Origin of the sequence: Methanoregula sp. PtaB.Bin085 (assembly GCF_002067035.1) — an archaeon.
Taxonomy (GTDB): Archaea; Halobacteriota; Methanomicrobia; order Methanomicrobiales; family Methanospirillaceae; genus Methanoregula.
Map to the genome: position 1 here is coordinate 1 of NZ_MVQB01000046.1, position 56193 is coordinate 56193.

Here is a 56193-nt window from a genome sequence, read left to right on the forward strand (position 1 = left end):
GACGAGTACATTGTTACTGAATCCGCAGTCATCCAGGAAGCAACCGGTACTGCACTGTTCAACGTTCTCGAGACCACCGTAACCCCGATCCCGACCACCGTTGTAGCAGTCCAGACAACTGTCGCAACCCCCGTCCCGACCACCATCGCAACCACTGTACCCACCCCGGTCCCGACAACCAAGTCACCCGGCTACGGTGCACTGATTGCCCTGATCGGCCTCGGTGCAGTTGCGTTCATCGTTGTCCGCAGGCACTGAACCAAAACCTGAACTTTCTTTTTTTCAATGGTACCGGCCGACAATTGTCTCCCGTGTATATATCTGCAGGAATGGGAAACCTGAAAATCCGAAGGGGATTCTCCAGTTCCCTTGTTAATACAAAACCGGGCAGGTATTTAAGAAAAAAACAGGAAAACAGTGTCAGATGATGTTTTCCGAAAGATCCGGCAGGGGATGGTCCATCCTGGAGTCCCACTGGATCGGGGAGAGTGCCACATCCTGCGGATTACCGGTCAGGAATGTCGTTACCTTCACTGACTCGACGCCGTCCAGTCCCATCAGCCGTCCGGCAAGCGCCTGGATCGTTGTGCTGTTATCTTCGACAAGGAGCACTTCGAGACGCCGGCTCTGGCTTATCGCGGTCTGGAGGGATATGCTTATGCTGTTTTTGTATTCATTCCGTATACCGGCAATCGTTGCCGGCAGATCGTTTTCGGAATATGAATAAACAAGGATAATAACACCTCTCCGCCGGGTATTCTTGTCAGACAGCCACTGGTTGTTGACGGTGTAGGTCCGGATTGCATCACGGATACCTTCGGAGCGGGATGCATAATGCCGGGCAATAAGGATCCGGTCGAATTCGTCACGCAACTCTTTTGATAACGAGATGCCGATCCGCGAGAGTTCGCTGTTATCGATCATGTCCGCATGCTTTGTTATTTTTTGTGATGTTAAGGCTTGTGAAAAATGCTCACTATTGTAATACAAAGTATAAATTTATAGAATAATTGTATTTATTACTGGCGAAGTACAACTTATCGGGCAGAGTTGGATTTTATCGCAAGGGATTACGGGCTGCTGTATTATGCTCTGTTGCAGGGAGTGAATCCGTATCGGTTGTATATACAAAATCCAAAAAAGAGACTGGAATTATCCTTTTGTCACTGACCCGGTTCGTGAGATTTAATCTTCGATTGCTATCGTTGTCAGTTTCACCGATTCGACGCCTTTGTGAGCCATCAGCTTCTCCGCCAGGTTCTTGAGCTGGGCACCATCTCCATGCACGAGGATAACCTCGAGGCACCGCTCGTGAGTGACATGGGAGTGCAGGGATGCCTTGATAATCTCATGATATTCATGTTCAATTTCGGTGATTGCTTGCAGGAGATTGCGCTGTTCGTGGTCGTAGACCATGGTAATGACGCCTTCCCGCTCGCCTTTCACATCGGACATCCACTTGTAGTACGTGATATAGGTACGGATTGCGTCACGAATACCCTCTGACCGGGAAGAGTAACCGCGGTAATTGAGGATTTCATCGAAGCGGTCGAGAAGGTTCTTCGGGAGTGAGATCCCAATCCGGGAGAGGTCGTCTTCCATGGGCATTGATTCACCAATGATGAGAATATCTTATGGATATGTTTTTAAATGTTTTGAAAAAAAGGGGTTTAAGGTTGTACTTGGTAATACTCAGATTTTGCATCCTCATCCGCTTGCGGTATGCCCATTCTTGAATAAAAATTGCCACGATCCATTTTCCTTTCGGAAAATGAAAAACCAAACTGATCGAGCGCGGACATAATCGTATGTCAGCAATCCAGGCATCGAATGAAATTAGCATAAAATCATACGAAAATATAAAAATCCCGCTGATATGGTAACCAAGGCGATGATCGGAGTGTTCTATCGTCTGTACCACGATACCATACGGCGATGAACGCATACTACACTATCATCCCCCGGGAAGAATCCACATCCCACTCATCTGGAGATGAACACGCGATGACTATAACGAAGAATCCGGGAAAACAAGGACAAAAACCGAAGAAGACGACAGCGGAAAAGCATGCAGCAAAAACCAGTGCAAAGTAAACTCCAAAGACCAGAAAATAATTTCCTTTCTTTTTGAGAATCGTCCTTTCCTGCTTGCAGGGGATACTCCTGCGGGATTATGGATATAAAATCTGGCATTTTCGTGACCAAACCTCAACTGTTTTTTAAAATATTTCTGACGCGATAACCAAAGAACAACATTTAAAGCATCACAAGTATTACACAATGTCAGAATTGTAATAATACCTTTGCGGTGAAAACATGCACATACCCGACGCATTCATTCCAATCTGGCAGGGCGCAATCTACTGGATCATCGCCCTTGTCTTTATCGCACTGGCCCTCAGGTGGGCACGGAACGAAATGAATGAGGAGAAACTCCCGCTGGTTGCGGTACTGGCAGCCGGCATCTTCGCCCTCCAGTCCTTCAACCTCCCGGTCTCGATGGGGACCAGCGGGCACCTTGTTGGCGGGGCGCTTGCAGCGATCATCCTCGGCTCGCCGTTCGCTGCCATCTTCATCCTTACCCTCGTCCTGATCATCCAGGGGGTCCTGTTCGGTGACGGAGGGATCACCGTGATGGGAGCCAACATCATCAACATGGGCGTCATCGGAGGCTTCACCGGGTACTATACCTTCAAAGGACTCATGGGATTAACAAAGAACATGCCGGTCTCGGTCTTCTTCGCCGCATGGCTGGCATGCCTGATTCCCTCCCTTGCGTGTGCGGTCGAGATGGCCATTGCCGGCACATTCCCGCTCACGGAAGGATTAATCGCGATGGGCATCTACCACGCGATCATCGGGTTCATTGAAGGATTCGTAACCATCGCCGCAATCTATATCATCACGGCAGCACGTCCGGATCTTGTCGACACCGGAGTCAGGGCCCCTGCAGGAGCGTCGTCATCATGATGGACAACAAGACCTTCATTATCGCGGGCCTTGTCGTTGCCCTCCTCATCGGTGTTGTTGCCGTTTTCATGGCATCCGGCGACCCGGACGGACTCGAGAGTACAGCCCTTGTCGTGCAGGGACAAAAGGAACTCACCGGTGCCACTCCGGAAGATGCAGAGATTCACGAAGACCTGACCGGGAAGTACAGCTATGAATCCCCCATGCCGGATTACTCCCTCGGTGAATCCCTTGGATCGGCAGGGGGCATCATTGCGATTGTTGTCGGGACCATCCTCGCGTTTGCGGTCGTCCTTGGGATCTCGTACGGGCTCAAGGCTGCCGGCAAACCTGCCAAGTGAAACCAACAGGACTTTACCTTTTTTCATCCTATAGCCTGTACTTATGCACCTTATCGAGACCCGCGATCTCTGCTATGTCTACCCGGGAAAAGTCACAGCACTCAACAACATCAACTTCATAGCCCCGAGGAATGCCCGCATAGCGGTGATCGGCTCGAACGGTGCCGGAAAAAGCACGCTTTTCAAGCACTTCAACGGGATATTCCGGCCAACTTCAGGTCAGGTGCTGATCCGCGGTGAACCCATCACGAAACAGAACGTCAAGGAAATCCGGAAGTTCGTGGGCATCGTCTTCCAGAACCCGGACGACCAGATCTTCGCGCCGACGGTCGAGCAGGACGTTGCTTTCGGCCCCACCAACCTCGGTCTCGATCCCGAGACCATCCACCACCGGGTGCACGAGGCGCTTAAGGTCGTCGGGATCGAACATCTTGCGCACCGGGTGCCCCACCACCTGAGCGGAGGCGAGAAGAAGCGGGTTGCGATCGCCGGTGTTATCGCCATGGAGCCCGAGGTACTGGTGCTGGACGAACCGAACGCCGGCCTGGATCCCCGGGGGGTTGCCGACCTCAACCTCTTCATCAACTCGCTTGCGAAGAAATTCGGGATGACCGTAATCTTCTCCACACATGATGTCGGGCTCGTCCCCGAGGTTGCGGATTTCATTTACGTTATGGACAAGGGACGGATCGTTGCAAGCGGGACGGTCGACGAGATCTTCATCCAGCCGGACATGCTCAAGTCCGTGCGGCTTGACGTTCCGGTGATCCCGAAACTGCTCAAATCCTTAAAGGAGAACGGCGTGGATGTATCGATGGCATATACCTACGCGGACGCCGAGGCAGCCCTGCTCCGCGCATACGGCAAGCGATCATGATCGAGGAACTCTTTGAGATAGAGCGGGATGCCCAGAAGGACAGCGTTGTCCACCGGCTGGATGCCCGCGTCAAGATCGCCATCGCGTTTGCCGCAATCATAGCCCTTGTTGCTGTTCCGTATTCTACGATGGTCTATACGATCGGTGCGGTCTTCTTCTGCTTCTTTGCATTTCTCTGGTGCTGCACGCGCCTGTCGCCGGTGACCTACCTCAAGCGTCTCATATCAATCGTCCCGCTCTGGGGCGTCATCATTTTCTTCCAGATATTCTTAAAAAACAAATACTATACCGACTATCATACGGTCTTAAGTCTGCCACTCGGGATCAGTATCTATGCCGAATCCATCGAATTCGCCTTCATCCTGCTCGTCAAGTTCATGGTCTGCATCTCGTTCATTATCCTGCTGTCGTCCACGACCCGGATGCACGACATGCTGGAAGGGGCTGCCCGGATGGGCCTTCCCGCGGAATTCGCGCTTGCGCTCGGGATGATGATACGGTACCTCTTTGTCTTCGGGTATATGTTCCGCAAGATAAACGAAACGCTGAAGACCAAGTGCTTCGATGCTTTTGACCGCCACCTCCCGTACCGTTACCGGTTGCGACAGCTCGGGTACATGATCGGCACAATGTTTATCCGGTCGTACGAACAGGGCGAGCGGGTGTATACGAGCATGCTCTGCCGCGGTTACGGGAAAGACAGTTACCTCTTTGTCCAGAGGAAGCCCCTGAAGGGAACTGAATGGGCCGTCCTCTGCTTCTCGCTGGCCTTTATCACCGTCATCCCCCTTGCGGTCTGGCTCACCTCGTTCCGCCTTCTCTGAATTCCTGCACAATCCGTATGTTTTTCCCCTCCGGTTCCCAAGACTCCGCCATGACAAACCAGTTCGGGCACGGTTTCATCACGAACATCATGCTGATCGCAAAACACTTCGGCCTCCCCCCGGAGCAGGCATGGCCGGGCGCCGGGGATCACGCTGAAGGGCTCGTCCTGCCGGAGAAATTCCGGGGGACTGACGTCGAAGATCTGACAACCCTTCTGCGCAAGAAAGTGATCTGGCACCAGCCGGGCACCATGGACAAGGAAGATGCCCGGGATGTTCTCATCACGCTGAACCGTCTTGTCGTGGCAATCGACCGCGAGCTGGGGATCGCGGATGCTGAGGCCGGGGAGTTCCGGTAAGGAATCCCTGCGTTACCCGGGCCGGAAGGGAACGTGGGTGGAGCCACCGGTACGGGCAGAGAAAAAAGCGTATCGTTTTTTGGAAAAAAGAGGATGGATTATTTTGTTTCCTGATTTTCGGGTGTCCACGTCAGGATGATGCCTTCAATTGTCGTGGTCTTCGCGGTGGCCAGCGTATCCCGCTGTCCTTCCATATAGGCACAGTTCGTGAACTCCATAACCCGGGATTCTTCAACGTTTCCGTGGGGCTTGACCCAGACATTTACCGTGGCCGTGATATCATTCCCGTTGAACGTGAGATCAAAATCCCCGTTCTTCAGGACCTTTAAGGTACGGGAGAGGTACGCCGGGTATCCCTTCCCTGCGCCAAAACCGTCTTTCAGGATAACTTCGCCGTTCGCCTTGTTCGTGACCGTAACCTCAAACCATGATGTCTGGCTGTAGTCCGAGTAGGTCAGGGTCTTTGTCTGCTTGGTGTTGGGATCGGTAAATACCCTGTTCACGGTCACGTTTTTCGGGACAACGGTGTAATTGATGAACATCGGAGGATTCTTCTGGGTGAAGGCAAAGGAGGTCCCGTTGTACGCATACGCAGCAGTCTTCGAGAAGATGCTGCAGGTGATATCCTCGGGAATGGGAGTCCTGGGAGTCGCAACCGTTGCCGGGATGAGGTTATCATCCGATGGCGGTCTCAGGCAACCGGCTGCAGCTACCACGAGAATAATTGCAAGTGAATAAACCAGGTACGAATATTTAACTGTCATTGAGGAAGATTGGATCGGTTATCCATATTAAGGATTTCAGTAGATGTACCTGCCGGTTTCCGGCATTTGATGAAAACGGACATAAGCAAAATAATATATTTTTTACAAATCCTTAAAAATGGGGTGTGTCCCCATGCCGGGAAAATCCGGCTTTTTTACGCCTGAAAACCGAGCACCATGCTTATATGCTCCGGACTCCAATAAATTATGTGGATTTTCTGCGACATTTTTGTATTTTTTTAACGGAGGTTTTCCTTGACTGATACCTACGATGCATCGCATATCACCGTGCTTGAAGGGCTGGCTCCGGTCCGCGAGAGGCCGGCAATGTATATCGGCAGCACCGACACCCGCGGGCTGCACCACCTTGTATACGAGGTTGTGGATAATTCCATCGACGAGGCACTGGCCGGGGTCTGCACCCGGATTGCTGTCATCATCCACAAGGACGGGTCGCTTTCCGTCATAGACAATGGCCGGGGAATCCCGGTCGACACGATGGAGAAGAACGGCAAGAGCGCCCTCGAGGTTGTCCTGACCGTGCTCCATGCAGGTGGCAAGTTCGACAAGGCCACGTACCAGGTCTCCGGCGGGCTGCACGGTGTCGGTGTCTCGGTAGTCAATGCCCTCTCCAACTGGCTCTCCGCCCGGGTCTGGCGCGACGGGAATATTTACGAGATGAAGTTTGCCCGGGGGAAGCCGACCTCCGCAATCACCCGGCGGGAAGAGACGCTCTCAGAGATGCTGGCACGGTACGAAGAGTGGTACGGCCAGCCCGCCCCGTTCGCACGGCATACCTCTCCGGAATCCCTGAAATCAAAAGGCCAGACGAACCTCTCATCAGCGCCGGGGACAGAGCCTGCGGAGAATGACCCCGAAAACCGGCGGCTCTTCCTCGCACAGCTTGGCACAAAGATGACCGGCACCTGGATCCAGTTCGTACCGGATGCGACCATCTTTGAGACCACAGCCTTCGATTACGATACCCTTTCCCACCGCCTGAGGGAGCTTGCCTTCCTGAATGCCGGCACTACCATTATCATCACGGATGAGCGGACCGGTGACCACGAGTCATTCTGTTACGCCGGCGGGCTCTCCGAGTTCGTGAAGTACCTGAACGAAGGTGCAGAAACGCTCCACCCGAATCCCATCGACATGAGCCGGAAGGATCCCGAGAACAAGCTCGAGATCGAGGTGGCGATGCAGTACACGACCGGGTATGATGACAAGATCTTCAGTTACGTCAACTCGGTCAATACCCGCGAGGGCGGAACCCATCTCGAGGGATTCCGCAGCGCCATAACCCGCGCCATCAACACCGTTGCAAAGAAGAACGGCATCATCAAGGAGAACTCGACCATCTCGCTCCGGGGTGAGGATGTCCGCGAGGGCCTGACAACGGTCATCTCCGTCAAGATGGCGAATCCCCAGTTCGAGGGGCAGACGAAGATGCGCCTCGGCAACAGCAGCGTCAAGGGCGTTGTCGACTCGCTCGTGTATGCAGCGCTCTCGGAATATTTCGACGAGAACCCGTCCGTCCTGAAGATCATCGTCGAAAAGGCCGTATCGGCTGCAAAGGCCCGCGAGGCAGCCCGGAATGCCCGCGAGCTTGCGAGGCGCAAGAGCTCGCTCGAGAGCTCGGGACTTCCCGGCAAGCTCGCGGACTGCTCGGAGCGCGACCCGGCAAAGTCCGAGATCTACATCGTGGAAGGGGACTCGGCAGGCGGCTCTGCAAAGCAGGGCCGGGACCGGAAGTTCCAGGCCATCCTCCCCCTCCGCGGCAAGATCCTGAACGTGGAGAAGGCAGGCGAACACCAGATCCTCAAGAACGCCGAGATCCAGACCCTCATCTCCGCTATCGGGACCGGCATCGGGGAGAAGTTCGACGGCGAGCGGGCACGTTACCATCACATTGTCATCATGACCGATGCCGATGTGGACGGGGCACACATCCGCACCCTCCTGCTCACCTTCTTCTATCGCTACATGGTGAAGCTGATCGAGGCCGGTTACGTCTATATCGCCCAGCCCCCGCTCTTCACGGTGACCAAGGGCAAGGACGAGCGCCCGGCCTACAAGGAAGAGGAGATGAAGAAGCTCCTTGTCGAGATGGGCGAGAAGGGGACCGTGGTCAAGCGGTACAAGGGTCTTGGCGAGATGAATGCTGACCAGCTCTGGCGGACAACGATGGACCCGGCAAAGCGTATCCTCAAACAGGTGACCATCGAGGATGCGATGGAGGCAAGCGAAGTCTTCCGTGTCCTGATGGGAAAAGACGTGGAGCAGCGGAAGAATTTCATCACCCGCCATGCAAAGGAGGTGACGAACCTTGACATCTGAGAAGCCCGTAAAGAAGTCCGATGCGGTCGTGCCCGTGACCCACCGGGTCGAACCGATAAGCATCGAGCAGGAGATGAAGACCTCGTTCATCAACTACGCGATGTCGGTCATCATCAGCCGCGCCATCCCGGATGTCCGTGACGGCCTCAAACCGGTCCACCGCCGCTGCCTGTACGGCATGTGGGACATGGGCAATACGAGCGACAAGCCCACAAAGAAGAGCGCGAGGGTTGTCGGTGACGTCATGGGTAAGTACCACCCCCATGGCGACGCGTCCATCTACGATACCATCGTCAAGATGGCCCAGCCCTTCAGTTACCGCCACATGCTCGTGGAAGGGCAGGGCAACTTCGGGTCCATTGACGGCGACTCGGCCGCGGCCAGCAGGTACACCGAGGTCAGGCTCGACAAGTACGCTGAAGCGCTTCTCGAGGATCTCGATAAGGATACTGTAAAGTTCCAGCCGAACTACGATGAGTCTCTCGAAGAGCCGACCGTCCTCCCGGCGAAGATCCCGAACCTGCTCGTCAACGGCACGGACGGTATCGCGGTCGGCATGGCCACCAAGATGCCGCCCCACAACCTTACGGAGGTCTGCGAGGCTGTGGAACTCTATCTCAACAACCCGGAAGTCCCGGTCGATGATCTCATGCGGGTCATGAAAGGCCCGGACTTCCCGACCGGCGGCATCCTGATGGGTGTCCAGGGCGTGAAGGATTACTATACCACCGGACACGGGCGGGTCATCGTCCGCGGTGTTGCAGCCATTGAAGAATCCGATAGCGGGAACCGGGGTGACCGTATCATCGTGACCGAGCTCCCGTACCAGGTGAACAAGGCCCAGTGGATCAGCGGGATTGCCGACATGGTCAAGGACAAGAAGATCGACGGCATCTCCGATATCCGCGACGAGTCTGACAAGGAGGGCATCCGCGTGGTCTTCGAGCTCCGGAAGGGCACGATGGCGCCGGTCATCCTCAACAACCTGTACAAGAACACGGCGCTCGAGTCGGGTTTCTCGGTCTCGAACATCGTCATCGTCGATAACCAGCCAAAGCTGGTGAACCTCCACGCACTCCTTGGCCACTTCGTCCAGCACCGGATCGAGATCATCCGGCGCAGGTCGGAGTTCGATCTGAAGAAAGCGCAGGAGAAGGTCCATATCCTTGAAGGCCTGCTGATAGCTCTTGCGAAGATCGATGCGGTGATCAAGGCCATCCGTGCATCGGACACGGTCGACACGGCAAAGGCCGCGCTCATCACCCAGTTCGGGCTTGACGAACCGCAGGCAAACGCAATCCTCCAGATGCAGCTCCGCCGCCTGGCAGCGCTTGAGCAGAAGAAGATCAACGATGAGAAGAAGGATCTCGGTACTGAGATCGCCCGGCTCGAGAAGATCCTGTCAAGCGAGGCAAACATCAAGGATGAGATCCGGCGCGAGACCCGGGAGGTTGCCGCCAGGTTCGGTGACAAGCGGCGGACACAGATCGAGCACGACGCAACCGATCTCTCCACCGAGGACCTCATCGAGGACAAGAACGTGCTCGTCTCCATCACCACGGCCAACTACATCAAGCGCATCGATCTCGACGCGTACCGGCGGCAGCGGCGGGGCGGCCACGGGGTGACCGGCATGACCACCAAGGAAGAGGATCTTGTCGATTCGGTCTTCGTTGCCGGCATGAAGGATTACCTCCTCTGCTTCACGAACCTTGGCCGGGTCTACTGGCTCAAGGTATACGAGATCCCCGAGAGCTCCCGCATCGCCAAGGGCAAGCCGATCGTCAACCTCCTCAACCTCAGGGACGAGATCATCACGACGGTCATTCCGGTCAGCGGGTTTGCGCCGGACAAGTTCCTCCTCTTTGCCACGAAACTCGGCCAGACCATCAAGATCCCGCTCGACCAGTTCTCCAACCCCCGGTCGACCGGGACGAACGCGATCAGGCTCCGCGAGGGCGACAGGCTGGTGGACGTGATCCTGACGAATGGCAACAGCGAGCTGATCCTCACCTCACGCTTCGGCCAGAGCCTGCGCTTCCACGAGGAGACCATCCGGACGGTCGGGCGGAACGCACAGGGCGTGCGGGGGATGAAACTCCGCAAAGACGATACAGTCGTTGCCGTCACGCTCCTCGAGAAGGACCACCTCCTGACCATCTCGGACGTCGGGTTCGGGAAGCGGAGCGAATTCGACGAGTTCCGCGGGCACGGCAGGGGGACGCTGGGTGTCCGCAACATGCTCCTCGAACGGGACGCCGTTGTCATCGACTCGCGGGCGGTCTCGGACTCTGACGAGATCATCGTCATGACAGCATCCGGCATCGTGATCAGGACCCCTGTCTCGGAGTTCCGGATCATCGGCCGGGGCACGAAAGGCGTAAAGGTCATGCGCCTTGATGAGAACGACAAGGTTGTCGGGATTGCCATTGTCCCCGCCGACATGGCGAACGGGAACAACGGGAATGATGCTGAACCGGATGCAAAGAACGGTGCCTGATCTGCTCCAATCCCCCCCTTTTTTCAGTATATCCCCATAACCGTTTTTATCGCAGCCGTCCGGAAGGATGTACGGTGAATATATGTACCGCACCACCTTTACCATTACGACTTCCCGGGAGGGAGACATCATCGATCTCACTCCGCAGGTGGAGAAGGCTGTCACCGCCAGCCGGGTAACGACCGGCCTCGTCCATCTCTTCGTGCAGCATTCCACGGCTGCCCTGACCACCATCGAGTACGAGCCCGGCGTGCTTGCGGACCTTTCACGGGCGCTCTCGGTCCTTGCGCCGGATAACCCTGACTATGCGCATAATACGCGGTGGGGTGACGGGAACGGGCGTTCGCACGTGAAGGCTGCGCTCGTGGGCCCTTCCCTCACGGTTCCGGTGGAGAACAAAAAACTCCTGTGCGGGACCTGGCAGCAGATCGTGCTGCTCGAATTCGACGTCAATGCGGGCAGGAGTCGTACCGTGATCTGCACGGTGACCGGGGAGTAACAATCCCTGTACGAACCCTATTCCGCGATGAAAAACAGCCAGAGCGCCGCGATGACGAGGATATACCCGGAGACACGGGTGAGAATGAAAGTCACGTCGGGAACCTGGGTGATCCCGAAGAGCTGGATGCTGTGCGATATGCCGAATAACCCGAACGCGATCCCGATCAGGAACGCGCTGAAGTGCTCCTTTCTTTTAAAGATGACATACCCCATGACAAGGATCACGAGGCAGAGAAAAAGATTGATGACAACAACCGGATCTGTTGTGACAGCCATGATGCCCGCTTCCCCGCGTATGAATTATATTACAACACATATATAACAGCATTGACCCGGGAGACCTGCATGCCGGTATTCCCCAGCGCCGGTACAGAAAAACCATTAATCATTGGTGACCATATGCACCGGTATGACGGACAGGTTGCGGGAACTCGTGACCGGGAAGTGTGCAGCACTCGATATCCCGCTTGCGGGATTCGCTCCCGCCAGCCGCTGGGATGAGAGCCTCTTCGAGCCCAGGGTTCCAGAGACCTTCCGGCCCCGGTCGATCTTTCCTGAGACACAGACCGTCATTGTGATTGGTCTTCCGGTCTCCCTGCCGGTCCTTGAATCCGCCCCGTCGATCTGGTATCTCGAGCATTACCGGACGATAAACTCACTGCTCGACCAGGCAGCGTACCGGATCGCCGCGCTGCTCACAGCAGAGGGATCGCCTTCTGTCCCCCTTCCCCGGGACGGGTACGGCTCGGTCAGCATCCTCAAAGATTGCCCGGTTGCGTTCTTCTCCCACCGCCACGCGGCATTCTTTGCCGGCCTCGGGAACTTCGGCAACAACAACATGCTCCTGACGCCAGCGTACGGGCCGCGTGTCCGGTTCACCTCGATCCTGACCGCAGCGGACATCGTCCCGGACCCGGTCATCGAAATGCCGCTCTGCACCCGGTGCGGGCGGTGTGCGGATGCATGTCCTGTCCACGCACTGGACGGCGGGGAATACCCGGCATCTCTCACCGACAAGAAAGCCTGCGCCACACGATCGGAAGCGCTTGCAAAACGGTTTATCGCACCCTGCGGTCTCTGCATCAGGGTCTGCCCGGTGGGAGAGGACCGCAGACGGTTCGGCCGGGATGACCCGGCGATCTACGACGAGGGAAACCCGTCTTCTGCACCGCTCCGGAGGGCCTGGGAGCATGTACGGTCCTATGGAGGAAGATGATCTCCAGCGATCGTTTCATGATGGCCAAGAAATAGTACTACTATACCGGCCGTTGGCCGGATACCCCTCCGGGAGGAGAACTAATTATGCTCTACCGCACCGTGCCAAAGACCGGCGACAGGCTCTCGATTCTGGGGTTCGGGTACATGCGTCTTCCGTCAGGGAAAGGCGGCACCGGTATTGACGAGGAGCGGGCGATCCGGCAACTGCGCTCTGCCATCGACCGGGGGGTCAATTACGTTGATACCGCACCGGCATACCATCTAGGCAAAAGCGAAAGGATCCTTGGCCGGGCACTGGAAGACGGGTACCGGGACAGGGTCAGGATCGCCACAAAACTCCCCCCGTGGTCGGTCCGTTGCCGGGAGGACATGGATCGTATTCTCGATGGCCAGCTTGCAGCGCTGAAGACCGATCATATCGATTATTACCTCCTGCACAGCCTCCAGCCGGAGAGTTTTCTCCGTTTGAAAAATCTCGGGGTGCTGGAGTTTCTCGATACCGCGAAAAAGGACGGCCGGATTGTGAATGCCGGTTTTTCAACGCACACAACCCTCCCGGCATTCAGGGAGATCGTCGATGCATATGACTGGACCTTCTGCCAGATCCAGTATAATTATCTCGATGAACAGAACCAGGCCGGGACAGAAGGGCTCCGCTATGCGCATGAGAAGAACCTGGCCGTGATGGTCATGGAGCCCCTCCGCGGCGGCAACCTTGGCGGGCGGGTGCCTGACGAGATACAGGCCATCTGGGATGGAGCTGGCGTGAAACGGTCGCCTGCAGCATGGGGGCTCCGCTGGGTCTGGAACCACCCGGAGGTTACCGTCGTCCTCTCCGGCATGAACGACGAGGCCCATATCGATGAGAACCTGAAAACGGCTGACGAAGGATATCCCGGATCGCTTACTCCCGGGGAGCTGTCGCGCATCGGGCAGGTGAGGGAGGTCTACCGGCGCCTGATGAAGGTAGGATGCACGGGCTGCAGCTACTGCATGCCCTGCCCCGCCGGAGTCGACATCCCCGGCTGCTTCTCGCTCTACAACGACCACTACCTCTTCCCCCATAACCGGATGGCAAAATTCCAGTATTTCGGCCGGCACGGCGGCCTGATGGGGGGCATCTCGTATGCCGGTCTCTGCCGGCGCTGCGGGAAATGCGAGAAGGCCTGTCCCCAGCACCTGCCGGTCCGGGCCCTGCTTTCGGATGTATCGCGGGAACTGGAGCCGGGCATGCGTTTTGTGATCCCGGTCCTGAAAGGCGGGCTCTGGTGCATGGACCAGGCCGCTACAATCAGAAGGTTTATATCCCCTCGACGGTAAGAATCATGACCGGTCAGGTTCTTTCCTCGTGATGGGAGATTGACGGTTTTACCAGGATCTCCATACGGCCCGATACAGTTATCCTGCCTTACCGGGACCCCGGTTTCAAAAATCCTTTATTCAGGATCCCATCTACGGCATCATTCCACGATCTGACTGATCCGAAGGACTGGAAGATAAGAAGGACCTGCTAACGTCCTTTCAATGGCGCGGGTCGACAGACCCCGAACGCCCGTGGCTCCAATCTCATCTGACGCTCTACCCCGGGAGTTGTTCCTGTGAAAATCACGCTCAAAGAAAAACGACAGGTGCTGATGTTCGAAGATACTCCACATGATTATCTTCCCGAATCTGCATAACCTGTTCGCGGTACAGATTCCCCAAGACCCCGTTACGATGCCTGCTGCTACCCCCGCGGGGAGGCTCCCGCGGCGGCTTCAGGTACCGGTTTCCCGGCCCTGCTCTGGCCCCGCCGTGCCCCGCGAGGGGCCCTGAGGCGGGGAGCCCTCATAATTATCTGCTATTCACGTGATTTTCATTACTCTGGTGTGAACCTTACCAGGTTGGTGCCCGTTTCTCCAGGATCGTTTTTCGATATCTTCCACAAAATTCATTCCGCGTGGCCGCTGCCGGCATCGTGCTCCTCTGGCATCTCCCGGATCGATTTATACATGAAGAACCCGACAACGCCGAAGGTGATGAGCGGCGAGAGCCAGAACGGGATGTGGAAACCGAAGCTGTCGAGGATCATGATGGTGCCGAGGAACAGGATGGAGTACATGGCACCATTCTTGAGGTACTTGTACCGCTTGATGTTGTCGACATTTCGTATGGTGAGTTCCCGCACCACGAAGGCGCCTATTCCGTTCCCCACCAGGATCAGCGGGACCGCCATCGTGAACGCGAACGCCCCGATGACCCCGTCGATGGAGAAGGTGGCGTCGATGACCTCGAGATAGAAGATCTTGCTGACGTCCGACATGCCGCTGTCGTGCAGCATCCGGTGCTCCGCCAGTTCGGCGTTCTGCCGGAAGCCGTGGACAATAAAAAAAGCCGTGGAGCCCACGACAGCCCCGAAGCCCATCAGCGGGTTCTTCTCAAGCGCGAACCAGACAATCACCGAGAGAAGGATTGAGACGATGGCAAAGAACCAGACGCCCTTTGTCGAGAAATAGCGCTCGCCCCGGAGGCCGAAATGCTTGGTCTCTAAAAAGAGCCAGTGGAAGAACAGGAAGATAAGGAACGTCCCCCCTCCGATAAGGAGGATGGGTGCCGACTGTTCGATCGCTCCAATCACCAGCGGGTCGCTCGAGAAGGTCGCGGTGAGGGCGCCGACCGGCCCGAGTGCCGGCGTGGTGAGCAAGACAATGAGCCACGGGAGGAGGCCGCGGATCGCAAAGACGGCAAAGAGCAGGCCCCAGATGAGGAACCAGCGCTTCGCCCGTTCGCTCATGGTCGAAAGGACCTCGGCGTTGATGATGGCATTGTCGATGCTCGTTATCGTCTCGAACAACACCAGGCCGGCGACAATGAGGGTGATGGCGATGAGGTCCATGAATCAGGATCAGTTGGATCTGCCCTGCAAAAAACACTACCGATGCAAAAAAGGGAAGGGATTATGCCGGTGAAGCGGATGCCTCAAACAGGTATTTCCAGACAACCGCCGCGAGCACCGCACCGATGATCGGGGCGACGATGAACAGCCAGAGCTGGGCAAGGGCAGTGCCACCGACAAGGAGGGCGGGCCCGAGGCTCCGCGCCGGGTTGACCGATACGCCGGTGACCGGGATGCCCACGATATGGATGATGGCAAGGGAAAGGCCTATCGCAATGCCGGCAAATCCTGCCGGTGCAGCCTTGCTGGTTGCCCCGAAGATGACCATGAGGAAGATGAATGTCAGGATGACTTCAGCGATCAGCCCCGACATCAGGGGGAAGCCGCCCGGTGATGCCTCCCCATACCCGTTCTGTCCCAGGCCGTTGACCGCGATATTGTACGAGGGCAGGCCGGACATGATCACCAGCAGCAGGACTGCTGCAATGATGGCACCGATGCACTGGCAGATGATGTACACGCCTGCATCCTTGCTGGTGATCTTCCCGTTCACGAGCATGGCAATCGTGATGGCCGGGTTGATGTGGCAGCCGGAGATCGGGCCTATCGCGTACACCATGACGAGTACGGCGATACCAAACGCGAGCGATATGCCGAGGAAACCAACTTCTTTCCCGGCGATGACGGCACTTCCGCAGCCGATAAACACCAGGACAAATGTCCCGATGAGTTCTGCTAGGTACTTGTTCGTGTCTGACATAAACAGTTCATCCAGCGGCTTTTCCGGAGCCGATACTTGGCATTGATTCTTGACCTTTATACGGGTTTCGGGAGTTATTCCGTTTTGAATCACCATTTCAGAGGCCGGAACGGATACCTATTTTTTATTCCGGCAGCCATAGTCTTTCACAGCTGGAGGATTCCGTGACCGCGGCAGGGATGACCGATGCAGATACTGATCCGGGCGCCCCAATCCGTGCGGTTGCTTCACGGCTGAAGTCTGCACGGACCCGGGGCGAACTGGGAACCATCGTGGCAAAAGAGATCGCCGCCTACACGCTCTTCGACCTCCAGATCATCGGCGGCCGGCTCAACAGCGAGATCGAGAAGCTGCCCTCACCGTACCGGGAGGCGATCCGCCCGTATTTCCGGCAACAGATCTTCGGGAAACACCACGAGCTCCTCGCGATGCACCGCAGCGGTGCATTCTCACGGCTTGACGACCCGGTCCGCGACCGGGAGACGTTCGATGCCTTCTGCGCCATGCTGCCCGAGGGCTGCTTTGCCTGGGACGATGCAGGGGAGCGCAACCCGTACTTCCGCAATCCGAAGAACCGGCTCTTCTATTACCTGATCGCGGCCTTCACGATGTTCGTGCTTGAGGAGCCCGGGCACCCGGTGGGCATGCCGTTCCCCGGTGGATTTACCGTAGAGAACCGGGGCGGGAAATACTATTGCCTGATCCGCGACAAGGAGAAGGAGTTGTCGTGGTCTATCTGCAACTTCTGCCCGGCCCTCCAGGCTGAAGAACATCGCTGAAAGGAAAAAAGGGATTGTTGTGCCGGCCCTGCCGGCACCTGCGCGATGACTATCACCAGGTTTCTGGGAAAGCCATGTTGGTGTAGATGTCCTCGAGCCGTGCTTTGTGGCTGCGCTCCATGTTTGCCAGCTGGTTGAAGAGGAGCTGGGTCTCCACGTCGGCAGCGGCAGCGGCCAGCTGGGTGTACATCTGCATTGCGTCGAGTTCCTTCTTGATGGCAAGGACAATGCCCTCGAGGGGTTTCAGGTCGGGAGTAAGGTCAGGAGTGGGGAGTGCATCGCCAACCTTGTAGTCGTGGCCGGCAGTGAACTTCATCTGCTTGACATCCTTTGAGAGGAACGCCTGTAAAAATTCCCGGTGTTTCTTCTCCTCGCCGGCAAGTTCCGCAAACAGGTCCTTTAATGCCTTGTTCTTTGCCTTGTCTGCAACACTTTTGTAAAACGTGTATGCTTCGACTTCCCGGTCAATTGCAGTTGAGATTATCTTTTTTGCATCTTCTGCTTTCATGATCACACCTCAAAGGGGTTTACCCTCCTATTATGTTCGACAATATTTAATACGTTGGTTTTTGCATCATGACGGCAGCAACCGGCAGACACGAAGCCGGCAGCGCCGCACCCGGCATAATTCCCGCCTCCGTTTCTCCGATCGGGCGATGATCTTCCGTGGTCCGGGGGAACCCGGAAAAGGATCGTAAAAAAAGAACCGATATGGTGGAGGAAAGCATATCCCGCCATGCCCGGAAAAAAATACGTATGGCAGAATCACACGGGCTGCTGTACAGCCTTGCCCTCTTCAAGCAGCGGTACACGCGGGGGACGTCGTGGACCCAGATCGTGCTCAACTTCGGGATCATCACCGCGAACGCGAAGCTCTTCGAGGACTTCTTCCGGATCCACCTCGGCATGACGCTGCCGGTGGTCATCGCGCTCTCGGTGCCCTGCTACGTGATCGTCTGTTACCTCATCGGGCACTATGATGAAAAGAGCGGGTTCTGGCAGACCGAGAACAACCTCAGTTACCGGTTCACGCCCTACTCGGAAGAGATGCGCAATGATATCCGGGCAATCAGGAACATGATCGAGAAGAATGGCTGACAGGACACCGGAGAGTGGTTCTTCTCCCTCTTTATCTGTGATGGGATTCGGAGAGAGATTTTCGGCTCTGTAGAAAGCCTTAAAGAAACTCTCAGTGGAATTTATGAAGGTGACCCCCTCTCTTCCCGGAGGGGGAGGCAGCCTGAGGGAGCAAGCCCCCTTGACCCCTTTTTCGAATATTTTATGGATGTCCGGAAAATGTAATGCTCCACGGGGCGAGGGTCGACAGACCCCGAGCGCCCGTGGCCCCGTCATAATTTCAGGCGATATCTCGGGAGGTTTTCTACAAGGCCAGATTTTCAAATCTCTCGCTTCATCCACAGGATGAAGCGCCCCCGGGAGCGCAGATTCAATGATTTCTCCAGCGCAGATTTTAAGAAACTGAGAAAAGAACGGCAGGAACGGATATGTGTCCTGTCAGTCCAGCGGGATGGTCTCGAGCTGGGACACGAGCTCCCAGATCCGGGTCCGTGCGTGGATGGGCATGTTGGGATCATTGGAGATCTCGTCAATCTTGGAGATGGCCTCGGCGGCGCGCAGCCCCATTGCCTTGTTGTTATTCAGGAGCATGGTCCGGGTCTCGTCAGCAACGCGCCGGATATTTCTGGGTATTGAGTTGTCTTCCTGGATGTGCTGCAGCATCAGGATACAGTTCTCCATCGTCTTTTCAGGGCTCGCCATGGTTCCACCTACCAGTGTACCTGTAGTTAATATGCGGAACCGACATATATACTTTAAATTACGATCAGACGGTGATCAGATGCCGGCACGAAAGGAAGACGAGATCATGGCTGAATACCTCCTGAAAGGGGGAAAGATGCTGGAAAAGACCTGCAAAACCTGCGGGTGCCCCCTCTTCGAGGTGAAGGGAAAGACACTCTGCGTTGTCTGTGCGGAACGGGAAGCGGCGGCGAAGGATGCAAAACGGAAAAAGGGCGAGATGGCCAAAAAGAAGGCAATGATCTCTGCCATCACGGATACCATTGCGGCTGTCGTTGACAAAGAGACCGGCAGGGGTGCCTGCACCTGCGGGGAAGATCACGGAGAAGAGACCTGCATCTGCGATGACGGTGGCCTTGCCGAGGAGCTCGCGTTCACGATCCATTCCCTCTGCGAACGGATCCAGAACGAGAAGGATCCGGAGAAGGTCCTCGCGCTGATGAACGCGGTCAAGGCCGGGACCGAGGCGCTCGGGATTCTCTGCCGGTTGTGAAGCAAAGGACCCGCGCTCCCGTTTTTCTCAATCGCCCGCTCTTATACCCGGGCAGATGATGCAGGCCTGAAGACGGAATTCATCCGTGATATAACAATTGACCAGGGTTTCCCTGAGTCACGGCTGCCGAAGATCCCTGCCCCGTGGCCGGGAGTGCCGGCAGACCCGTTCACGGATGCAGCGGCAGGAGAGGTTTTCCCTGCCGTGGGGCTGACATGGACAGCCCGGACGGACGGACTGCCGACAGTATAGCCCTGCTCATCATTCTCTGAAATATTCAGGAGTTCCTGGTTCGTACCTGATGATCCATGCGGGATTGTTCCTGTCAGGGTGATGTCAAGCGATTCCGGCACGGACGACGGGTACGATAACAGCCAGCCGGTGATGAACATCGTGCGGCCATTGTTTTCCGGCTGCAGGGTCCTGACACCCTCAAGGACGAGCGTGGAATTCCAGCGCGGATTTTCCAGATCTGTCGCGATCCGGAGATCATGGGTTGACGGGAATGTTTCATCACCTGTCGCCGGAAAATCAATCGTAAAAGAGACCATGACCGGCATAGCGGCAGCCAGGTCCCCTGCAGGATCAGCCGAAAATGCAGACAGGCTGAACGAGGCATCTGATGAGTCTGCCGGACGGGCTGATGACCGTGATCCCGGTTTTGTCATGATTATTGATGTCGTGCCGTAGGGAGAGTACTCGAGGTGGTTCCTGTCATGCGGGCTGCTGACAGCATAGATCGTGTATGTTCCGGGACCGAGAGCACTGCGCCGTGTATCCCAGGTCCATGTCCAGCGTTTATCGTCCGCAACACCGACTGCCTGGAACGCTGAGGCATCGCCATCGATAACCGGCCGGTTCGCCGGATCGGGATCCTGGATTCGGGACCCGTTCTCTGGCAGGTTGGGCCCGGTGATAAAGAGATAGGTGACATGCGAACCGTTGTTGATACCGGAGAACGGGATTGTGTCGCCACAATGATAGTCCTGCCCGTTCACAGCAGCAACCGTGACAATGCCGGGTTCGGGGGTATGGATTGATCCCGCTGCCGGACCTGTGGCAAGCAGGATAAACAGGAAGCAGGCTGGGATGAGAGATGGGATATTTTTCATCATGGATTCACCGGTTTTTCATTCTTCCCGGACATCAATAAACGCCCGGAATACCCGGGGTTATGGGTGGAACTTTCCGGTTCTGGGGTGAACCGGCCGGATTGCCATGGTAAACCAGAAACAGAACCCGTAATCTCTTCGTTCAGGATGCCCGGCCTTGCAGAGAATCCTGGTTCACCAGCCACCTTTTATTAACCTGTAAGTATTTAACCCGGCCATTCGACCCTGATCCATGCAAACGGGCCATGTCCATATCATCAGCGCGGGCGAGAACATCCACACAGCTTTCCCGGCGATCCTCCGCATGCTCCCGGGCATTACCAGCGTGTACGTGGTTGCGGACAGCGAACAGGCAAGCATATCGCAGAACCCGCAGGTCGAGAAGGAACGGGCTGCCGTCCGCAAGGCAACCGAATCGGTAAAAGAGATCGCGGCATCGCTTTCCATCCAGTACTCCCGCGAACTGGTCTTCCCCCCGGTCCTCCCGTCCGCCCGCACCGTACTGACGAAGATCCGGCACGAGAACAGGAAAGCCCGCATCACCTTCGATCTCTCGGGCGGGCCGAGGGACCTCTGCATGGCGCTCTTCGCGCTCGCCCCGTGGATCGGCGGCGAGGTGTGGAGCTCGTTTGGCGGGAAGATCCCGCAGCAGGTGCCGGTGCCGGACCGGGATGTGCAGGCACTGCTTGAGAACGTGAACTACCAGACAATCCTTGCCGTGCTCCTGCGGAACCGCCCCGCCTCCACGGTCCCGATGGACATCCCGTACATCCCCCGGCAGTACCTGTTCCAGCAGGTCTGGCCGTATTATATCCGCCAGCGTGCCCGGAGACCGGTGGAGGGTGCCCCGGTCGCTCAGTATAAGCGCGGGCGGAAGCCGGCCAACGATCTCTCGCAGGCAACCTTCTCGTGGTTTCTGAAGATGCTGACCGGCGCCGGGCTTGCGGAGGAGGCACCGGACCGGCAGAGGGGGAGGGAGACGGCGTACCGGATCACGGCAGATGGTGAGATGGCATTCCGGTTCTTTGCGGACCCTGCTGCGAATTCAATTATGAAGCAGATGCTGGACGGGCAGTGATCCCGGTCCCGGTCTGCCGGAATTTTCCGGAGACCCCCCTCCCTTTGATCCTTTTCATCGCGAAAAAAGTTGTAAAGTACTCTCTTGATTGCCGGGTACGTACTTGACTCACTAAGGGCGTACTTTACAACTTTTTTCTTTCTCCGGCGTGGGGGATCCGGTCGATCGATTGGATCGTGAGTGAAAATTTTCGAGCGGGGGGTGAGGGGTCGATTGAAATTTTTTTCAGATTGGGTGGGGGGGTTCTGGCTGCCTCCCCGCTTATGGCTGGTAAAATGAATTACCGGGCCTAGCCGTTCTGAAGCGTTGTGAGCATCCCCTCCCCCTTCGGGGGTCGCTCGGGGGGCTCGTCGCCCCCTCGCTGGGCAGATACCGGGTATCGTACACGTGAGAATGTACGGTAATTGAGGTCGCCGCGGGAGCGCCCCCGCGGGGGCGGCGGCAGGCATCACAAAGGGGGTACGGGGGCATCAGCCCCCGTCAGTATCAACGAACCTCCTAGGAAAAACCGGAACCATCCCGGAAAATCACCCGTACTTCGCCCTGCACACCTCATATACCCGCTGCGCAGTCTTCTCCCCAATCCCGTGGATCGCCACCAGTTCCTCGAAGGAAGCATTCGCTATCCCCTGAATGGAACCAAAGTGAGATAACAAAAGCCGGGCGTTCTTCATCCCGATCTCCGGGAATGCCGAGATAATATACTCCTGGTCCTCGCGGACCGAGCGGTGTGTCTTGTGCGGGTGGGCCTTGCGCTCGCCCCGTTCGCCCTCCTCCCTTTTTGCGATGGTGAAGAGCATCTGCGCCGTGTCCTGCTCGTCGCGGGTGAAGAGGACCGACACGCCCATGTCGACCGTCAGCGCGGCGAGCACGCCCCGGATCGCGTTCGGGTGGATGTCCCGTTGCGTGTACAGGTCGCCGCCTTCGACAATCAACACCGGGCGGATAGCCGCGTCGGCCATCGCCTTCACCTGCCCGAGGAGATCGCGGTTGACGAGCGTGTCCACGAAGTCGCGGGCGGTCTTGCGCTCCACGAGGATCCGGTCGCCGATGGCGTAATCACCGAACGGGAGCCGCTTGAGCCGGATGGCGGCGCCCATGCCGGATAACACCTCCACGACCTTTGACGAGGTCTCGCGGTCGTCGATCACGATCCGCGGGCCCTGCGGGGTGAACTCCTCAATGGCTGCCTGCTCCGTGACCAGCGGGGTCTCGCGCGGCGATGCCAGCGCCGTGTTGAGCGTCCGCATGCTCCTGTGCATCATCTTCTCTTTTGTCGTGCTGACATGGCGGAATACCTCGTCGGAAGTGCCTTTCGTGACAAGCACAACCACGCGGCCGGCCCCGTGCCGCCCGGTCCTCCCCTTGCGCTGGATGGAGCGGATCTCGGAGGGCACGGCCTCGTAGAAGATCACCATGTCGGTCGACGGGACATCGAGCCCTTCTTCGCCAACCGATGTCGCGATGAGCACCCGGAACTCCCCGCCACGGAATCGGCCGAGGGCGGCGATCTGCTTCTTCTGCGTAAGTCCCTTTTCGCTGTCCTTTGCTGCCTGCCCGACAAACCGCTCGCAGGGAATCCCGTGTGCCGTGAGATAATCCACGAGCAGCTGCACGGTATCCCGGTACGTGGCGAAGAGAATGATCCGGCTGTCGGGATGGGCTTCGAGCTGTTCGCGCACGAGCCCGAGTGCGATCTCTGCCTTCGGGTGCAGTTCCTTTGTCCATTCCACCGAGCGCTCGAAGAGTTCGCGGAAGGACGGGTCGGCCGCGAGCCGCTGGCTCGCCCTGCTCCCGCCGGCAGAAGTTCCTTCAGCATACAGTTTCGCGAGGTACCCTTTCAGAACCCCGCTGCCCTGCGATTCCGCGAGCGTGACCGCGTGCTTCAGCTTCATGCACTCGGCATAGACCGATGCCGCCTGGTAGCCGGCAGGATCGCGGTTCTGGATCCGCTGCTGGATCTGGGCATTGATCGCGTTCAGCGCCTTCATCGTCAGCTTCTCGCGTTTCGGTACCGTGAAGTGGAGCGATGCGAGCAGCCCGAGCCGGTTCTCGATGAGGCCGTTGATGACCGCGATCGCGGATTTCAGTTCCGGCGGGAGCTCAATGTCGATGTATTCGAGCTCCCGCTCGAAGACGTACGGGCGGACATCCGGGTCGTTCTCGGTCCGGGTCTCCACGTGCTGGATCCCGAGGTTGGCACAGACCTCCTGCACCTTCTCCTGCATCCCGCCCGGCGATGCGGTCATCGCGAGGAGGAGCGGTTTGTCCGCTGAGGCGAGATACCTCTGGGCAAGGAAGACATAGGCATAGTTCCCCACAGCCCGATGGCACTCGTCCACCACCATCAGCGTGACATCGGCGAGGGTATACCGTCCGGCGATGACATCGTTCTTGATGACCTGCGGTGTTGCGAGGATCACGGTGGCCCGGTTCCAGTCTGCTGTCCGCTCGGCAGGGGGAGCGTCGCCGGTGAACATAACGAAGGGCGACGCTGCCGGTTCACCGGACGGCTCCCCAGCCTGCCCCCCTGCCGGTTTCAGTACAAGGTATTTTTCGAAATACCGGAGGTGCTGCTCCACGAGCGGTTTTGTCGGGGCGAGCATCAGCACCTTGCCTTTCTCGTTGTAGAGCCGGGATGCGGCAACGAGCAGGGCGACCGCGGTCTTGCCAAGGCCCGTGGGCAGGATCACCATCGTGTTGGCGTCCAGCGCCTTCATTGCGATGGAGAGCTGGTACTCGCGGGACTCGAGGGTGTCGGGTTTTATCAGGGGGTGGCTGATGGAGGGCATCTGATTGGTGAGAGGTTTGGTTGCTGATAATAATAAGAAGTTGGGCGTGGGGTGAAAGTTGTCCGTTCCCGGGTTGTTGCCCGTAAGAGATGATGGGGCTCCGCCCCAAACCCCGTAACGATGCCTCCCAGCCTCAGGGCCCCTCGCGGGGCACGGCGGGGCAGGAGCAGGTTCCATGAAAAATGGTATATGAGCCGTCCTCACTATTGCGCGGGCCGATTACCGTTATCAGGAATTTACACGGTAATTGAAGCCGCCGCGGGGCGCCCTTCGGGGCGGCGGCAGTCCATCGTAACCGGGGGTATGGGGGCATCAGCCCCCATCATTGATCCATGAAAAAAAATTACTTCAACTCAGCAAACTTCGTGCTGCCGGCAACCAGCCCCGCCACAATCTCCGGCAGGTCCGCAACCGGCACCCGCACCTGCTTCATCGAATCCCGGTCGCGGAGGGTCACCGTGTTGTTCTCTTTGGTATCATAGTCCACGGTAACCGCGAACGGCGTGCCGATCTCGTCCTGCCGGCGGTAGCGCCGGCCGATGGCCCCGCTGTCGTCGTATTCTGCCTGGATGCCTTTTGTGTGGAACGCGTGGGTGATATCCAGCGCGATGGTATCGAGATTGTCGCGGGTCATTAAGGGGAAGACTGCGACCTGTACCGGGGCAACTTTCGGGGAGAGGCGCATCACGACCCGCTTCTCGCCGTCCGCGATGTCCTCGTCGTACGCCTGCTCGAGCACGGCATAGCACATCCGGTCGATGCCATACGAGGGCTCGACCACGTGCGGGACGATGTCCTCGCCACGGACGTCCACGATCTCGTCCCGGACCTCGAAGAGATCCGCCGGGATATGGATCTTCTCACCATCGACCACAACATCGGCGCCGTCCTTTGTCGGTACCGCCGTCTCAAGTTCGGCGAAGATCGCCTTCGCCTTCTGGCGGTACTGCTTCCCGAGCACGCTCATGTTCGGGATGATCCGCCGGCGCGGGACCTTCCTCGGCTCGTCGTACTGGATGAAGACCGTCATTGGCGTGCCGCTCTGTTTTGCGTGGGCGTTCAGGTCATAATCCGTCCGGTCGGCAAGGCCGACGGTCTCGACCCAGCCGAAGCGGCCGGAGTGGATCTCGGCATCCCAGCAGTCGGTAGCGTAATGTGCCCGCTCGTCCGGGAGGTGCTGGCGGAAACGGAGCTTCTCCGGCCGGATGCCGATAGAGACCAGCATCTCGTGAGTGAGGGCAACGTAGTAGGCGAGGTACTGGTTCGCGATCACACCCTTCTCCACGGCTTCCTGCATGGTCATGGTAACCGCTTCCCCGCACTGCTGCTGCTGGACATACGTGAGGAGCGGCATGCTGTACCCCGCGTACCGGGCAAACCTCGGGTGCCGGTTTTTCTCGGCCGGGTGGACAAAGATCTCGGCCTCGGCCTGCGTGAACTCCCGGAGCCGGATCATGCCCTGCCGGGGCGAGATCTCGTTGCGGTAGGACTTGCCGATCTGGACTGCACCGAACGGGAGCTTGTCGCGGTAGAAGCGGAGGAGGCGGGCGAAGTCGACAAACATCCCCTGCGCCGTCTCGGGGCGGAGGTAGCCGGTCCGCTGGGAACCGGGGCCGATGGATGTTTTGAACATCAGGTTGAACTGGAATACCTCAACCTTCCAGAGCACCTTCCCGCAGGCCGGGCAGGTGCAGGTTGCAAGAGCAGCCGCAAGCTCATCGTTTTTCATGGTCGAGGCGTTCCGGATCCCGCCGGCTTCGGCAACATGGTCGGCACGCAGGTACTCGCTGCAGTGGGGGCACTGGCACATCTTGTCGGCGAAACCGGCAACGTGACCGGAGGCGATGAACACGGCCTCCTGGGCAATCGTGGGGCATTCGATCTCGTAGTACCCTTCCCGGATCACGTAGAACTCCCTCCAGATATCCTCGATCCGCCGCTTCATCATTGCGCCCAGCGGCCCGTAGTCGATGAAGCCGGCAACGGCGCCGTAGCACTCGGAGGTCGGCCAGATAAAACCCCGGCGTTTTGCAAGCTCCATCACGTTCTCAAAAACATCGCTCATGGTGATCACAGATCAATGTGGTACTAATGGTGTGCGGCTCATCGACAAAAAGACTCTCATCGCTCTCTTGATGGAAGACCGGTTTCCTGGTATCCGTCAGCTTCATGGAACCAGCTGCCTCCAAGTACAAAAAATGCAGAAAAAGTGATCGGATCTGCCCAAAAAAATACACGCCAACCACAAGCCTTTAAACACCGTATTAAAGGTCTTTTGGTCAAACGAGGCATAAAGATAGCATTAAATAGTAGACGAAGTATTGTATATCCTAATCCCAAGACGGGGTAAACCATCAATGACCGAAGACAAACGAAAGGCACAGCTTCTGAAACTCTTCAGTGCCATGTCGGGGAAGACAAAGATTGTCGAACCGATGAAGAACATCCATGGCACCTTACGAGACAGTGATGCGATCGAACGCGAGGTCGCTCTCGTTATGCGGGAGATCACCGAACAGGGAATCTTCAAGACTTCGTTGAAACCGATCCAGCTTGCAAAGCTCGTCACCTCGTTCTACGCGGGAAAGAACGATACCGAGATCGCCCGCGAACTGGGTGACGAGAAGTTGTCAAAGACGGTTGCACGGGCCCGGGTCAGGCTCAAGCTCTTCCGCGAGCTTGATTTCAAGATGCCCTTTGACAAGAGCCAGATGGAAGATCTCCTCACGTCCGGCAAGACCATGAAGGAAGTGTCCGAGGAACTCGGCGTCAGCCCCTCGACCCTCCGCGAGTACCGGCACGTGATCGAGGAGCAGGAAGACCCGACAATCGATCCCTACATCGACCGCATCCGCGACGTCATGGAAGACCGCGACCTCTCCGAGCAGATGACCCGGAGCGCCACTGACAACAGCCTTGGCGATTCGATCGATATCACAGAAGCTGAACTCATAGACGTGACGTAAGGGCACGCCCTTACCCCGAAAATCCGCCCCCATTTTTCACTGACGGTTCTCGCGCTCTCCGGCGCTTTTTATTAATTATGAGACTGGCTCTGCAGAAACGGAGACGAGCCAATAATGTTTACTTCTGAACAATGAAATTCACTTGGCGACCGGATAGATAATAATGAGGGCTCCCCGCCTCAGGGCCTCTCCGCGGCGTCGAATCCCACAGGGATTGGACGCGAGAAGAACCTTTCAGGTTCTTCAAGCCACTGCGGGGCCGGAGCAGGTTCCGAAAAAAACGCTCATTGAAGGCCGCCGCGGGAGCGCCCCCGCGGGGGCGGCGGCACCTGTCCTGACGGGAGTACGGGGGCATCAGCCCCCGTCATCAGATCGTATACCCTATCTCCTGATCCCCGTATCATGGATTTTCTGACCCCTTTTCTGTGATCTCTTTTTCCAAAAATTTCATCCCCCACAACCCCGATCTGCATATATGCAACTCACCTGGCTTGGCCATTCCTGCGTCCTTCTCAGCGGATCGAAAAAAGTACTCATCGATCCCTTCATCGAAGGGGGGAGCGTCCTTGACACGAACCCGGACATCGTTGCGGTCACCCACGGGCACGACGACCACATGGGCGAGGCGGTTGCGCTCAGGAAAAAGACCGTGGCGATCACCGAGATTGCAAAATACATGAAATCGAAAGGGATCCCGGCTGAGGGGATGAATATCGGGGGGACGATGACGATTGAAGGCGTCTCGTTCACGATGACGCCCGCCCTCCATTCATCCTTCATCGAGGAGGCAGGCCCGGGATTTGCCGGAGGATCCGCAGCGGGGTTCGTGATCGGGTTGGACGGCGTGAAGGTATATCACGCCGGGGACACCGGCCTCTTCTCCGACATGAAACTGATCGGTGAGCTGTACCACCCGGACGTGGCGCTCCTCCCCATCGGGGGACGGTACACCATGGGCGTTGCCGAGGCGATGATGGCGGCAAACTTCATCGGGGCAAAAACCGTCATCCCCATCCATTACAACACGTGGGAGAAGATCGCGGCCGATCCCTTTGCTCTGAAGAAGGCGGTTGAACGGACGACCGACATCAGGGTGACGGTCCTTGCTCCGGGCGGGAGCCTGGATATCGCTCCCTGATGGATTGTGTTCGGGAACATGCAGGCACCTGCGTCAGGTCACGACCCCTGAGCAGATACTTGGACTCTTCTTTTTTGAGAACCTTACAAAGCCTGTCTCTTCACCCACCGGTCAACCGCATACGACACCGGCGGAAGGAGCATGTACATCATCGTCGTGTTGTGAAATCCCAGGAGGGCAAGGACAATCGCGGCAAAAGAGACCGACGGGACCACGAGATTTCTCACAATACCGTATCGTATCCGGTGTTCGGGAAAATCGGGAGGGACCAGCCGGCGGTTCCACGTGGCATATGCCCACTGGATGGCAATAATAACCCCCAGGATGAGGAGGCTTGCCTCGAAGGTGACGGTAGCCGTGATATCGTTATCGTAATCCCCGATGAAACTCGTGGTGAACGCGATGAGGGTAACGAAGAAGAGGCCGATGATGTTCAGAAAGAGAAATGGCTTGTCGATGTAACGGAGATTGCTGAACTGGATATGGTGTGACATCCAGAATGCCGCAAGGACGAAGAAGGCGATGATGTAGTGGTAAAAATCCGGCAGGAGGCTGACAAGGGCTTGGGCAGCGGTATCGCTGACCACGGCTGAACGGGGCAGGATCAGGCTCGTGACCAGGAGGGTCATGGCAAAGGCGAAGATGCCGTCGGTCAGGGCCTCGAGCCGGTTCTTCTCCATCTTCAGTTCCCGGTCCTCGTACGATTCGCTCATGAACGCATCACTGAGGGTATTGGATGCTCCGTAATATAACCGTCATCCCCGGAGTCGGAATCCATATGAGCCGGTATCCCCAACAGTCCGGAGAAGCAATGGCTGCCAGCGCATGGATACTCCTCATCATCGCCGGGCTCATGGAGACCGGATGGGCGATCGGTCTGAAATATACCGAAGGCTGGACACGCTTCTGGCCGTCCCTCCTGACCGTTGTCCTCATGGCCGGCAGTTTCTTCCTTCTCTCAAAAGCTCTTGAGGACCTGCCGGTCGGCACTGCCTATACGGTCTGGACCGGGATCGGGGCGGCCGGAACTGTTCTTGCCGGCATGCTGATCCTCGGGGAATCCCGGGATACTGCACGGCTGCTCTGTATCCTCCTGATCGTTGCCGGAATTGTCGGCCTCCGGTTCGTTTCGCCGGAATGAGACCGCCTTACGGCGGGCAGGCGCCGCTGTCCGGTCGTTTCCCGTACCGTACCAGCGAGAAGAAGATCCCCGCGATGCACATGGCAGCGAAGATTGCCATCGATGCCTTCATCGCGGTGATGAACGCGGGATACACGTCCGGCGATATCTGAACGTTCCCGATATAGACCGCAAGCATCATCATGGCGATACCCATGGAGAGCATCTGCCCGGCCAGGCGCATAGTCCCGAGCGTGCCGGAGGCCACGCCGTAACTGCACCGATCCACCGAGCTCATCACGGCGTTCGTATTGGGGGACGAGAAGATCCCAAGGCCGATCCCGAAGATGACGAGGATGCCGATAAAGTGAAGAAGGGACGTGTCGTTTTCAGCAAACGTGAGAAGGACGAGGGCAAGGGCGGACAGGGCCATGCCTGCCGACGCGATCTTCCCCGGGGCGATCCGGTCCGACAGCCGCCCGGCAAGCGGGGAGACGCAGGCCATGACCACCGGCTGGACCACGAGGATAGTACCGGCCTGCTCGGGTGAGAAACCCATCGTGTACTGGAAGTAGAGGCTCAGAAAGAACGTAACGGAAAACGTCGCCCCGTAGTTGATCAGCGCGGCAAGGTTGGAGAAGAGGAAGACGCGGTTGCCCGAAAACAACCGGACATTCCAGAGGGGATAGCTGATCCGGAACTCACGGGCGATGAAGACCACGAGCATCACCGTTCCCGCAACGAGCAGGATGAAGCCTTCGCGATCCGGCAGCAGGGAGAAGCCGTACATGACGCAGGTGAGGGTCAGGCCGTACTGGATCGCGCCCCCGAGATCGAACCGCTCGCCCCTGCAGTCCGCCCATTCGCCCTCGAGGTACAGCCAGATCATGGCAAGGGCCAGCAGTCCAAGGGGGATGTTCACAAAGAAGATGCTCCGCCACCCGAAGGTGCCGGTCAGGAATCCCCCGAGGAACGGCCCCATGGAAAGGCCGAGATAGACCGAGGTGGTGTAGATCCCAAGCACCCTGCCCCGGTGATCGGGAGGGGTGACGGACGTGAGGATGGCGATTGCGGTGCCGAAGATCATCGCGCTCCCGAACCCCTGCAGCACCCGGAGCAGGATGACTGCCAGGCCCGACGGGGCGAAGATCATCAGGAACGATGCGGACGTGAAGATGGCGAGCCCGGCAAAAAAGACCTTCCTGCGCCCGTGGATATCAGCGATGCGGCCGAAGGGGACGAGGAAAACAGCCGACGCGAGCAGGTAGGCAGTCGAGACCCATCCCATCTGCAGGGCATCCATCGAAAATTCGCCGGCAAGGGACGGGAGTGCAATGTTCACGGCAGAGAGGTCGAAGGGGGTGATAAAACCGGCCAGGATAGCGATGAAGAGCGCGGTTTTCTGGGCATTTCCATCCGGCATGACTGTTCAGTACGTGATTAAGCACTGGCGGGATATGAAGGAAGCGGGGTCCTTGCAATAACCATGCAAAACCCTTGAAAAAAAAGGAGGGCGGTATGCCCGTTACCGGATGTATTCCCTGAGTTTCTGTACGCGGGCCAGCTGCTGCCTTGCCTGCTCTTTCTTCTCTTTCTCAATGCTGTTCATGATCTTGTCGATCGGTTTTGCCAGCGAGTAGATCTTGACCGGGCGTCCCTTGCCTTCTGCCTTGTTCTCCCGGATCCTGATCCAGTCCTGCCCGATGAGGTACTGCATGGCGAGGCTGACCTCCGGCTGGCGGAGATCTGTCCCGCGTTCGATGTCCCGGGAGGTTGCTTCCGCTGCGTTCGCAAGGAAGACGAGCACCTGCGCGACATTCTTCCGTGTCCCGATATCGATGAGCAGGCTGACAAATTCCTTCTCTTTTTCAGTGAAATACATAACGTTCTGAGGCTTCATGTATCACATCCTCTCTTAGTCGTATTATTTAATGCAAATATATTTTTATTGGTTCTGCCATTGCAGGTTCATGGTCCAAAAAACTATAAAAATACCGGGCCTGCAGGTCAGACAATGACGCTGGCATGCTCTGAATAACTGTTCCGGGGTATCTCCCGGATGATCGAAAGAACAACCGGTTTTTCCCTGACATCCAGCATCAGCGCGCTGATCTCGACCGCGACCCGCCGCCCGTCCTTTGCGACAAGCTGCGTTTCGAAGACCGTATGCCGGAACCGGCGGAGATCGCGGATTGCCTGGGCGATGTGCTGTTCCTCTTCGGGAATGCAGAGGTCTGCAAACGACAGGGCAAGGAGTTCGTCATGGGAATACCCGACCATCTGGCAGGCGCGGTCGTTCACCTCAAGGAGCCGTCCCGGGTTGTCGCCGTCGATGGCATGGACAATGACAGAGTCGCTTACATTCTCGAGCAGCAGGTGGTATTTTTCGCGGTTCTCCAAAACCTCCTCCTCGGCTTTTTTGATCCGGGTAATATTCTGAACCGATTCGATGGCACCGGCAAGCTGACCCTTCTCGTCATAGAGCGGGGAAGCGGTCAGCCGGAGCACGGCCGGGGCTCCGCGGACGTTCGCCGCCGTGATCTCGGCTTTCAGCGTGCGGTGGTTCCGGGCAATAGACGTGTACCCGTGCCGGGCAAGGCTCTCGTCGGATTGCGTGAGCATGTCGAGAAGGGCCGGCCTGCGCGTGCCGAGAATGTGGAGGGAATGTTCATAGTTCCCCTTTCCAAGGACCTGCCCGGCATCGATCCCGGTCATGAGTTCCATTGCCTGGTTCCAGATGATGACGGTGCCGGCCTGATCAATGGCAAAGGTGGGTTCCGGCAGGAAATTGATGATATTGACGAGCTGGCGCCGGGACTGTTCGAGCTCGCTCTGGATCCGCAGGCGGGTTGCCTCCAGGTCGAGCATCTCGATGGCGTACGATATATCCTCGCAGATCTCATGCAGGAGGTCGATCTCGGCCTCTGTGAAAAAGCCCGTGTACTGTGAAAAGAATGTCATCGCCCCCTTGCTCTTCCTGCAGGCAGTCAGCGGGAATGAAGCTGCTGCGCGGTACCCGTGAGCCTGCGAATCGTTCAGCCAGCTGGTCATCAGGGGATCGGCAGGGATGTCGTTGCTGACCGACTGCTGTGCCTGCCGGATTGCCGTGATGGTGAGGCCGGTGCCTTCCGGGAGGGGCTCGGCCGATTCGCGGACATCGGTGAAAAAGCCGTCGAGGGTGCCGCTCGCAACCATGGCAGTCACCGCATGAGTCTGGGGATCCTCAAAACCGATCCAGGCACGGATAAACCCTCCCTCGTGCACGGCGATCTTGCAGACCTCCTCCATGAGAGTCCGCCGGTCATGGATCCGGACGATCGCCTCGCTGATCCGGCTCAGGACGAGGTACAGCCGGTTGAGCCTTGCGACCCTGGCCTGGCTCTCGCGCAGGTCGACGGCGTGCCGCACCTTTGACGCAAGCTCGGCGAACTGGGCCCGCGGGTCCCCGCCCTTGCGGACGTAATAATCGGCCCCGTTGTTGAGGGACTCGATCACGATCTCCTCCCGGCCCTTGCCGGTGAAGATGATGAACGGGAGCCGGGGATATTTCTCCCGGACAACCTTGAGGAACGCGATCCCGTCCATCTCCGGCATCTCGTAATCGGAGACGATTGCATCGACCCCGCCGGTCTCCAGGACCCTGAGTGCGGCTTTTGCCGATAGTACAGGAATGACCCGGAACTCCGGGTCCCGTTCAAGAAAGATTGTGAAGGTGTCCAGCATCACGGGTTCGTCGTCGACATACAACACGGTTATCACGGGGGGTCTCTCCTGCCGGGCACACTGGCAGTCAATAGATTCGCGATATATGACATAAATATATTCCCGAGTTTCATCTGCTGAAAAAACTGGTTTCAGGGAATATTTTCAAAGACCTGTGGTTCTGTGATCGTTGCCTGATGGGGGGTGAACCGGGAAGTTCAGATGGTAACCCCGGGTATCCGGCGCGTTTATTATCCCGCACGGGAACCGGTGATCCTGAAAAAGCCGTTGCTCATGGAGCGTACCCCATGCACACCAGAGATGGCATCCGGTTCCCGGAACATCGAAGAACGCTTCGCGCTCTTCTTTTCATTCAGACCTGTCCGGCCTCATGAAATCGAAGAACCTTCGCGTTCTTCTCCTTTCCCGGGGCAGATACCGCCAGAAACATCCATGAGCATGAACGATCAACATACCGTCAAGACAGATGCCGCTGTTAAAAACCGTTATTATCATCGCGATGCTGGCTGCGGTACTCCTCGTGCCGTCCTGCTGCGCGAACATTGGCGCGGGTATCCGGACAACCATGGGTGACGAGGTTGTCCTGTCCGGCACCTGCACGTCATCGCCGTTCGTCTACATCTTCCTGACCGGGCCCAACCTGCCGGAGAACGGCGTAACCCTGCAGGATGTATCAAAGCGGGCCGACCGGGGGTATTTCACGAAAGTGAGCGTGGACGGTGACGATCGCTGGAATTACAGGTGGCACACGGGATCGATCAACGGCCGGCTCGATGAAGGGACCTACACGATCTGGGTCGTTGACGCGCCAAACGACCGTTCCCGCTTGGCCTCTGCCGACTACAAGACCATCTCCGTGACGCTCGGGAAACCCTCCATCACGGTCGATACTCCCGGGGGGACCGGTAGTATGGATCTGAAATCGGACCCGGACGGGGCTTCGGTAACGGTCAATGGTGAGAGCCGCGGGAAGACGCCCCTGCGGCTCGGGAGCCTCCGGCCCGGGACGTACATGGTTGCATTCTCTCTCCCGGGGTACCGCACCTCGTCTGCTCAGGTCACCGTGCAGGGCGGTGCGGTCTCCGAGGTGACGGCAAAACTCGGCCCTGAGACCGGATCGTTCTTCGTGAACTCGACTCCCGCCGGCGCCCGGGTTCTTGTCGACGGGGCAGCCGCCGGCTTCACGCCCCTGATCCTTGAGAATATCACGGCAGGCAGCCATACGATCACGCTGGAAAAGGACGGGTATGCTGCTGCAACCCGGCAGGTGACTCCTGCATCCGGCCTGCGGGTGCCGGTCGATGTTGCCCTCGAACCGCTTCCCGCGACAACCGCCCCGGCAACCACGGCGCCTGCTCCAACCCGTGCTTCGGGACTTCTCCCGGCACTTGCAGGAGCGCTCCTCACAGTTTTCATCGCTCTCGCGTGCAGGAACAGCAGGTACCGTTAAGCGGCAGCACCGGTACCATTCCCGAAGGCCGCAACACTTTATATCGGATTACAGAAAACCCGGACTGGAGCATTCGTATGGAAGCAACCCCCTTTGATATCCTCATGATACTCTCGCTCGGTGTGCTCGCCGGCACCGGGACCGGTCTTATCATCGGGTTCCTCGCCGGTATCCGGAAACGGCAATGGGCATCGATGCCGGCAGGGGACAGGCAGAAAACCATCCTGCTCATCCTTGCCTGCTCGTCCGTATTCATCGCCCTTCTGTCGTGGTACCTCTTCCAGTACTCCGAAGGTGCGACCTTTCCCGCTCTTTTCTGAGGTGCACGGGCATCCTTCCCGTTTTTTGATTCTGCTGCAATGTTCTGCATGATCCGGCCGTTATTATCCGGCCCGGGCCGGCATCCGTCTCTTCCCGGGTAACCGGACGGCTGATCACTGCTGCGCAGTCACGAACCGGTACGCGCCTTTTGGCACGCGGATCTCAAAACAGGCCCCTTCGCCGTACGTCCCGGTCTCGCGGATAGCAATGCCGGTGATGGAGAGAATCTCCCGCGCGAGATACAGCTCAAGCCCGGTCCTGTTGAAAAACTTGCGTATGAAAATCTTCTCCTTGACGTCCCGGGGGACGCCGATGCCGTCGTCCTCGCAGATAATGTGGAGTTCCTCGAAGGATTCCTGGCAGTAGATCCGGACTTTTGTGGTCCTCCTGCCGTGCTGTATCGCATTCTCGATCAGGTGCAGGAAGACGCTTGATAAGAGGCGGTCTGCATAGATCTCAACGCCTTCTATCCCGACGGTCACGGCAACATCACCGAGCCGGATCCACCTGCAGGCGTTCATCACCGACTGCCGGACATCCTGCCATTCGGGCGGCTCGATACCGATATCCTGGTAATCCCGCGTGAAGGTGATGAGGGCCTGGATGGCGTTCGTCGCAGCCATTTCCCGGTCGAGTTCCTCCTGCAGGGCCGGGTCAGTGTTCCGGGCCCGGGCCAGGTCGAGGGTTCCTTTCAGCACCGTGAGCTGGTTGAGGATATCGTGACGGATGATCTGGTTCAGGAAATTCAGTTTCCTGTTTGCGGTCTGGACAGCGGTTTCAGCCCGGATCTTGTCGGTGATATCGAGGATTGTGACAACCAGTTTCAGGGTTCCGGGGATTTGTGTGATGGTTAACAGCGCGTTCCTGACATCGCCGTCCCAGCGGATGATCCGCGCCTCGTAGCGGGCCGGGCCGTCGCTTTTCAAGGAGTCTATCCTTGCATGCTTCTGCAGGAACCGGACATCGTCCGGGATAACGAACTCCATCCATTTCTTCCGGCCCTCGATCTCCTCCCGCACGTACCCGAGCATCCGCCCGAACTCGGGGTTGACAAACGAGATGATGTCATCCTCTTCAATGATGACGGTCGCCGTGCCGATATTGTCGAGAATCTCCCGGAATTTCTGGACGGAATTCCCAAGGGCGGTCTCGCGTTCCCAGCGGCGGGTGACATCGGCGATGGACTGGACGGCGCCGATGCGGTTCCCGTTCCCATCGAAGACCGGCGCGGCGAGCCCCCAGAGAACTCTCCTGGTATTGTCGGGATTGATGGTCGGGTTCTCGGCCATGAGGGCATCGCCCTTCCTCCGCAGCGAGGTATACCCCCACGCCAGAATCTTTTCATCGGGTTCGTCAAGGAGATCGATGAGCAGCGGGCGTTTCCTGCCGTAGAACGGGAGCGCGTACTCGTAGTCGCCTTTCCCGACAATATCAGCAGCCATGATACCGGTGCTCTTCTCCATGGCCCGGTTCCATGCCGTAACCGTGCCTTCCCGGTCAATGGCAAAGGTTGCGTCCGGAAGGCTGTCGAAAACCAGGGAGACCGGGATCTTCTCTGCCGGAGCTTTTCGCCGGACCGTGTGTCCGGATGGTTTTTTTGAATGTGTGCGCTGGTTCCGTGCAGCCATCGGGAGTGCTCCAGGTTTTACGAAAAACGATACCCGTACTTTTTGGACAGGTTCCGTGATGCCCCGGGTTCTTTCTAGTATTCTGCAGCACAGGATTATATCTTTGTGATAAGAGACCGGCGCAATCCCTGTCGTTGTACCGGAAACGGATGATATTCCCCGTTCATTCCGGCACGCGTACGGCGGCAGAGGGCCGCCATACCGTGTACCTTTTTACCCTCCCCGGCGTTTACTGGTACAGGAACATTATGGCAATCGACTGGTACAAGGAATTCGTTGACCTGAAGTACGAACCGGCAAAGGACGATATCGTCTGCCTCTTCTATTTCGAACCTGCCGCGGGCGTGAGCGGGAAGGAAGCGGCCGGCCGGGTTGCGTCCGAGAGCTCGACCGGGACCTGGACCACGCTTTTTAAAATGCCGCCGCGGATGAAGGCGCTGCAGGCCACTGCGTTCGATATCGAGGGGAACGTGGCGAAGATCGCCTACCCGATCGAGCTCTGGGAGGAGGGCAACGCCGTCCAGCTGATGAGCGGGATCGCCGGCAACATCTTCGGCATGAAAGCGGTCCGGAACCTCCGGCTCATCGATGCCTCGCTGCCACCGGCCTACCTGAAGCATTTCAAAGGCCCGCACTTCGGCAACGAGGGAATCCGGAAGATGATGAAGGTCCGCGGCCGGCCATTGACCGGTGCCGTGCCCAAGCCCAAGATCGGGTTTACGGCAAAGGAGCACGCGGAGATCGGGTACGAGACCTGGATGGGCGGGTTCGATTTCGTCAAGGATGACGAGAACCTGACCTCCACCACCTTCAACCGTTTCGACGACCGCGTGAAGTTCATGACGAAGCTCCGCGAGAAGGCGGAGAAGGAGACGGGCGAGGTCAAGTCCGCGTTCCTGAACATCACCGCGGACGTGGAGACGATGAAGAAGCGGGCGGACCTGCTCGCGGCAAATGGCTGGAACTACTGCATGATCGACGTGGTGGTCGCGGGAACCGCGGCGGTCATGACCATGCGGGACTACTGCTCGGACCTTGGCCTTGCCATCCACGCTCACCGGGCCATGCACTCGACCTTTACCCGGAACAGGAAGCACGGCATCACGATGCAGTTCCTTGCGAAGATTATGCGCCTTGTCGGCGTCTCCCAGATCCATACCGGAACCGCTGTCGGGAAACTGGCCGGCTCCCGGCGCGAATCCGTTGCCCTCGCCGACCTGCTCCGCGAGAAGAAGACGAAGCCGGTCGAGGGCATGCTGCTCGGGCAGGACTGGGGGAAGATCAAAACGGCGTTCCCGGTCTCCTCGGGCGGGCTCCACCCGGGTTTGGTGCCGGACGTTATGGACATCTACGGTCCGGAGATGGTCCTGCTCGTCTCAGGCGGTATCCACGGCCACCCGAAGGGCACCCGCGCCGGCGCGAAGGCAACGATGCAGGCCATCGAGGCCTGGCAGGAGGGTGTCACGCTCGAGGAGAAGGCGAAGAAGGCAAAAGAGCTGAAAGAAGCCCTCGGCAAGTGGGGGCATTACAAGCCGGTGTGACAGCTCCCAATTATTTTCTTTTTTCCCGATTTTTCTGAAATTTAGAGCATACTCACCCCCTTCGGGGGTCGCCCGGGGGTCTGCCGACCCCTCGCCGGGCAAGGACGCTGATCACTTTTACCATCCTGATCAAGGTAAGTGCGTAGCGCGAAACCCGACCTTGAATTCAAAATGAATGAGACGGAAAAAGAGCTGTCAGGATCTTCGATTCCCTCCGGGGTAATTATCAGCACCCGAAAAACCGCTCATTGAAGCCGCCACGGGAGCGCCCTTCGGGGCGGCGGCCGTTCATCGTAACCGGGGGTATGGGGGCATCAGCCCCCATCAGCAAATCTTTTCGCAGGTTTTTCTGGGGGAATCCTTTCCACAATGCTATCAGTGGAATTGCACGGGTGTACGGTCTGGAATATTTACATCCCTCACAGTTCCAGTTCCCACTTCTCCTCCAGGATCTGCCCGCCCCATTCGTTGTTGACATGCGTGTCCGTGATCCGGAACCCCTTCTCTTCGTACAGGTGCCGGGCAGCATCGAGCGTGCTGAATGTCCAGAGGAAAACCCGCTCGTACTTCGCATCCCGGCAGAACCCGATTGCCCGGCTGATGAGCCGGCGGCCGGCACCGTTCCCCCGCAGGTCCTTTTCCATGAAATAGAACCGGAGTTGTGCTGTTGTTGCATCCGCATGCGTGATGGCGATGCACCCGCAGGGAACGCGGTTGTGCTCGGCAATGTACATGCAGTCCCGTGCGCTGTCGAATTTTTCTGCAAACGTGCGGACGCCTCCGGTCAGGTACGCGATCCAGATATCGGACGTGAACCCGTACTCCTCTGCGTACAGCGCAAGCTGCCCGTTGATCACGTAATCGAGATCCGTTCTCCGGAACGGCCGGATGGTAAAGCGTGGGACTTTTTTCTGTGACCGCGGTTTTTTTGTTCTCATGGATTGCCGGACTTTCCTTCTGCGCAGAAAACCCGTGAAGGATTCTCCGGTGCGATACGCGATAACCATTGCGTTTTCCCGTATTGGAAAGACCGGAACCTTCAGCCGGATATCCGGGTGGATAGTATGATCAGGATGAGTGAAAGGACGGGCTCAGGTGTTGAAACCCCTGTAAAATGCCCGGATTGCCAAACGGGCTGTTTTTAAAAAACCGCGTACAACGTCCGGATTCAATCCGGGCTGTATCCGCCGCCCGTTCTTCCGGAAGAGCCCGATTCGTGTTTTTCAGGATCCGGGTGAGTTTTCGGCCCGGAGCCGTGCACAAAGGGAATCTCCGCGGGCCGGAAATAACATCCCGCCAAAGCGCAATTCGGGCCTGTACGGGGCAGTATATACTCCCGGATTATGGTCCTTTTAGCGATTGGGAGATGTTGCTTGGCCGGATTACCGCCGAAGAAGGGAAGCTCCGACGGGGGCCGGTTTCCCGGTGAGGGACTCGTCCCGGTACGGTTTCACACCAGAGGGCCGGACAGTACGGAAAAAAGAATTGTTCGCGGGTTACGCGGAACCGCATTGCCCTTCTTTACAGACCGGCTGGTCTGCCGGGCAGGATTTTCCACAGGACCCGCAGTTCGTGCTGTTGGTTTTCAGGTTGACGCACGCGTTCCCGCAGGGCGTAAAACCCGGTCCGCAGCCGACAATCGCACTGCCCTGGATGGAGGCTTCCTGGATCGAGGGGACAACCCCGGCGGGTGTCTGGGCAGCCGGCGCAGCAGTCGCGGCCGGCTGGGTTTTTCCTGAATCTGCAGGAGCGGTCTTCGTGTCCGAGCATCCCGCCGCAAGGGCAAGGATCAGGATGAGGAGACCAGCGATCAGAATTGAACGTATCCGCATACCATCACCATGTGATCCATATCAGGAATCTCATATCAATATTCTGATCCGGCCGTTTCCCATGGCTGACGGTTTTTATGCGGGATGGGGTGCGGTCCCCTTGGAGGAACGGTCAGCCCGGTTGTATCGCCCACGCCAACAGGTCCGTTGCTGACTTTAGCGCCGATCACCGCGGTGCCCGCAACCATGCCTGTACCGGCATTCGGAACAGTGCGCGGTCTTTTGGCACTGAACGCAATGATCCTGATGCGGAAGATCCGGTGACTGGTTTTTTACCGCACTGGTTCTATGACCGGAGACTGTGGCTCAGAAGAGCTTCTTCACTTGTCACTGCCGCAATATTCATGAGCCCCCGCTCCCATCCCACAGTATGCACGATATCATCAGCAGCAGAAAGATGGAGAATGGCATCGTCGTCTTCTGGGACGAGAAGGGTGAGAAGAAGAACGAGTCGTTCAATTACCAGGAGCTGATTGACATGAAGATCAATGCGCTCGACCTGCTCGACCGGCCGAAATCGTATAAGGTTGACAAGGCAGCGCACAAGATCGTTGTAAAAAAATAATCTCCTGTTTTTCACGCTTCGCGTCATCCGCCCGCGGATATTTTACGCAAGACATATAAGTGTATAAGCAAACACTTATACAGATTCCATGGACCCCTGCACCAGGTGCGAAGTATGCAACAATCTCTGCGAGATCGTGCCGAGGATGGCCGTTACGTTCAAGGCGCTTGGCGATCTTACCCGTCTCCAGATCATCTACCTGCTCTCCACTGATACGAGCGGAACGCTCGGCGTGTCAGAGCTCGCGGCCCGGCTGAAGATCTCCCAGCCCGCGGTATCGCAGCACTTAAAGACGCTGAAGACCGAGGGCCTCGTGGAGTCCCGGCGTGAAGGGTTTTACATCTATTACACAATCAACCGCGAGCGGATGGTGGAGTTCCGTGAGCATTTCGAGCTGATGTACTCGACCGTGATGGCGAACTGCAGCCGCGAGATGATCCGGAGAAGCACCCGGGACCGGGCCATCAGTGCCTGCGTGATCTTCTACTCGTACTCCGGCATCACCCGCAGCGTTGCCGAGGGCATCCGCAACGCGAGCGGCTGCGACCTGATCGAGGTGAAGACAAGGGAGCCCTATACGGCCTTCTCTGCGTACACCACCGGTGTCCTGCACTCGCGCACGGGCACCTGCGACCCCATCGAGCCGGCCGAGATCGATGTCTCGGGCTATGATTTCCTGATCATCGGTACGCCCGTCTGGGCCTGGAAGCCGTCGCCCGCGATCAATGCGGCAGTTCAGGCCCTCCGGGGCTGCGAGGGGAAGATGGCCGTGATCTTCACGACCTGCTCTACCCAGCCCGGCGAGGCCCTGCCAATCCTGAGCAGGGCGCTTGCAGCCCGCGGGGTCCGGGTCATGGCGGAGATCTCGCTCGATGCACAGGACACCAGAAATCCCGATGCGGGGGGAGAGCTCCTCCGGCAGATCATAGCGGCTGACCCTGTCAGAACCCTTGCGGGCGAGGCCCTGCCGCGGGAACTCGGGAAGAATCAGGAGAAAAAACCATGAAGACCAGTATTATCTACAACTCGTATTCCGGGAACACCCGCGGCGTGGCAGAGAAGGTCCAGGCAGCCTGCGGGGGAACGCTTGTCGAAGTGAAATCGAAGCAGTACTCATCGAAGCTCGCGGTATACACCCTCGGGTGTTACCGGGCAATGAAGGAGATGAGCGACCCGATCGAACCGGAGCGGATCGATGTAACGTCCGACGACGTGATTGTCATCGGGACCCCGATCTGGGCCGGGAAAGCAACCCCGGCCGTCAACGCGGCCATTGCGTCCCTGCAGGGCTGCGCCGGGAAGAAGGCCATCATCTTTGCCACCTGCGGCAAGGAGGGGAAGGACGCCCTCGCCATCCTCCGGACGGCGCTCGGGGCGAGAGGCGTGACCGTTGCCGGCGAGTTCGTGTTCGACAAGGATGGCATGAAGGACCCGGCACGGATCGATGCCATGATCGCGGCGGTGAAAACCGCAGGAGGATCCCCGTGAAGACTGTCATCTATTCCTTTTCCGGCACCGGCAACTCCCTTGCCGCTGCAAAGAAGATCGCGGCAGCGCTGGGGGAGACGGAGCTGGTGCCGATCGCATCGCTGGAGGACACTGCAGGATCTGTACTGCCAGCAGCGGAACGGATCGGCATCGTCTGCCCGGTCTATTTCTCCGGGCTCCCCCTGATGGTGGCATCGTTCGCGGAGCGGCTGGAGCCCGGATCGGCACAGTACCTGTTTGCAGTCCTGACCCATGGAGGCGGCGGGGAGTCTGCTGCGCTCCGCCAGCTCGACAGCATTCTCCGGCAGCGGAAGGGCAGGGGGCTGGACGCAGGCTTCGGGGTGATGATGCCCGGGAATTACATCATGATGTACGAGTCCCCCATGGGACAGAAGCAGCAGGAGATCCTGGCAAAGGCGGATGAAGAAATTGCGGCAATCGCCGCATCGGTATCCCGGATGGAGAAGGTTGCCCTCCCGTCATCGCTGATCAACCGGATCCTGTACATGCTGATCTACCCGTGGTTCAGGTCCCATGCCCGCACCGATGACAAAAAGTTCTCCGTAACCGACGCGTGTATCTCCTGCGGAACCTGCGTGGAGGTCTGCCCGGCGAAGAACATCGGACTCGTGGACAAAAAACCGGTCTGGAAGCACCGCTGCGAGCTCTGCTGCAGCTGCATCCACACCTGCCCGGTGAAGGCAATCCAGGCCGGGGCGAGGACAGAGAAATGGGGAAGGTACCGCAACCCTGACGTCACGGTTGCAGAGCTGAAGATGCAGAAGAAGGACACGTCATGAAGACCGTCATCTATTACTTCACCGGCACCGGCAACTCGCTTGCCGCTGCACGGAAGATTGCCGCAGCGCTGAAGGACTGCGATCTGGTGCCGATCGCATCGCTGAAAGATACACCGGGAACGATCGTCCCGGCAGCAGACCGGGCCGGGATCGTCTGCCCGGTGTACGATGCCGGCCTTCCCGTGATCGTGAAGGAGTTCGCGGAACGTCTGGACATCGGGGCCGTGCCCTATGCATTCGCCATTGTTACCATGGGTGGTATGGGTGTCTCCGCCCTCCACCAGCTCAATACCATTCTCGTGCAGGGCTGCCGCAAAAAGCTCGATGCGGCATTTGCGGTGAGCATGCCCGGCAACTTCCCGCCGCTCGCGATCCCTCCGGCGGGAGAGAAGAAGGATGAGATCCTCCGGAAAGCCGATGCCGATCTTGCAGCAATTGCTGTCGCGATACAAAAGGGGCAGCCCGTGCCGCCCGGCTTCTCCCCCTTCTCTTCGCTGATGAGGATCCTCCTCTACCCGCCGTTTGCACGGAACGTTCACGGGATGTCGTCGTCCTTCTCCGTTGAGGATACCTGCACCGGTTGCGGCACCTGCGCAAAGGTCTGCCCGGTGAAGAACATCGTGATGGAGAAGGACCGGCCGGTCTGGCAGCAGACGTGCGAGCTCTGCTGCGCCTGCCTCCACTTCTGCCCGGCCGAGGCAATCCAGCTCAGTCTCATGCGGGGCTCGAAGGGCAGGGGACGGTACCGTCACCCGGACCTCACGATTGACGACATGAAAGCTCAGCGCGGGGAGAAATCCGGCACAACACCCTGAAGGAGATTACCATGACAGAAACACCTGAAAATAAAACCGTATCGTCCCGGCAGACCCTCCGGAAATGGATCCTGATCATATCCTTCCTGCTCCTGCCGGTCACGCTTGTTTATATCTCGCCGCTCGTCATCATGATGGGGGCAGTGCAGGGGGTAGCAACCGGCAGCATGCTCCTCTTCATTGCTAACTTCATTCTCTCGCTCGTTGTCGCCCGGCTCTGGTGCGGCTGGTTCTGCCCGATGGGGGCATGGCAGGAGATCTGCTCACCGGTCTTCAAAAATACCGTGCAGGAAGGCTGGCGCAATAATGTCAAGTACGTGATAACCGTTGTCTGGCTGGCCGTGCTCGCGTATTTCTTCATCGGTGCCGGCGGGATCCGATCGATCGATCCCTTCTTCGGCACGCAGAACGGCCTCTCGATCACGTCCCTTGCACCCCTGATCGTGGTCATCGTCATCTTCACGATCATGTTCGTTATTGCATACCTGATGGGCCGGCGCGGCTTCTGCCATGTCTTCTGCCCGGTGGCGTCCCTCCTTGTCCTTGGCCGGAAGATCCGTAACGCCATGGGCTGGCCGGCGCTGCAGCTCTCTGCCGATGCATCCCGCTGCATCGACTGCAAAAAATGCTCGAAGGAATGCCCGATGGGCCTTGACGTGAACGGCATGGTACGGAAGAACGAGATGGAAAATCCCGACTGTATCATGTGTGCCAGCTGTGCCGACATATGCCCGAAGGGTGCGATTACGTACGGTATCGGGGGCCGGTAAGCGGCCTGACCGGCACCGCAGGAAAATCATGGTATGAGCCCGGAATCTTTGGAACGCACAATACCGGAAGAAGCGGCACGCATGCCGGCATCCCGGCAGCAGGCCCGGCGTGCACTCATCATCCTCTCGTTCATCCTGTATCCGGTAACCTTTGCCTATGTCTCGTGCCCGATCATCACAGAGGCGGCGGGGCTCGGGATCGTGAGCGGGGGTCTCATTGTCTTCTGCCTGCTCTTCATCAGTTCGCTCGTGCTCGGACGGCTCTGGTGCGGGTACCTCTGCCCTGCCGGGGGCCTGCAGGAAGCCTGCAATATTGTCCTCAGGTGGCCCCTCCGGACGAAGAGACTGGACTGGCTGAAGTACCTTGTCTTCCTCGGGATCTTCGGCAGCATTGCACTAGCGATCTGGTCTGCCGGCGGCCTGAAGACAGTCGACTTCCTGTACCGGACACAGAACGGCATCTCAATCCTGGCCGCGGGAGGAGTCGCCCTGTTCCTCGGGCCGGTCCTGATCACCCTGCTATTCACGTTGATCTTTGGCAAACGCGGGTTCTGCCATACCTTCTGCCCGATCGCGGTGATGCTGATGATCGGCCGGAAGATCCGGAACATTTTCCGGTGGCCGGCGCTGCACCTGGAAGCAGACAAGGACCACTGTACCGGCTGCATGGAATGCTCGGAGGAATGCCCCATGAGCCTTGACGTGAACGGGATGGTACGGGAGGGTCGGATGGAGCAGGCAGACTGTATCCTCTGCGGCGCCTGCGTGGATATCTGCCCGAAGAATACGATTGTATACGCATGGTCAGAGAACCGATCAGGAAGGACAGCATGAAGACCGTTATTTATTACTTCACCGGCACCGGCAACACCCTTGCCATTGTCCGGGATCTGGCGGCGGAACTGGGCGATTCGGAACTCGTCCCGGTTCCGGAGATGATGCGCCGGCAGGAGATCGCGTGCGATGCGGACGCTGTCGGGATCGCGTTCCCGGTCTACTTCCTGGACCTGCCGGAGATCGTGGAGGGATTTGTACGGAAACTCCGGTTCACCGGCAGGTCGTACATCTTCGGCATTGCCACCTGCGGCGAGCGGCCGGGCGGGGCCCTCTTCTCCCTGCAGGCGCTGCTTGAGGAGAAGGGGCAGGCCCTTGCATCCGGGTTTGTCTTTGTCATGCCGGAGAACTTCATCGGGCCTGTCGATCTCATGGGCGACGCTCCTCACCGGCAGGACAAGTATGCCGCTGCACGGGGCCGTATTGCTCCTGTTGCAGCAATGATCCGGGAACGTAAACAGAGCCTGCCGGAAGGAAACCCGTCCGCGATCCTGCGGATCGGCGGGAAGATCACGAGATCACTTGCGACAACGCTCTACAACACCCCCCGGCACCTCCGCGCAACCTGCCGGTGCAACCACTGCCGGACCTGCGAACGGATCTGCCCCGCGCGGAACATCGTGGTGGAGAAGGATGCCGTCATCTTCGGGAACTCCTGCACCCAGTGCTATGCCTGCATCCACTGGTGCCCGCAGGGTGCGATCGAGATCGGCAGGAGAACGGCCGGAAAGCCGCGGTACCACCACCCGGATGTGACCCTTGCCGACATGCTCCGCCAGCGGGGGGATGCATGACGGAATCCTGCGATCCCGCATCGTTTCCCCGCCGGCTCTCCCGCGAAATCTGCCGGAGGGCGACTGCCGGAGCCGTTGCCGGATCCTTCGGGCTCTGGATCATCGTCCTGTCCCTCATCAACGGCAAACCGTTCGGGCTTGCCAGGCTGCAGGAGATTACGGGCGGCCCCTCGATCCTTGACATGACCTTCACGACGGGGCCGGACAGCGTGTATGCAGTCCTCGATGCCCTTGGCGATGCCGGCCGGGCGTTCGATCTGACGCATATCGTGCCGCTCGATCTCGTCTTCCCGTTCACATACGGCCTCTTCCTCGCGCTCGGCATTTCGTGGGGTCTCGTGCGGCTTCTCCCGGAAGGCAGCCCGTGGCTCCTGCTGAACCTTGCGCCGGTGATTGCCGCGGCAGCGGACTACTGCGAGAACGCCGGGGTCATCGCGCTTCTCCTCACGTACCCCGCACGGCTCGATCCCGCTGCGTGGTTCGTGAGCATCATGTATATTATCAAGTCCGGGTTCTCGGCCGTGAGTTTCCTTACCCTGATTGCAGCACTGGCCGGCGTTGCCGTCATGTCCCTGCTACACCGGCTTGGCAGGAGTCCTGCATGACAACCGGCGGGTCAGCACCGGTGGAGACGGGCACGTCGTACCGCGACACTTTCAACACCACGATAGCAGAGACGATCGCACAGGCTGTCCGGATCATCGGGCAGGACCCGGCGCTGCTCATTCCCGGCTCGGTCATCCTCCACCACCAGAGGAAAGCGGCCGCGATACGGAAACGTCACGAGCAGCAGGGGCTCATCGTCCCGCCGGTCATGATCCTCAGCATCACCTCGCGCTGCAACCTTGCCTGCGCCGGCTGCTACATGCATGGCAGGGGGGAGAAGCCGGCCGCGGAGATGAGCCCGGCAGTCCTTGCATCCGCTGGTGCCCAGGCCGCGGAGCTCGGCGTATCGATCATCGTGATCGCCGGCGGAGAACCGCTCGTCCGGCAGGAAGAGATCCTTGCGCTGGCAAAAGCCCATCCACGGGTACTCTTCCCGGTCTTTTCAAACGGTCTTCTGATCGACGATGCGATGGCAACAGCGATCGCAGGGTGCCGGAACATCGTGCCGGTCATCAGCTTCGAGGGATTCCGGGAGGACACCGACCGGCGCCGTGGCCACGGCGTTTTCGACCGGCTCCTCGCGGCTGCTGCCCGGCTGAAGGCACGGGACGTCTTCTTCGGCTGCTCGGTCACGACAACGCGGGAGAACTTCCCGCGGGTGACGGACGAAGTGTTTATCCGGGAGATGCTGAAGGCCGGTGTCCGGGTCTTCACGTATGTCGAGTACGTTCCGATGCGGGACGGGACGGAAGGACTCGTCATGGCGCACGAACAGAAGAAGACCCTGCAGGTCGTGCTTGCGGACTTCAACCGGAAATTCCCGGCGCTCTTCATCGGCTTCCCCGGCGACGAGGACACGTACGGCGGGTGCCTTGCCGCGGGCCGGGGCTTCGTGCACGTCAGCCCGTCCGGCGATCTTGAGCCCTGCCCGGCAGCGCCATTTTCCGACGCAAACCTCACGAAGGTTCCGCTCGCGGAAGCGCTCCGCTCCCGGCTGCTCGGCCGGCTCCGCGAAACGCCGGAGGTTCTTGCGGAGACGGAAGGAGGCTGCGCTCTCCGGGCGAACCGGGCATGGGCAGAGGGACTGGTGGGCCGGGAGTGATGGGGGGATAGCGATTTACCGGTTTTCTGGAGAACTACAGGACGTTTTCACACAACGGGGGGCGTCGCATTACCTGAAAAAATTATTAAGCAGAAACCTGATGGGGATAGTATTGGATTGTGATGGAGCCACGGGCGCTCGGGGTCTGCCGACCCTCGCCCCGTGGAGCATGGTCGTATATGGGGCATGAAAAAAATCGAAAATGGGGGTCAAGGGGGCTTGCCCCCTTGGGCTGCCTCCCCCTCTGGGGGAGAGAGGGGGTCACCCTCACAATTCCACTGAGTGTGTTATGGAGTGGTTTCTCCAGAGCAGAAAAATTATCATTCGAGAGTTGAGGTAAACCATGAATCAACCTGAAAATAATCCGGAAACTCCACAATCGGTAAAATCACTCGTGATCGTGTTCTCATACCATCACGGGAACACGGAGAAGATAGCACGAACGATGGCGAATGTCCTTGATGCAGAAGTAAAAACACCGGACCAGGTTTTCCCGGAAAAACTCCGGGAGTACGACCTGATCGGGTTCGGCTCGGGGATTTACAGCGCGACCTTCGGCCCGGCAATCCTCACTCTTGCCGACCGGCTTTCCTCTGCTGCAGGGAAGAAGGCCTTTCTCTTTTCGACCTACGGGGCACCGGCATTTGCGGTAACCCGGAGTTTCGTTGCAGACAACCACGCAGAGATGCGGGAAAAGCTGCAGCTGAAGGGGTACACGGTCATTGGTGAATTCGGCTGTGCCGGGTGGAACACGAACAGTTTCCTGAAATATTTCGGCGGAATCAACAGGGGACGGCCGGATGCGGACGACCTGCGGAATGCGGAGATGTTCGCCCGGGAGATGCTGAAAAAAGCCCGCGGGTGACGGCAGAAATCGTTTCGCCGGCCCCCGCCTGATAATGCTGAACCGGTTTACCCGTCCTTTTTCAGGTGTTTCAGGGCCTTTTCCCGCGTCTTGCAGATGGTGAAGATCTTCAGGAATCCTGCGATCTCAAAAACATATTCAACATGCGAGTTGAGGGACGAGAAAACGACGGTGCCTCCTCCGTCTTTCATGGTATGCAGGGTTTTCACCAGTACCCGCATCCCGGCGCTCGAGATATAGTCGGTTCCTGAAAAATCGAAGAGGAGCCGGTCCGGGTGCCGGCCGATGACCGGTTTAAGGTCCTTTTCAACGGCCGGAGCGCTGTCGGTATCGAACCGCCGGGGCAGCGTGACGACAGTCGTTCCTTCGATAATCGTGATTTCTGCGCTCATCACATCTCCGAAATCCCTTATCAGGTATGATGATGCCGGTCCAGAAAATAGATTGCGGTTCTATACCGCGGGACAGGTGTTCCCTTCACTGATCTTCCAGCGCCCCGAGCGCCCCGGACGGGCAGACGAGGATACACAGCCCGCACCCGTCGCATGCTGCCGGGTCGATGATCGGCTTCTTCTTCACGAGCCGGATGGCCCCGTATCCTCCGTCCCGGCATGCAACTACGCACCTGCCGCACCCGTCGCACTTTTTGGCATCGGTGATCACCGGCCGGATCCGAACATCCCGGCTGAGGGACTGATGGGCAGTGAGCTGCCGTAGCCCCAGCCCGCGGAGTTCATCGGGCGAGGAGAACCCTTTCCAAGCAAGGTAGGATACAAGCCCCCTGTTCATCTCCTTCACGATGCCGTACCCGTTCCACATCACGGCCGTGCAGACCTGTACTGCGGACGCGCCGAGCAGCAGGTACTCCACGGCATCCTGCCAGGTGCTGACGCCGCCGATCCCCATAACCGGCAGATCAATGCACCCGGCAATGGCGGCAACGCGCCCGAGGCCTATAGGCTTGATCGCCGGTCCGGAATAGCCGCCATGCGTGGACATCCCGTCCACGGACGGGTGCGGTCCGAAAGTCTCGATGTCGACCCCGCAGAGAGACTGGACGCTGTTGATGGCGGAGATGCCCGCAGCCCCGCCGGCTGCCGCAGCCTTTGCAGGGAGCGTGATGTCCGTGATGTTCGGCGTCATCTTGACGTACACCGGGACCTTCACCGACTTCACAACGCTCCGGGTGAGCTGGTTTACCAGCGGCGGGTTCTGGCCGATGGCAGCGCCGACACCGGCCTCCGGCATGCCGTGCGGGCACGAGACGTTCAGCTCGATGGCATCGCAGCCGGCATCCTGTACGGTCCCGGCAAGCTCCTGCCAGCTTTTTGGATCCGGGTCGCCCATGATACTGGCAATGAGGATCCGGTCGGGGAACTCCTCCCGGATCTGCCCGATCCCGGCCTCCCAGTACGAGACGCTCTTTTTGCTGAGCAGCTCGATATTCTCAAACCCCAGGAGTTCCCCGCCTGCGCCCTTCCATGCAGCGAACCGCGGGGAAACATCCCGGATCGCCATGCCGTCCGGGTGGATGGTCTTGATGACCGCCCCGCCCCAGCCGGCCCGGAATCCCCGGAGGATATGCTCCACGGAAGCGGTCGGGGGAGCGGAGGCGAGCATGAACGGGTTCTTCAGCGTGAGTTTCCCGAGGGTCGTGGTGAGATCCGACTGGTCGGTCATGGTGGTTCTCCTGTTCCGGATGGTTCTTCCCGGCCGATAAAACGATGGTGCAGCCCGCCGGAACCATGCCGCGGGCTGTACCTCCCGCCCCCGCACCGATACGTCACGCTCAAATACACCTGCGGTCAACAACTCCCCGGTATACATGGTGGCAGCAGGACCGGACATCGTTGTCCGCGAGCTGAAGAAGGACGAGTTCTCCCTCGCGGAGAAGTTATGGGAGGAGTACCGCGGCCAGAAGAACGACATGCCCGAGGAGCGGGTCTTCGGGGTGTTCGAAAACGGCATCCTCGCCGCAACCGCCCGGTGCACCCGGCACCCGGACGGCCTGGAGATGGACTGCGTGTTCTCAAGCGAGCGGTTCCGCGGGAAGGGCTATGCCCGGCGCGCCGTGCAGGCGCTGATCGATGCCTGCGGGAAGGAGCGGATCTTCATCCACTCGACAATCACCCTCATCTCCTTCTACAGGACCTTCGGGTTCGTCCCGATCCCGGAGGACAAGCTTCCGCGGACCATCCGCGAGCGGTTCCTTTTCTGTTTTGGCGAGATGGAGGGCTGTAATGTCTGCCCGATGACGCGGGCCGGGAGCGGGTGAAGGGGACAGCCTTCATTGCCGCGGCGGTACTGTCCTTCTGCGTACGTTTTTTACGCAGGTTCCCGCGGCAGGTGCCGGGTCGGGAGAGACGCACCCGGCAAAGAGGAGGAGCAGTGCAAGGACGAGGAGTGCAGGAAGGATCCTCGGGTCCACAGGTGGCATGCAACGGGCGACAATATGAGCATGCTGACTCATGACCGGGAAAAACTACAAATAGCCGGCGCAACGATGCACACGCAAGGCAAGGTGATGGTCCATGTGTTCTCCGGTCGGCCCGCTCAGTATCGAACTGGGCGAGATCACGTTCTACAAATACCGGTGCAACGACTGCGGAAGGGAGTACAAGAGCACGGGAAAGCAGCATTCGATCTGCCCGGACTGCAAGTCTGAGAATGTTGAAAAGGTGTGACAGGGGTATCCCGAATCCTCCTGCCCTGGTTACTTTCCTGCCGCATCCCGATCCCTTTTAATACCGGACTCCGAGATCCTAAGCACCGTGACAGAATTCGAGCTCGTCTCCAGCTTCGCCCCCGCCGGCTCGCAACCCGAAGCGATCAGGGAACTGATCGCGGGGCTTGAGGATGACAAGCAGTACCAGACCCTGCTCGGCGTCACCGGCTCGGGCAAGACCTTCACGATGGCAAACGTGATACAGGCAGCGCAGAAGCCCACGCTCGTGCTCGCCCACAACAAGACGCTCGCCGCCCAGCTCTACTCGGAGTTCTGCGACTTCTTCCCCAGAAACCGCGTGGAATACTTCGTCTCCTACTACGACTACTACCAGCCCGAGTCCTACATTCCCGCAAAGGACCAGTACATCGAGAAGGACTCTGCCATCAACCCGAAGATCGAGATGCTCCGGCTCTCGGCCACCGCCTCGCTCTCGTTCCGGCCCGACACCATCGTGGTCGCCAGCGTCTCCTGCATCTACGGCCTTGGCAACCCCGAGAACTTCCGGAACATGGGGTTCGAGCTCTCGGTCGGCCAGAAGATCTCGCGGAACGAGATCATGAGCCGGCTGCTCGACATCCTCTTCGAGCGCAATGATCTCGAGCTGATGCCCGGCCGCTTCCGGGTCAAGGGCGACATCATCGACATCATCCCCGGGTACTTCAACGACATCATCCGGATTGAGATGTTCGGGGACGAGATCGAGCGGATCCGCGAGGTGGACAAGAACACCGGCGCAAAGAAAGAGGAGATGAAGTACTTCTACGTGTATCCCGCCCGGCACTTCGTTACGCCCGAGAGCGCACGGAAATCCGCAATCGCCTCCATTGAGAAGGAACTTGCCGAGGTGCTCCCGACACTTGGGCTGATCGAGGCCCACCGGCTTGAGCAGCGGACGCGGTACGACCTCGAGATGATCGCAGAGACCGGCTCCTGCAAGGGGATCGAGAACTATTCCCGGCACTTTGACGGGAGGAAGGCCGGCGAGAAGCCGTACTGCCTGCTCGACTACTTCCCGGACGACTTTTTGATGATCATTGACGAGAGCCACCAGATGATCCCGCAGCTCCACGGGATGTACAACGGCGACCGCTCGCGCAAGAAGGCGCTTGTTGACTACGGCTTCCGGCTGCCGAGCGCGTATGACAACCGGCCGCTGAAGTTCCACGAGTTCGAGCAGTATATGAACCGCGTGATCTTCGTCTCGGCAACCCCCGGCGAGTACGAGCTGAAGAAGTCGGGCAAGGCGGTTGAGCAGATCATCCGGCCCACGGGCCTGGTGGATCCCGGTGTCGAGGTCCGGCCGATCGACGGCCAGATCGAGGATGTTATCCGCGAGGTGCAGGCAACCATCGCCCGCGGCGACCGTGCCCTTGTCACCACGCTGACCAAGAAACTCGCCGAGGAGCTCTCCGAGTTCCTTGCCGACCGGAAGATCCGGACGCGGTACCTCCACTCCGAGATCGAGACGCTGGAACGAAGCGAGATCATCCGGCAGCTCCGGCTCGGGAAGTTCGACGTGCTGGTCGGGATCAACCTGCTCCGCGAAGGCCTCGACATTCCCGAGGTCGGGTTCATCGGGATCCTGGACGCGGACAAGGAAGGATTCCTCCGCGACGCCCGGAGCCTGATCCAGATCATCGGCCGGGCAGCCCGGAACGTGCACGCGAAGGTCGTGCTCTACGGCGACACCATGACCGACTCCATGAAGCGGGCGCTGGCCGAGACCAGGCGCCGGCGCGACATGCAGATCGCGTTCAACAAAAAGCACGGGATCATCCCTCAGACCATCATCAAGCCGGTCAAGGAGAAGGAGGTCGATCTCAGGGACACGAAGCATGTACCGAAGACCGAGATCCCGAACGTGGTGATCGAGCTCGAGAAGCAGATGCAGGACGCTGCCGAGAACCTGGACTTCGAGCGGGCCATCGCGCTCCGCGACCAGATCCGGAAACTGAACGACCGGCTGGCAGAAGCGGGGAAGCGGCGGTAACCCGGTGGCAGCAGGCAGTTACCCCCCGGATGCGATCGGTTTTTCCTGAAACCCGCGAATCATTTTTCCGGAAAAATTTCGCATGATTTATTCATGATGAGAACAGATTTTCATCATGTACCAGGAGATCTCCGGCCTTCTCTTTCATCCTGACGGCTTTTTTGCCCGGAAACAGAATGAGGAGATTCACCTCCTTATCCCGGCAGTCATTGTCGGTATCGGCAGCATCGTGACCTTCCTGTCACCGGTTCTGGAAGTGGCTGTCACCCGGGGCGACATCAGCGGTTTTTTCGGGCAGCCCACAGCAGCCCTGTACTTCCTCCTGCTCCCGTTCGCTCTCTGGCTCGTGATGGCAGCAGTCCTCTATGTTGTCAGCCGGCTCCTCGGCGGTACCGGATCGTTTCCTGCAACCCTGCAGAACACCGGGTACGGGTATCTCCCGCAGACCCTCCTGTCCCCGTTCATCCTGATCAATGGAATTGCCCGGCCATGGATTGCGGGCATGCAGCCTTCGATATTCCTGACGGTGCTTGTGGCAATTCTTGGTGCCGGCCTTTTCCTCGGGGTATTCTGGAGTGCCGCCCTCTGGACATCTGCAATGGAAAAAACTCACGGAATTTCCCGTGGCAGAGCCATTGCAGGGCCGGCGCTTGTCGTACTATTTTCCCTGCTTCCGCTGGTCCTGGTTATTCTTTCCGAGAGTGCTGTCCGCGTTCCTCCGCTATAGATTCATGCCTGCACACTGTTCGACCGGTGGATTTTCTATCCCACACTTCAGAGTAACAACGATGGGGGCTGATGCCCCCATACCCCAATTATGATGTGTGCCGCCGCCCCCGCGGGGGCGCTCCCGCGGCGGCCTTTAATTACCGGTTTCCCGGGACCTGCTCTGGCCCCGCCGTGCCCCGTGAGGGGCCCTCAGGCGGGGAGCCCTCATAATCACACTGGTGAGAACAGCCGGATACTATCGTGTTTTCTCTCTCTCAAAAAGGATTTTACAGATACGAATACCAAAAAATTATTTCCCCGCATCCCCCGGGGCGGCCGCCATTCCCTTGTCGCCGTCCGCCAATTCCCCGGCCCCGACCATGTAGTACCGCTTGATGAAGTCCCTGACCTTCTCGCTCTCGATCCACCCCATGTCGAGCTGGGTGATGATCCGGTCGATCTCCTTTGCCTGGAGGATGATCTTGTCCGTGATATCGCCGGGCGCGAGGCTCGAAAGGCCGACGATGACTGCAAGCGGGTTCCGTATGTGGTCACCGAGGATCGCGAACTGCTCGATGTTATGCTCGATCTGCTCGAGCGCCTTGCGCTTGGCAATCTCCATCTGCTTCCGGTCCGTGATATCGATGAACGAGATCATCACGCAGACCGGTGTTCCCGTCTCATCGCGGACAAGGTTTGCCCAGAGCAGGACGTAGAACGGGTTCCGGTTGTATTTCAGGAGAATGACCTCGCCAAACCAGCTGCCGGCTTTCTGCAGGGTATCGCGGATCTCCCCGAATGTCCGCGGGGCTGTCATGAACGTGCCAAGGTTTTTGCCAATGATCTCGTTGTCATGGTAATAATCGAGCATTTTGGTCAGGGACTGGTTCACGTAGGTTATCGTGAAATCCAGGTCCAGGATCGCGATCGCGTTGATCGAGGACCGGATGGCATGATCCTTGATCAGCAGCAGTTCCTCGGCCTGCTTGCGGTCGGTGATGTCAACAAGCGTGACCACGAACTGGTTGTCGGGGAGCATACCTGCCGAGACCAGGACCCAGCGATCTCCCTTGTCCCGGGAACGGAACCGGGTCTCCATGTTCTCGATACTTCCCTGGGTCTTGAGGTTCCGGAAGAAGGTATCCTTGTGATCTGCATCCGCCCAGAGTTCGCCGAACGGGACTGCCATGACCTCCTCGCGGGTATACCCGAGCCGGGCGACAAACCGCTCGTTCACTTCCTTGATCGAAAGGCTCGAGAGGTTGACAAGACCGACACCGGCTTCCGAATGGTTGAAGATCCCGCGGTACTTCACCTCGTTCCTCCGCATGTGGGTGGCAAGGCTCGAGACAACCACGGAGACGCCGATCATCACGTAACAGATCACGGACGACGAGATGAGTGTCCAGGCATCGCTGCCAAGGAAGTACCAGACAAGCGACATGTAGGCAACGGAGATGACGCCGGCAAAGAGCGGTCCGCGGTGCGGGTACCAGTAGGCCGCAATGACGACCGGGATGTAGAAGAGGTTCGGGGCAACGTCGTTGTTGCCGTAATGGAGGGAGAGGATGTTGATGAGGAGGGCAAGGACCGTGGTGTTGATGATGATGAAGAGCCAGAGATTGTTCAGGCTCTCTTCGCGCTCCCCGAAATGCTCAGACTCCACCATTCCGTGACCGGCCTGTTCGTCCTTTGGACGTTGCGGGGGCTGACGGGAATTCTTTTCCGCCCTTCCCCTCTATGCAACCTCATTGCACGAACGGCTATTAATGTGTTGCGTTTTTTCCTGACATGAAACGTATTCAAAAAGTGGCATTAAAATTTTTTTTGAATATTCACCACCCCGGCATATTTCCATGTTTCATGAAGCGAAGGAGTGTGTCACCCGAAACCCCACTGGGCGAGCGTTGTCCGTGACGGATCCACGTCCTCCCAGCTCCAGCCGAGCGCCTCGATGATCCGGGAGATGGGCTGCCGGATCGTCTTCTCGAGCATGATCTCACGGTCC

59 protein-coding genes (1 of these 59 only partly in view) are annotated in these 56193 nt (G+C 58.4%); 36 read left to right on the plus strand and 23 right to left on the minus strand.

Translation table 11 applies throughout. From position 1 onward, the window contains the following. A partial coding sequence (locus tag A4E33_RS09720) for a PGF-CTERM sorting domain-containing protein (protein WP_292347661.1) occupies positions 1-258 on the plus strand: 258 nt, incomplete at its 5' end. Between the two features lie 162 nt (positions 259-420). On the opposite strand, the gene A4E33_RS09725 is transcribed toward A4E33_RS09720, so the two are convergent. Continuing rightward, on the minus strand, positions 421-924 hold the full coding sequence (locus tag A4E33_RS09725) for a ribbon-helix-helix protein, CopG family (protein WP_292347663.1): 504 nt from the start codon (positions 922-924) through the stop codon (positions 421-423). 261 nt (positions 925-1185) lie between these two features. Beyond that, positions 1186-1608, minus strand: a complete 423-nt coding sequence (gene nikR / locus A4E33_RS09730) for a nickel-responsive transcriptional regulator NikR (protein WP_292347665.1) — start codon at positions 1606-1608, stop codon at positions 1186-1188. 708 nt (positions 1609-2316) lie between these two features. Between nikR and cbiM the strand changes: the two genes are divergently transcribed. The 5 genes from cbiM to A4E33_RS09755 are packed head-to-tail and all read left to right on the plus strand — an operon-like array spanning position 2317 to position 5371. Further along, a complete protein-coding gene (cbiM, locus tag A4E33_RS09735) occupies positions 2317-2970 on the plus strand; it encodes a cobalt transporter CbiM (protein ID WP_292347667.1) in 654 nt (217 codons plus the stop codon). Next, complete coding sequence (locus tag A4E33_RS09740) at positions 2967-3311, plus strand: PDGLE domain-containing protein (protein ID WP_292347669.1); 345 nt, start codon at positions 2967-2969, stop codon at positions 3309-3311. The genes cbiM and A4E33_RS09740 overlap by 4 nt, the downstream gene beginning before the upstream one ends. A gap of 43 nt (positions 3312-3354) precedes the next feature. After that, complete coding sequence (locus A4E33_RS09745; RefSeq protein WP_292347670.1) at positions 3355-4188, plus strand: ATP-binding cassette domain-containing protein; 834 nt, start codon at positions 3355-3357, stop codon at positions 4186-4188. Then, positions 4185-5012, plus strand: a complete 828-nt coding sequence (locus A4E33_RS09750) for an energy-coupling factor transporter transmembrane protein EcfT (RefSeq protein ID WP_292347671.1) — start codon at positions 4185-4187, stop codon at positions 5010-5012. The genes A4E33_RS09745 and A4E33_RS09750 overlap by 4 nt, the downstream gene beginning before the upstream one ends. Positions 5013-5062: 50 nt before the next feature. After that, positions 5063-5371, plus strand: a complete 309-nt coding sequence (locus A4E33_RS09755) for a hypothetical protein (protein WP_292347672.1) — start codon at positions 5063-5065, stop codon at positions 5369-5371. Between the two features lie 98 nt (positions 5372-5469). Here the strand turns inward: A4E33_RS09755 and A4E33_RS09760 are convergent, their stop codons facing one another. After that, entirely contained in the window at positions 5470-6135 is a 666-nt protein-coding gene (locus tag A4E33_RS09760) for a hypothetical protein (protein ID WP_292347673.1), read from the minus strand. A 255-nt stretch (positions 6136-6390) separates the two neighbouring features. Here A4E33_RS09760 and A4E33_RS09765 point away from each other — a divergent pair, with 255 nt between their 5' ends. From A4E33_RS09765 to A4E33_RS09775, 3 genes are all read left to right on the plus strand, one after another. Further along, a complete protein-coding gene (locus tag A4E33_RS09765) occupies positions 6391-8475 on the plus strand; it encodes a DNA topoisomerase subunit B (RefSeq protein WP_292347674.1) in 2085 nt (694 codons plus the stop codon). Continuing rightward, positions 8465-10975, plus strand: a complete 2511-nt coding sequence (gene gyrA / locus A4E33_RS09770) for a DNA gyrase subunit A (protein WP_292347676.1) — start codon at positions 8465-8467, stop codon at positions 10973-10975. Before A4E33_RS09765 ends, gyrA begins: the two co-directional genes overlap by 11 nt. Positions 10976-11057: 82 nt before the next feature. Further along, positions 11058-11474: a secondary thiamine-phosphate synthase enzyme YjbQ gene (locus tag A4E33_RS09775; RefSeq protein ID WP_292347678.1), complete on the plus strand. Its 417-nt coding sequence runs from the start codon at positions 11058-11060 to the stop codon at positions 11472-11474. A gap of 17 nt (positions 11475-11491) precedes the next feature. Here A4E33_RS09775 and A4E33_RS09780 read toward each other — a convergent pair whose 3' ends face one another. Beyond that, complete coding sequence (locus A4E33_RS09780) at positions 11492-11752, minus strand: hypothetical protein (protein ID WP_292347680.1); 261 nt, start codon at positions 11750-11752, stop codon at positions 11492-11494. 133 nt (positions 11753-11885) lie between these two features. On the opposite strand from A4E33_RS09780, the gene A4E33_RS09785 reads away from it, so the two are divergent. Next, complete coding sequence (locus A4E33_RS09785) at positions 11886-12692, plus strand: 4Fe-4S binding protein (protein ID WP_292347682.1); 807 nt, start codon at positions 11886-11888, stop codon at positions 12690-12692. 86 nt (positions 12693-12778) lie between these two features. After that, on the plus strand, positions 12779-14014 hold the full coding sequence (locus tag A4E33_RS09790; RefSeq protein WP_292347684.1) for an aldo/keto reductase: 1236 nt from the start codon (positions 12779-12781) through the stop codon (positions 14012-14014). Positions 14015-14624: 610 nt separating this feature from the next. Here the strand turns inward: A4E33_RS09790 and A4E33_RS09795 are convergent. Together A4E33_RS09795 and aqpZ are read right to left on the minus strand one after the other, a co-directional pair. After that, on the minus strand, positions 14625-15569 hold the full coding sequence (locus A4E33_RS09795) for a DUF475 domain-containing protein (protein ID WP_292347686.1): 945 nt from the start codon (positions 15567-15569) through the stop codon (positions 14625-14627). A gap of 61 nt (positions 15570-15630) precedes the next feature. Then, positions 15631-16329 carry an aquaporin Z gene (aqpZ, locus tag A4E33_RS09800; protein WP_292347688.1) on the minus strand — a complete coding sequence of 233 codons (699 nt, stop codon included), beginning with the start codon at positions 16327-16329 and terminating at the stop codon, positions 15631-15633. A 164-nt stretch (positions 16330-16493) separates the two neighbouring features. Between aqpZ and A4E33_RS09805 the strand changes: the two genes are divergently transcribed. Next, positions 16494-17108: a DUF2115 domain-containing protein gene (locus tag A4E33_RS09805; RefSeq protein WP_292347690.1), complete on the plus strand. Its 615-nt coding sequence runs from the start codon at positions 16494-16496 to the stop codon at positions 17106-17108. Between the two features lie 52 nt (positions 17109-17160). Here the strand turns inward: A4E33_RS09805 and A4E33_RS09810 are convergent, their stop codons facing one another. Further along, entirely contained in the window at positions 17161-17616 is a 456-nt protein-coding gene (locus A4E33_RS09810; protein WP_292347692.1) for a ferritin family protein, read from the minus strand. Positions 17617-17864: 248 nt separating this feature from the next. Between A4E33_RS09810 and A4E33_RS09815 the strand changes: the two genes are divergently transcribed. After that, the gene (locus tag A4E33_RS09815) at positions 17865-18206 is read left to right on the plus strand and encodes a hypothetical protein (RefSeq protein WP_292347694.1); all 342 of its coding nucleotides are present in this window, start codon (positions 17865-17867) and stop codon (positions 18204-18206) included. A gap of 417 nt (positions 18207-18623) precedes the next feature. Here A4E33_RS09815 and A4E33_RS09820 read toward each other — a convergent pair whose 3' ends face one another. Then, positions 18624-18887: a UPF0147 family protein gene (locus tag A4E33_RS09820; RefSeq protein ID WP_292347696.1), complete on the minus strand. Its 264-nt coding sequence runs from the start codon at positions 18885-18887 to the stop codon at positions 18624-18626. 79 nt (positions 18888-18966) lie between these two features. Between A4E33_RS09820 and A4E33_RS09825 the strand changes: the two genes are divergently transcribed. Further along, a complete protein-coding gene (locus tag A4E33_RS09825) occupies positions 18967-19419 on the plus strand; it encodes an autoantigen p27 domain-containing protein (protein ID WP_292347698.1) in 453 nt (150 codons plus the stop codon). Positions 19420-19460: 41 nt separating this feature from the next. On the opposite strand, the gene A4E33_RS09830 is transcribed toward A4E33_RS09825, so the two are convergent. Beyond that, positions 19461-20534, minus strand: a complete 1074-nt coding sequence (locus A4E33_RS09830) for a hypothetical protein (RefSeq protein ID WP_292347700.1) — start codon at positions 20532-20534, stop codon at positions 19461-19463. 229 nt (positions 20535-20763) lie between these two features. On the opposite strand from A4E33_RS09830, the gene A4E33_RS09835 reads away from it, so the two are divergent. After that, positions 20764-21609: a hypothetical protein gene (locus tag A4E33_RS09835; protein WP_292347702.1), complete on the plus strand. Its 846-nt coding sequence runs from the start codon at positions 20764-20766 to the stop codon at positions 21607-21609. A 527-nt stretch (positions 21610-22136) separates the two neighbouring features. Here A4E33_RS09835 and A4E33_RS09840 read toward each other — a convergent pair. Beyond that, on the minus strand, positions 22137-24401 hold the full coding sequence (locus A4E33_RS09840; RefSeq protein ID WP_292347705.1) for a DEAD/DEAH box helicase: 2265 nt from the start codon (positions 24399-24401) through the stop codon (positions 22137-22139). Between the two features lie 343 nt (positions 24402-24744). After that, a complete protein-coding gene (glyS, locus tag A4E33_RS09845) occupies positions 24745-26466 on the minus strand; it encodes a glycine--tRNA ligase (protein ID WP_292347707.1) in 1722 nt (573 codons plus the stop codon). Positions 26467-26758: 292 nt separating this feature from the next. Between glyS and A4E33_RS09850 the strand changes: the two genes are divergently transcribed. Both A4E33_RS09850 and A4E33_RS09855 read left to right on the plus strand, forming a co-directional pair. Further along, positions 26759-27367 carry a response regulator receiver protein gene (locus tag A4E33_RS09850; RefSeq protein ID WP_292347709.1) on the plus strand — a complete coding sequence of 203 codons (609 nt, stop codon included), beginning with the start codon at positions 26759-26761 and terminating at the stop codon, positions 27365-27367. A gap of 475 nt (positions 27368-27842) precedes the next feature. Further along, positions 27843-28505, plus strand: a complete 663-nt coding sequence (locus tag A4E33_RS09855; RefSeq protein ID WP_292347711.1) for a metal-dependent hydrolase — start codon at positions 27843-27845, stop codon at positions 28503-28505. Between the two features lie 83 nt (positions 28506-28588). Here A4E33_RS09855 and A4E33_RS09860 read toward each other — a convergent pair whose 3' ends face one another. Beyond that, the gene (locus tag A4E33_RS09860; protein ID WP_292347713.1) at positions 28589-29218 is read right to left on the minus strand and encodes a TMEM175 family protein; all 630 of its coding nucleotides are present in this window, start codon (positions 29216-29218) and stop codon (positions 28589-28591) included. A 98-nt stretch (positions 29219-29316) separates the two neighbouring features. Here A4E33_RS09860 and A4E33_RS09865 point away from each other — a divergent pair, with 98 nt between their 5' ends. Then, positions 29317-29646, plus strand: coding sequence for a multidrug efflux SMR transporter (locus tag A4E33_RS09865; protein WP_292347715.1), 330 nt, complete (start codon positions 29317-29319; stop codon positions 29644-29646). Positions 29647-29653: 7 nt separating this feature from the next. On the opposite strand, the gene A4E33_RS09870 is transcribed toward A4E33_RS09865, so the two are convergent. The 3 genes from A4E33_RS09870 to A4E33_RS09880 form a co-directional block, all read right to left on the minus strand. Beyond that, entirely contained in the window at positions 29654-31048 is a 1395-nt protein-coding gene (locus A4E33_RS09870; RefSeq protein ID WP_292347717.1) for an MFS transporter, read from the minus strand. A 102-nt stretch (positions 31049-31150) separates the two neighbouring features. After that, positions 31151-31525 carry an ArsR family transcriptional regulator gene (locus A4E33_RS09875; RefSeq protein ID WP_292347718.1) on the minus strand — a complete coding sequence of 125 codons (375 nt, stop codon included), beginning with the start codon at positions 31523-31525 and terminating at the stop codon, positions 31151-31153. A gap of 107 nt (positions 31526-31632) precedes the next feature. Further along, positions 31633-33384: a PAS domain S-box protein gene (locus A4E33_RS09880; protein WP_292347720.1), complete on the minus strand. Its 1752-nt coding sequence runs from the start codon at positions 33382-33384 to the stop codon at positions 31633-31635. A 430-nt stretch (positions 33385-33814) separates the two neighbouring features. Here A4E33_RS09880 and A4E33_RS09885 point away from each other — a divergent pair, with 430 nt between their 5' ends. Together A4E33_RS09885 and A4E33_RS09890 are read left to right on the plus strand one after the other, a co-directional pair. Beyond that, complete coding sequence (locus A4E33_RS09885; RefSeq protein ID WP_292347722.1) at positions 33815-34798, plus strand: PEGA domain-containing protein; 984 nt, start codon at positions 33815-33817, stop codon at positions 34796-34798. 77 nt (positions 34799-34875) lie between these two features. After that, on the plus strand, positions 34876-35118 hold the full coding sequence (locus tag A4E33_RS09890; protein WP_292347724.1) for a hypothetical protein: 243 nt from the start codon (positions 34876-34878) through the stop codon (positions 35116-35118). A 114-nt stretch (positions 35119-35232) separates the two neighbouring features. Here A4E33_RS09890 and A4E33_RS09895 read toward each other — a convergent pair whose 3' ends face one another. Beyond that, a complete protein-coding gene (locus A4E33_RS09895) occupies positions 35233-36747 on the minus strand; it encodes a PAS domain S-box protein (protein WP_292347726.1) in 1515 nt (504 codons plus the stop codon). Between the two features lie 248 nt (positions 36748-36995). Between A4E33_RS09895 and rbcL the strand changes: the two genes are divergently transcribed. After that, on the plus strand, positions 36996-38288 hold the full coding sequence (rbcL, locus tag A4E33_RS09900) for a type III ribulose-bisphosphate carboxylase (protein WP_292347727.1): 1293 nt from the start codon (positions 36996-36998) through the stop codon (positions 38286-38288). Between the two features lie 419 nt (positions 38289-38707). On the opposite strand, the gene A4E33_RS09905 is transcribed toward rbcL, so the two are convergent. After that, positions 38708-39226, minus strand: a complete 519-nt coding sequence (locus A4E33_RS09905) for a GNAT family N-acetyltransferase (protein WP_292347729.1) — start codon at positions 39224-39226, stop codon at positions 38708-38710. 558 nt (positions 39227-39784) lie between these two features. Next, a complete protein-coding gene (locus A4E33_RS09910; protein ID WP_292347732.1) occupies positions 39785-40120 on the minus strand; it encodes a hypothetical protein in 336 nt (111 codons plus the stop codon). A 370-nt stretch (positions 40121-40490) separates the two neighbouring features. On the opposite strand from A4E33_RS09910, the gene A4E33_RS09915 reads away from it, so the two are divergent. The 11 genes from A4E33_RS09915 to A4E33_RS09965 all read left to right on the plus strand — a co-directional run bounded on the left by A4E33_RS09915 (position 40491) and on the right by A4E33_RS09965 (position 48759). Next, positions 40491-40685, plus strand: a complete 195-nt coding sequence (locus tag A4E33_RS09915; protein WP_292347733.1) for a hypothetical protein — start codon at positions 40491-40493, stop codon at positions 40683-40685. Positions 40686-40773: 88 nt separating this feature from the next. After that, on the plus strand, positions 40774-41691 hold the full coding sequence (locus A4E33_RS09920; protein WP_292347735.1) for a metalloregulator ArsR/SmtB family transcription factor: 918 nt from the start codon (positions 40774-40776) through the stop codon (positions 41689-41691). After that, a complete protein-coding gene (locus A4E33_RS09925; protein WP_292347737.1) occupies positions 41688-42173 on the plus strand; it encodes a flavodoxin in 486 nt (161 codons plus the stop codon). Before A4E33_RS09920 ends, A4E33_RS09925 begins: the two co-directional genes overlap by 4 nt. After that, complete coding sequence (locus tag A4E33_RS09930) at positions 42170-42973, plus strand: EFR1 family ferrodoxin (protein WP_292347739.1); 804 nt, start codon at positions 42170-42172, stop codon at positions 42971-42973. Before A4E33_RS09925 ends, A4E33_RS09930 begins: the two co-directional genes overlap by 4 nt. Then, complete coding sequence (locus A4E33_RS09935; RefSeq protein WP_292347741.1) at positions 42970-43788, plus strand: EFR1 family ferrodoxin; 819 nt, start codon at positions 42970-42972, stop codon at positions 43786-43788. The genes A4E33_RS09930 and A4E33_RS09935 overlap by 4 nt, the downstream gene beginning before the upstream one ends. A gap of 11 nt (positions 43789-43799) precedes the next feature. Next, a complete protein-coding gene (locus tag A4E33_RS09940; protein ID WP_292347742.1) occupies positions 43800-44558 on the plus strand; it encodes a 4Fe-4S binding protein in 759 nt (252 codons plus the stop codon). A gap of 33 nt (positions 44559-44591) precedes the next feature. Beyond that, positions 44592-45392, plus strand: a complete 801-nt coding sequence (locus tag A4E33_RS09945) for a 4Fe-4S binding protein (protein ID WP_292347743.1) — start codon at positions 44592-44594, stop codon at positions 45390-45392. Continuing rightward, entirely contained in the window at positions 45389-46186 is a 798-nt protein-coding gene (locus A4E33_RS09950; RefSeq protein ID WP_292347744.1) for an EFR1 family ferrodoxin, read from the plus strand. The genes A4E33_RS09945 and A4E33_RS09950 overlap by 4 nt, the downstream gene beginning before the upstream one ends. Continuing rightward, on the plus strand, positions 46183-46791 hold the full coding sequence (locus tag A4E33_RS09955) for a hypothetical protein (protein ID WP_292347746.1): 609 nt from the start codon (positions 46183-46185) through the stop codon (positions 46789-46791). Before A4E33_RS09950 ends, A4E33_RS09955 begins: the two co-directional genes overlap by 4 nt. Continuing rightward, positions 46788-47894, plus strand: a complete 1107-nt coding sequence (locus tag A4E33_RS09960) for a radical SAM/SPASM domain-containing protein (RefSeq protein ID WP_292347747.1) — start codon at positions 46788-46790, stop codon at positions 47892-47894. The genes A4E33_RS09955 and A4E33_RS09960 overlap by 4 nt, the downstream gene beginning before the upstream one ends. Before the next feature lie 343 nt (positions 47895-48237). Then, entirely contained in the window at positions 48238-48759 is a 522-nt protein-coding gene (locus A4E33_RS09965; RefSeq protein WP_292347749.1) for a flavodoxin family protein, read from the plus strand. A gap of 47 nt (positions 48760-48806) precedes the next feature. On the opposite strand, the gene A4E33_RS09970 is transcribed toward A4E33_RS09965, so the two are convergent. Beyond that, positions 48807-49151, minus strand: coding sequence for an STAS domain-containing protein (locus tag A4E33_RS09970; protein ID WP_292347751.1), 345 nt, complete (start codon positions 49149-49151; stop codon positions 48807-48809). Between the two features lie 85 nt (positions 49152-49236). Beyond that, positions 49237-50439 carry an NAD-dependent dihydropyrimidine dehydrogenase subunit PreA gene (gene preA, locus A4E33_RS09975; RefSeq protein ID WP_292347753.1) on the minus strand — a complete coding sequence of 401 codons (1203 nt, stop codon included), beginning with the start codon at positions 50437-50439 and terminating at the stop codon, positions 49237-49239. 145 nt (positions 50440-50584) lie between these two features. Between preA and A4E33_RS09980 the strand changes: the two genes are divergently transcribed. Further along, positions 50585-51034: a GNAT family N-acetyltransferase gene (locus tag A4E33_RS09980; protein ID WP_292347755.1), complete on the plus strand. Its 450-nt coding sequence runs from the start codon at positions 50585-50587 to the stop codon at positions 51032-51034. Positions 51035-51046: 12 nt separating this feature from the next. On the opposite strand, the gene A4E33_RS09985 is transcribed toward A4E33_RS09980, so the two are convergent. Then, entirely contained in the window at positions 51047-51187 is a 141-nt protein-coding gene (locus tag A4E33_RS09985; RefSeq protein ID WP_292347757.1) for a hypothetical protein, read from the minus strand. Between the two features lie 103 nt (positions 51188-51290). Between A4E33_RS09985 and A4E33_RS09990 the strand changes: the two genes are divergently transcribed. The 3 genes from A4E33_RS09990 to A4E33_RS10000 all read left to right on the plus strand — a co-directional run bounded on the left by A4E33_RS09990 (position 51291) and on the right by A4E33_RS10000 (position 54204). Beyond that, on the plus strand, positions 51291-51443 hold the full coding sequence (locus A4E33_RS09990) for a hypothetical protein (RefSeq protein WP_292347759.1): 153 nt from the start codon (positions 51291-51293) through the stop codon (positions 51441-51443). A gap of 87 nt (positions 51444-51530) precedes the next feature. Continuing rightward, positions 51531-53477: an excinuclease ABC subunit UvrB gene (uvrB, locus tag A4E33_RS09995; protein ID WP_292347761.1), complete on the plus strand. Its 1947-nt coding sequence runs from the start codon at positions 51531-51533 to the stop codon at positions 53475-53477. Between the two features lie 115 nt (positions 53478-53592). Then, positions 53593-54204 (plus strand): Yip1 family protein, encoded by a 612-nt coding sequence (locus A4E33_RS10000; protein WP_292347763.1) that lies wholly within the window; start codon positions 53593-53595, stop codon positions 54202-54204. A 291-nt stretch (positions 54205-54495) separates the two neighbouring features. Here the strand turns inward: A4E33_RS10000 and A4E33_RS10005 are convergent, their stop codons facing one another. After that, complete coding sequence (locus A4E33_RS10005; protein ID WP_292347765.1) at positions 54496-55854, minus strand: PAS domain S-box protein; 1359 nt, start codon at positions 55852-55854, stop codon at positions 54496-54498. A gap of 212 nt (positions 55855-56066) precedes the next feature. Continuing rightward, positions 56067-56193, minus strand: the final stretch of a protein-coding gene (locus A4E33_RS10010; protein ID WP_394334372.1) for a DNA-directed DNA polymerase. The gene runs 2369 nt beyond the window's last position; 127 of the gene's 2496 nt are visible here — the last part of the coding sequence; its start codon lies off the right edge, out of view; its stop codon occupies positions 56067-56069.

Coding starts and splice junctions, on each gene's coding strand:
- A4E33_RS09725 (WP_292347663.1), bottom strand. CDS start 924: ATGATCGATAACAGCGAACTCTCGCGGATCGGCATCTCGTTATCAAAA.
- nikR (WP_292347665.1), bottom strand. CDS start 1,608: ATGCCCATGGAAGACGACCTCTCCCGGATTGGGATCTCACTCCCGAAG.
- cbiM (WP_292347667.1), top strand. CDS start 2,317: ATGCACATACCCGACGCATTCATTCCAATCTGGCAGGGCGCAATCTAC.
- A4E33_RS09740 (WP_292347669.1), top strand. CDS start 2,967: ATGATGGACAACAAGACCTTCATTATCGCGGGCCTTGTCGTTGCCCTC.
- A4E33_RS09745 (WP_292347670.1), top strand. CDS start 3,355: ATGCACCTTATCGAGACCCGCGATCTCTGCTATGTCTACCCGGGAAAA.
- A4E33_RS09750 (WP_292347671.1), top strand. CDS start 4,185: ATGATCGAGGAACTCTTTGAGATAGAGCGGGATGCCCAGAAGGACAGC.
- A4E33_RS09755 (WP_292347672.1), top strand. CDS start 5,063: ATGACAAACCAGTTCGGGCACGGTTTCATCACGAACATCATGCTGATC.
- A4E33_RS09760 (WP_292347673.1), bottom strand. CDS start 6,135: ATGACAGTTAAATATTCGTACCTGGTTTATTCACTTGCAATTATTCTC.
- A4E33_RS09775 (WP_292347678.1), top strand. CDS start 11,058: ATGTACCGCACCACCTTTACCATTACGACTTCCCGGGAGGGAGACATC.
- A4E33_RS09780 (WP_292347680.1), bottom strand. CDS start 11,752: ATGGCTGTCACAACAGATCCGGTTGTTGTCATCAATCTTTTTCTCTGC.
- A4E33_RS09785 (WP_292347682.1), top strand. CDS start 11,886: ATGACGGACAGGTTGCGGGAACTCGTGACCGGGAAGTGTGCAGCACTC.
- A4E33_RS09790 (WP_292347684.1), top strand. CDS start 12,779: ATGCTCTACCGCACCGTGCCAAAGACCGGCGACAGGCTCTCGATTCTG.
- A4E33_RS09795 (WP_292347686.1), bottom strand. CDS start 15,569: ATGGACCTCATCGCCATCACCCTCATTGTCGCCGGCCTGGTGTTGTTC.
- aqpZ (WP_292347688.1), bottom strand. CDS start 16,329: ATGTCAGACACGAACAAGTACCTAGCAGAACTCATCGGGACATTTGTC.
- A4E33_RS09810 (WP_292347692.1), bottom strand. CDS start 17,616: ATGAAAGCAGAAGATGCAAAAAAGATAATCTCAACTGCAATTGACCGG.
- A4E33_RS09815 (WP_292347694.1), top strand. CDS start 17,865: ATGGCAGAATCACACGGGCTGCTGTACAGCCTTGCCCTCTTCAAGCAG.
- A4E33_RS09820 (WP_292347696.1), bottom strand. CDS start 18,887: ATGGCGAGCCCTGAAAAGACGATGGAGAACTGTATCCTGATGCTGCAG.
- A4E33_RS09825 (WP_292347698.1), top strand. CDS start 18,967: ATGCCGGCACGAAAGGAAGACGAGATCATGGCTGAATACCTCCTGAAA.
- A4E33_RS09830 (WP_292347700.1), bottom strand. CDS start 20,534: ATGATGAAAAATATCCCATCTCTCATCCCAGCCTGCTTCCTGTTTATC.
- A4E33_RS09835 (WP_292347702.1), top strand. CDS start 20,764: ATGCAAACGGGCCATGTCCATATCATCAGCGCGGGCGAGAACATCCAC.
- A4E33_RS09840 (WP_292347705.1), bottom strand. CDS start 24,401: ATGCCCTCCATCAGCCACCCCCTGATAAAACCCGACACCCTCGAGTCC.
- glyS (WP_292347707.1), bottom strand. CDS start 26,466: ATGAGCGATGTTTTTGAGAACGTGATGGAGCTTGCAAAACGCCGGGGT.
- A4E33_RS09850 (WP_292347709.1), top strand. CDS start 26,759: ATGACCGAAGACAAACGAAAGGCACAGCTTCTGAAACTCTTCAGTGCC.
- A4E33_RS09855 (WP_292347711.1), top strand. CDS start 27,843: ATGCAACTCACCTGGCTTGGCCATTCCTGCGTCCTTCTCAGCGGATCG.
- A4E33_RS09860 (WP_292347713.1), bottom strand. CDS start 29,218: ATGAGCGAATCGTACGAGGACCGGGAACTGAAGATGGAGAAGAACCGG.
- A4E33_RS09865 (WP_292347715.1), top strand. CDS start 29,317: ATGGCTGCCAGCGCATGGATACTCCTCATCATCGCCGGGCTCATGGAG.
- A4E33_RS09870 (WP_292347717.1), bottom strand. CDS start 31,048: ATGCCGGATGGAAATGCCCAGAAAACCGCGCTCTTCATCGCTATCCTG.
- A4E33_RS09875 (WP_292347718.1), bottom strand. CDS start 31,525: ATGAAGCCTCAGAACGTTATGTATTTCACTGAAAAAGAGAAGGAATTT.
- A4E33_RS09885 (WP_292347722.1), top strand. CDS start 33,815: ATGCCGCTGTTAAAAACCGTTATTATCATCGCGATGCTGGCTGCGGTA.
- A4E33_RS09890 (WP_292347724.1), top strand. CDS start 34,876: ATGGAAGCAACCCCCTTTGATATCCTCATGATACTCTCGCTCGGTGTG.
- A4E33_RS09895 (WP_292347726.1), bottom strand. CDS start 36,747: ATGGCTGCACGGAACCAGCGCACACATTCAAAAAAACCATCCGGACAC.
- rbcL (WP_292347727.1), top strand. CDS start 36,996: ATGGCAATCGACTGGTACAAGGAATTCGTTGACCTGAAGTACGAACCG.
- A4E33_RS09905 (WP_292347729.1), bottom strand. CDS start 39,226: ATGAGAACAAAAAAACCGCGGTCACAGAAAAAAGTCCCACGCTTTACC.
- A4E33_RS09910 (WP_292347732.1), bottom strand. CDS start 40,120: ATGCGGATACGTTCAATTCTGATCGCTGGTCTCCTCATCCTGATCCTT.
- A4E33_RS09915 (WP_292347733.1), top strand. CDS start 40,491: ATGCACGATATCATCAGCAGCAGAAAGATGGAGAATGGCATCGTCGTC.
- A4E33_RS09920 (WP_292347735.1), top strand. CDS start 40,774: ATGGACCCCTGCACCAGGTGCGAAGTATGCAACAATCTCTGCGAGATC.
- A4E33_RS09925 (WP_292347737.1), top strand. CDS start 41,688: ATGAAGACCAGTATTATCTACAACTCGTATTCCGGGAACACCCGCGGC.
- A4E33_RS09935 (WP_292347741.1), top strand. CDS start 42,970: ATGAAGACCGTCATCTATTACTTCACCGGCACCGGCAACTCGCTTGCC.
- A4E33_RS09940 (WP_292347742.1), top strand. CDS start 43,800: ATGACAGAAACACCTGAAAATAAAACCGTATCGTCCCGGCAGACCCTC.
- A4E33_RS09945 (WP_292347743.1), top strand. CDS start 44,592: ATGAGCCCGGAATCTTTGGAACGCACAATACCGGAAGAAGCGGCACGC.
- A4E33_RS09950 (WP_292347744.1), top strand. CDS start 45,389: ATGAAGACCGTTATTTATTACTTCACCGGCACCGGCAACACCCTTGCC.
- A4E33_RS09955 (WP_292347746.1), top strand. CDS start 46,183: ATGACGGAATCCTGCGATCCCGCATCGTTTCCCCGCCGGCTCTCCCGC.
- A4E33_RS09960 (WP_292347747.1), top strand. CDS start 46,788: ATGACAACCGGCGGGTCAGCACCGGTGGAGACGGGCACGTCGTACCGC.
- A4E33_RS09965 (WP_292347749.1), top strand. CDS start 48,238: ATGAATCAACCTGAAAATAATCCGGAAACTCCACAATCGGTAAAATCA.
- A4E33_RS09970 (WP_292347751.1), bottom strand. CDS start 49,151: ATGAGCGCAGAAATCACGATTATCGAAGGAACGACTGTCGTCACGCTG.
- preA (WP_292347753.1), bottom strand. CDS start 50,439: ATGACCGACCAGTCGGATCTCACCACGACCCTCGGGAAACTCACGCTG.
- A4E33_RS09980 (WP_292347755.1), top strand. CDS start 50,585: ATGGTGGCAGCAGGACCGGACATCGTTGTCCGCGAGCTGAAGAAGGAC.
- A4E33_RS09990 (WP_292347759.1), top strand. CDS start 51,291: ATGTGTTCTCCGGTCGGCCCGCTCAGTATCGAACTGGGCGAGATCACG.
- A4E33_RS10000 (WP_292347763.1), top strand. CDS start 53,593: ATGTACCAGGAGATCTCCGGCCTTCTCTTTCATCCTGACGGCTTTTTT.
- A4E33_RS10005 (WP_292347765.1), bottom strand. CDS start 55,854: ATGGTGGAGTCTGAGCATTTCGGGGAGCGCGAAGAGAGCCTGAACAAT.